This window comes from Caballeronia arationis, from assembly GCF_001544975.2.
GTDB classification, from domain to species: Bacteria; Pseudomonadota; Gammaproteobacteria; order Burkholderiales; family Burkholderiaceae; genus Caballeronia; species Caballeronia arationis.
The window spans coordinates 1-57671 of sequence record NZ_FCOG02000011.1 but is presented as its reverse complement, the minus strand read 5'-3'; the positions used below and the strand labels follow the sequence as shown (position 1 = coordinate 57671).

Annotated in this window: 53 protein-coding genes (1 of these 53 running past the window's edge); 15 read left to right on the top strand and 38 right to left on the bottom strand. The window is 58.0% G+C overall.

Annotation, left to right across the window (positions count from 1 at the left end):
• The 4 genes from AWB81_RS08945 to AWB81_RS08930 all read right to left on the bottom strand — a co-directional run.
• Window positions 1-42 carry the start of a GIY-YIG nuclease family protein gene (locus tag AWB81_RS08945; protein WP_087134865.1) on the bottom strand. 366 nt of this gene lie to the left of the window's left edge, so only the first 42 of its 408 coding nucleotides appear in the window; its start codon is at window positions 40-42; its stop codon lies beyond the left edge, outside the window.
• 471 nt (window positions 43-513) lie between these two features.
• Complete coding sequence (locus AWB81_RS45650; RefSeq protein ID WP_159938856.1) at window positions 514-870, bottom strand: hypothetical protein; 357 nt, start codon at window positions 868-870, stop codon at window positions 514-516.
• Window positions 871-936: 66 nt separating this feature from the next.
• Complete coding sequence (locus AWB81_RS08935) at window positions 937-1263, bottom strand: hypothetical protein (RefSeq protein ID WP_062634318.1); 327 nt, start codon at window positions 1261-1263, stop codon at window positions 937-939.
• A gap of 13 nt (window positions 1264-1276) precedes the next feature.
• On the bottom strand, window positions 1277-2782 hold the full coding sequence (locus AWB81_RS08930; RefSeq protein ID WP_144444105.1) for a hypothetical protein: 1506 nt from the start codon (window positions 2780-2782) through the stop codon (window positions 1277-1279).
• A 116-nt stretch (window positions 2783-2898) separates the two neighbouring features.
• On the opposite strand from AWB81_RS08930, the gene AWB81_RS08925 reads away from it, so the two are divergent.
• A complete protein-coding gene (locus tag AWB81_RS08925) occupies window positions 2899-3717 on the top strand; it encodes a hypothetical protein (protein WP_062634314.1) in 819 nt (272 codons plus the stop codon).
• Between the two features lie 62 nt (window positions 3718-3779).
• Here AWB81_RS08925 and AWB81_RS08920 read toward each other — a convergent pair whose 3' ends face one another.
• The 4 genes from AWB81_RS08920 to AWB81_RS08905 form a co-directional block, all read right to left on the bottom strand.
• The gene (locus AWB81_RS08920) at window positions 3780-4223 is read right to left on the bottom strand and encodes a hypothetical protein (RefSeq protein WP_062634312.1); all 444 of its coding nucleotides are present in this window, start codon (window positions 4221-4223) and stop codon (window positions 3780-3782) included.
• 84 nt (window positions 4224-4307) lie between these two features.
• On the bottom strand, window positions 4308-6383 hold the full coding sequence (locus tag AWB81_RS08915; RefSeq protein ID WP_062634310.1) for a ribonuclease H family protein: 2076 nt from the start codon (window positions 6381-6383) through the stop codon (window positions 4308-4310).
• 247 nt (window positions 6384-6630) lie between these two features.
• Window positions 6631-6942 (bottom strand): hypothetical protein, encoded by a 312-nt coding sequence (locus AWB81_RS08910; RefSeq protein ID WP_144444104.1) that lies wholly within the window; start codon window positions 6940-6942, stop codon window positions 6631-6633.
• A gap of 187 nt (window positions 6943-7129) precedes the next feature.
• Complete coding sequence (locus tag AWB81_RS08905) at window positions 7130-7546, bottom strand: hypothetical protein (RefSeq protein WP_144444103.1); 417 nt, start codon at window positions 7544-7546, stop codon at window positions 7130-7132.
• 101 nt (window positions 7547-7647) lie between these two features.
• Here AWB81_RS08905 and AWB81_RS08900 point away from each other — a divergent pair, with 101 nt between their 5' ends.
• Window positions 7648-9030, top strand: a complete 1383-nt coding sequence (locus AWB81_RS08900) for a hypothetical protein (protein WP_062634301.1) — start codon at window positions 7648-7650, stop codon at window positions 9028-9030.
• A gap of 19 nt (window positions 9031-9049) precedes the next feature.
• A complete protein-coding gene (locus AWB81_RS08895; RefSeq protein WP_062634300.1) occupies window positions 9050-11005 on the top strand; it encodes a DUF7194 family protein in 1956 nt (651 codons plus the stop codon).
• Between the two features lie 46 nt (window positions 11006-11051).
• Here AWB81_RS08895 and AWB81_RS08890 read toward each other — a convergent pair whose 3' ends face one another.
• Window positions 11052-12017 (bottom strand): hypothetical protein, encoded by a 966-nt coding sequence (locus tag AWB81_RS08890; protein ID WP_062634298.1) that lies wholly within the window; start codon window positions 12015-12017, stop codon window positions 11052-11054.
• Between the two features lie 69 nt (window positions 12018-12086).
• On the opposite strand from AWB81_RS08890, the gene AWB81_RS08885 reads away from it, so the two are divergent.
• Both AWB81_RS08885 and AWB81_RS08880 read left to right on the top strand, forming a co-directional pair.
• Window positions 12087-14609, top strand: coding sequence for a hypothetical protein (locus AWB81_RS08885; RefSeq protein ID WP_062634296.1), 2523 nt, complete (start codon window positions 12087-12089; stop codon window positions 14607-14609).
• Between the two features lie 14 nt (window positions 14610-14623).
• Window positions 14624-15529, top strand: a complete 906-nt coding sequence (locus AWB81_RS08880; RefSeq protein ID WP_062634294.1) for a hypothetical protein — start codon at window positions 14624-14626, stop codon at window positions 15527-15529.
• Between the two features lie 62 nt (window positions 15530-15591).
• Here AWB81_RS08880 and AWB81_RS08875 read toward each other — a convergent pair whose 3' ends face one another.
• On the bottom strand, window positions 15592-16839 hold the full coding sequence (locus tag AWB81_RS08875) for a hypothetical protein (protein WP_062634291.1): 1248 nt from the start codon (window positions 16837-16839) through the stop codon (window positions 15592-15594).
• Between the two features lie 86 nt (window positions 16840-16925).
• Here AWB81_RS08875 and AWB81_RS08870 point away from each other — a divergent pair, with 86 nt between their 5' ends.
• From AWB81_RS08870 to AWB81_RS08850, 5 genes are all read left to right on the top strand, one after another.
• Window positions 16926-19193: a hypothetical protein gene (locus AWB81_RS08870; RefSeq protein WP_062634289.1), complete on the top strand. Its 2268-nt coding sequence runs from the start codon at window positions 16926-16928 to the stop codon at window positions 19191-19193.
• Between the two features lie 120 nt (window positions 19194-19313).
• Entirely contained in the window at window positions 19314-20720 is a 1407-nt protein-coding gene (locus AWB81_RS08865) for a hypothetical protein (protein WP_144444101.1), read from the top strand.
• A 19-nt stretch (window positions 20721-20739) separates the two neighbouring features.
• A complete protein-coding gene (locus AWB81_RS08860; RefSeq protein ID WP_062634284.1) occupies window positions 20740-22149 on the top strand; it encodes a hypothetical protein in 1410 nt (469 codons plus the stop codon).
• Between the two features lie 27 nt (window positions 22150-22176).
• Entirely contained in the window at window positions 22177-24696 is a 2520-nt protein-coding gene (locus tag AWB81_RS08855) for a hypothetical protein (RefSeq protein ID WP_062634282.1), read from the top strand.
• A gap of 119 nt (window positions 24697-24815) precedes the next feature.
• On the top strand, window positions 24816-25298 hold the full coding sequence (locus AWB81_RS08850) for a DUF7941 domain-family protein (RefSeq protein WP_062634280.1): 483 nt from the start codon (window positions 24816-24818) through the stop codon (window positions 25296-25298).
• An 82-nt stretch (window positions 25299-25380) separates the two neighbouring features.
• Here the strand turns inward: AWB81_RS08850 and AWB81_RS08845 are convergent, their stop codons facing one another.
• The 7 genes from AWB81_RS08845 to AWB81_RS08815 all read right to left on the bottom strand — a co-directional run bounded on the left by AWB81_RS08845 (window position 25381) and on the right by AWB81_RS08815 (window position 31320).
• Complete coding sequence (locus AWB81_RS08845) at window positions 25381-26061, bottom strand: hypothetical protein (RefSeq protein ID WP_062634278.1); 681 nt, start codon at window positions 26059-26061, stop codon at window positions 25381-25383.
• Between the two features lie 5 nt (window positions 26062-26066).
• The gene (locus tag AWB81_RS08840; protein ID WP_062634276.1) at window positions 26067-26327 is read right to left on the bottom strand and encodes a hypothetical protein; all 261 of its coding nucleotides are present in this window, start codon (window positions 26325-26327) and stop codon (window positions 26067-26069) included.
• Complete coding sequence (gene lysC / locus AWB81_RS08835) at window positions 26327-26668, bottom strand: Rz1-like lysis system protein LysC (protein WP_144444100.1); 342 nt, start codon at window positions 26666-26668, stop codon at window positions 26327-26329. The genes AWB81_RS08840 and lysC overlap by 1 nt, the downstream gene beginning before the upstream one ends.
• A 43-nt stretch (window positions 26669-26711) precedes the next feature.
• The gene (locus AWB81_RS08830) at window positions 26712-27209 is read right to left on the bottom strand and encodes a hypothetical protein (RefSeq protein WP_144444099.1); all 498 of its coding nucleotides are present in this window, start codon (window positions 27207-27209) and stop codon (window positions 26712-26714) included.
• On the bottom strand, window positions 27194-27781 hold the full coding sequence (locus tag AWB81_RS08825; RefSeq protein ID WP_062634269.1) for a crossover junction endodeoxyribonuclease RuvC: 588 nt from the start codon (window positions 27779-27781) through the stop codon (window positions 27194-27196). The genes AWB81_RS08830 and AWB81_RS08825 overlap by 16 nt, the downstream gene beginning before the upstream one ends.
• Window positions 27782-27795: 14 nt before the next feature.
• Window positions 27796-28641 carry a DUF7208 family protein gene (locus AWB81_RS08820; protein WP_062634267.1) on the bottom strand — a complete coding sequence of 282 codons (846 nt, stop codon included), beginning with the start codon at window positions 28639-28641 and terminating at the stop codon, window positions 27796-27798.
• Between the two features lie 84 nt (window positions 28642-28725).
• Window positions 28726-31320, bottom strand: coding sequence for a hypothetical protein (locus AWB81_RS08815; RefSeq protein WP_144444098.1), 2595 nt, complete (start codon window positions 31318-31320; stop codon window positions 28726-28728).
• Between AWB81_RS08815 and AWB81_RS08810 the strand changes: the two genes are divergently transcribed.
• Window positions 31315-34113: a hypothetical protein gene (locus tag AWB81_RS08810; RefSeq protein ID WP_144444097.1), complete on the top strand. Its 2799-nt coding sequence runs from the start codon at window positions 31315-31317 to the stop codon at window positions 34111-34113. The genes AWB81_RS08815 and AWB81_RS08810 overlap by 6 nt on opposite strands.
• A 78-nt stretch (window positions 34114-34191) precedes the next feature.
• On the opposite strand, the gene AWB81_RS08805 is transcribed toward AWB81_RS08810, so the two are convergent.
• The 10 genes from AWB81_RS08805 to AWB81_RS08760 form a co-directional block, all read right to left on the bottom strand.
• Entirely contained in the window at window positions 34192-34512 is a 321-nt protein-coding gene (locus AWB81_RS08805) for a hypothetical protein (protein WP_062634261.1), read from the bottom strand.
• Between the two features lie 72 nt (window positions 34513-34584).
• On the bottom strand, window positions 34585-34965 hold the full coding sequence (locus tag AWB81_RS08800) for a hypothetical protein (protein WP_062634259.1): 381 nt from the start codon (window positions 34963-34965) through the stop codon (window positions 34585-34587).
• Between the two features lie 99 nt (window positions 34966-35064).
• The gene (locus tag AWB81_RS08795; protein ID WP_062634257.1) at window positions 35065-35589 is read right to left on the bottom strand and encodes a hypothetical protein; all 525 of its coding nucleotides are present in this window, start codon (window positions 35587-35589) and stop codon (window positions 35065-35067) included.
• A 67-nt stretch (window positions 35590-35656) separates the two neighbouring features.
• Window positions 35657-36046, bottom strand: coding sequence for a hypothetical protein (locus AWB81_RS08790; RefSeq protein WP_144444096.1), 390 nt, complete (start codon window positions 36044-36046; stop codon window positions 35657-35659).
• Window positions 36047-36052: 6 nt separating this feature from the next.
• A complete protein-coding gene (locus AWB81_RS08785; RefSeq protein ID WP_062634252.1) occupies window positions 36053-38020 on the bottom strand; it encodes a hypothetical protein in 1968 nt (655 codons plus the stop codon).
• 49 nt (window positions 38021-38069) lie between these two features.
• Window positions 38070-39677 (bottom strand): hypothetical protein, encoded by a 1608-nt coding sequence (locus tag AWB81_RS08780; RefSeq protein WP_144444095.1) that lies wholly within the window; start codon window positions 39675-39677, stop codon window positions 38070-38072.
• Window positions 39678-39737: 60 nt separating this feature from the next.
• Window positions 39738-40913, bottom strand: a complete 1176-nt coding sequence (locus AWB81_RS08775) for a hypothetical protein (protein ID WP_062634248.1) — start codon at window positions 40911-40913, stop codon at window positions 39738-39740.
• Window positions 40914-41181: 268 nt separating this feature from the next.
• Entirely contained in the window at window positions 41182-41637 is a 456-nt protein-coding gene (locus tag AWB81_RS08770) for a hypothetical protein (protein WP_062634246.1), read from the bottom strand.
• Between the two features lie 567 nt (window positions 41638-42204).
• Window positions 42205-44418: a hypothetical protein gene (locus tag AWB81_RS08765; RefSeq protein ID WP_062634244.1), complete on the bottom strand. Its 2214-nt coding sequence runs from the start codon at window positions 44416-44418 to the stop codon at window positions 42205-42207.
• Between the two features lie 52 nt (window positions 44419-44470).
• Window positions 44471-45040 (bottom strand): hypothetical protein, encoded by a 570-nt coding sequence (locus AWB81_RS08760; protein ID WP_062634242.1) that lies wholly within the window; start codon window positions 45038-45040, stop codon window positions 44471-44473.
• A gap of 95 nt (window positions 45041-45135) precedes the next feature.
• Between AWB81_RS08760 and AWB81_RS08755 the strand changes: the two genes are divergently transcribed.
• The 4 genes from AWB81_RS08755 (at window position 45136) to AWB81_RS44620 (ending at window position 52306) form a co-directional block, all read left to right on the top strand.
• Window positions 45136-46710 carry a DnaB family ATPase gene (locus AWB81_RS08755; protein ID WP_062634240.1) on the top strand — a complete coding sequence of 525 codons (1575 nt, stop codon included), beginning with the start codon at window positions 45136-45138 and terminating at the stop codon, window positions 46708-46710.
• Between the two features lie 117 nt (window positions 46711-46827).
• Window positions 46828-50016 carry an LAGLIDADG family homing endonuclease gene (locus AWB81_RS08750; RefSeq protein WP_062634238.1) on the top strand — a complete coding sequence of 1063 codons (3189 nt, stop codon included), beginning with the start codon at window positions 46828-46830 and terminating at the stop codon, window positions 50014-50016.
• Between the two features lie 189 nt (window positions 50017-50205).
• Window positions 50206-51390, top strand: coding sequence for a hypothetical protein (locus AWB81_RS08745; protein ID WP_062634236.1), 1185 nt, complete (start codon window positions 50206-50208; stop codon window positions 51388-51390).
• 484 nt (window positions 51391-51874) lie between these two features.
• Window positions 51875-52306 carry a hypothetical protein gene (locus tag AWB81_RS44620; RefSeq protein WP_144444094.1) on the top strand — a complete coding sequence of 144 codons (432 nt, stop codon included), beginning with the start codon at window positions 51875-51877 and terminating at the stop codon, window positions 52304-52306.
• 38 nt (window positions 52307-52344) lie between these two features.
• On the opposite strand, the gene AWB81_RS08740 is transcribed toward AWB81_RS44620, so the two are convergent.
• The 11 genes from AWB81_RS08740 to AWB81_RS08690 all read right to left on the bottom strand — a co-directional run bounded on the left by AWB81_RS08740 (window position 52345) and on the right by AWB81_RS08690 (window position 57454).
• Window positions 52345-53211 (bottom strand): N-6 DNA methylase, encoded by an 867-nt coding sequence (locus tag AWB81_RS08740; protein ID WP_062634234.1) that lies wholly within the window; start codon window positions 53209-53211, stop codon window positions 52345-52347.
• Complete coding sequence (locus AWB81_RS08735) at window positions 53208-53549, bottom strand: hypothetical protein (protein WP_062634232.1); 342 nt, start codon at window positions 53547-53549, stop codon at window positions 53208-53210. The genes AWB81_RS08740 and AWB81_RS08735 overlap by 4 nt, the downstream gene beginning before the upstream one ends.
• Before the next feature lie 361 nt (window positions 53550-53910).
• The gene (locus AWB81_RS08725) at window positions 53911-54234 is read right to left on the bottom strand and encodes a hypothetical protein (protein ID WP_062634227.1); all 324 of its coding nucleotides are present in this window, start codon (window positions 54232-54234) and stop codon (window positions 53911-53913) included.
• The gene (locus tag AWB81_RS08720) at window positions 54234-54521 is read right to left on the bottom strand and encodes a hypothetical protein (RefSeq protein ID WP_062634225.1); all 288 of its coding nucleotides are present in this window, start codon (window positions 54519-54521) and stop codon (window positions 54234-54236) included. Before AWB81_RS08720 ends, AWB81_RS08725 begins: the two co-directional genes overlap by 1 nt.
• Window positions 54518-54853: a hypothetical protein gene (locus AWB81_RS08715; RefSeq protein WP_062634223.1), complete on the bottom strand. Its 336-nt coding sequence runs from the start codon at window positions 54851-54853 to the stop codon at window positions 54518-54520. Before AWB81_RS08715 ends, AWB81_RS08720 begins: the two co-directional genes overlap by 4 nt.
• Window positions 54850-55080 carry a hypothetical protein gene (locus tag AWB81_RS44615; RefSeq protein ID WP_144444093.1) on the bottom strand — a complete coding sequence of 77 codons (231 nt, stop codon included), beginning with the start codon at window positions 55078-55080 and terminating at the stop codon, window positions 54850-54852. The genes AWB81_RS08715 and AWB81_RS44615 overlap by 4 nt, the downstream gene beginning before the upstream one ends.
• A complete protein-coding gene (locus AWB81_RS08710; protein WP_144444092.1) occupies window positions 55050-55607 on the bottom strand; it encodes a hypothetical protein in 558 nt (185 codons plus the stop codon). Before AWB81_RS08710 ends, AWB81_RS44615 begins: the two co-directional genes overlap by 31 nt.
• Window positions 55582-56211, bottom strand: a complete 630-nt coding sequence (locus tag AWB81_RS08705) for an HNH endonuclease signature motif containing protein (RefSeq protein WP_235025754.1) — start codon at window positions 56209-56211, stop codon at window positions 55582-55584. Before AWB81_RS08705 ends, AWB81_RS08710 begins: the two co-directional genes overlap by 26 nt.
• Window positions 56212-56275: 64 nt before the next feature.
• Window positions 56276-56587 carry a hypothetical protein gene (locus AWB81_RS08700; RefSeq protein WP_144444091.1) on the bottom strand — a complete coding sequence of 104 codons (312 nt, stop codon included), beginning with the start codon at window positions 56585-56587 and terminating at the stop codon, window positions 56276-56278.
• 109 nt (window positions 56588-56696) lie between these two features.
• Complete coding sequence (locus AWB81_RS08695; RefSeq protein ID WP_062634215.1) at window positions 56697-57077, bottom strand: hypothetical protein; 381 nt, start codon at window positions 57075-57077, stop codon at window positions 56697-56699.
• A complete protein-coding gene (locus AWB81_RS08690; RefSeq protein ID WP_062634212.1) occupies window positions 57074-57454 on the bottom strand; it encodes a hypothetical protein in 381 nt (126 codons plus the stop codon). The genes AWB81_RS08695 and AWB81_RS08690 overlap by 4 nt, the downstream gene beginning before the upstream one ends.
• Window positions 57455-57671 lie beyond the last annotated feature (217 nt).

The window sequence follows — 57671 nt, the reverse complement described above, 5'->3', positions numbered from 1 at the left end:
TAACGCCTCGGTCTCGGCTCTCTTCCCTAAAGCTTTGGTCATTGCTTTCTTTCCTATCAGGATCGATCAAAAAGATCTTGGGTTCGATCTGACAGCGGCGCGCCTCGTCGATCATGTTCCGGGTGCCCGGTGAGCGGCCATCCCAGAAGCACACGACGTGAGTCGCGTGTTGAGCCATGAGGCGGTTGCGGAAATGACCTGCCGCAGCGTTGTACCGCTTACCACGGCGATTGATTCGGATCACAGCACCAGGCACTGTCAGATCATCCCAATCTGCCGGGAACTCAGTCCACGCGCGGCCGTTCTCACGGCACCATCGGATAATCATAGAATCTGGACCGCGACTGGCTTTCCCAGAGATGAAGATCGGTCGAGCCGTGGGAAGCTCCATGCAGAGATACGCTTCGAGGCAATCGACGAACTGTGCGTAGTCGTTGAAGTTACGACCACCGGCCACGACAATCGCCTCACCGAAGTCGCCGATTGCTGCATGTGACAACGCACAGTGCTCGATCATTCCGAGAGGGGCAGCGAGTGCTCGATGATGCAAGGCAGGACTCCCATTTCGAACAGACGTTTCCAGTTCTCCACCGAACCCTTCTGATCGATCAGGCAGTAACGCACGTCCATCGTGTCGACGCCCTTGGCCTCGTTGAGCTTGCCGAGGATCACACGCCATGCGCGATTGATCGCGAACTGCTGGTAGTCTGGATCGGGCAGGGTGTCCACGCCGGGCTGGAGATACTGCTTCCATGCTTCCGGATTCGGATGGTCCTTGGCGATGAGAAGTTGCGTCACGTGGGCGACGAGATTCTCGATGGCTTCACCTGCGGGTACCTCGGTGGAGGTTTCTTCTACATCATGAGTCATGGCAGTAAAAATTCTCTAGTAATCTTATTAACGTGCGCTACCGCACATTGAGCGCGGCAGCACGATTCACCGGTCAGCGGCTTGCTTCTCGGCAGCGTAGGCGAGGGCAGTTCCTTCCGGAACGGATTCAAATCGACCGTCTTCCATCTCCGCCTGCGAACGAACGCAGATGCGGCCGTCGATCATCATGTACGCGTAAGCCGGCTCGCGGGAATGCTCGAGCACGTACTCGCTCGGCAGGCCCGTGATGATGTAGACGCCGCCCTTGGTGTGGCGAACTTCCTCGCCGACGCGGAACTTAAAGGTGCCGTTGACGGGATCCATCACGACTGCGAGGTTTGCTTGCAGGTAGGGGTGAACTTGCGAGATCTTTTCTTGCTTGTCTGCGTCCATAGGGACCTCTTGATTAGGCTGCCATCGCGTGCAGGAGACCGTCGCGTTCGGCAATGCGTTGAATCAGTTCTTGATACTGCGGCAGCGGACGCTTGTCTTCACCCATCCAGTACGGGAAGTAATGGTCCGGGTGTTCCTTCGGCAGCGTCATGCGCAGCAGGTCCATCGTCGAAAGGAACGGCAGCTCGTGCGCTTCGCCCAGCTCATGCGTCCACCAGCCGCGGGTCGTCAGCAGGACGTTCCAGTCGAAGCCCAGTGCCTTCAGGCTGTCGAAGAGTTGCTTCGACGTCAGCTTCAGTTCCGGCGCCATGGTGTGCCACAGATAGCTCATCTGGCACATCTCGCTCGTGATGTTGAGCGCCCGGCGCAGCAGCGGATCATTGTCGATCTTGCGACGAACCGTTGTGCGTTGCAGCTTGCAGTCCGGATACAGCACGAGGCTGTAGTTGATGTTGTTGCCTTCCAGCCCGTAGCGACCCTGTTCCTTGATGTGATGGAACTCGGTGAGAGACGGCAACACACCTTCCGACTGTGACACGATCAGCGTGAACGCCATGCCAGATGCGCCTGACTTCGAGCGCAGATTGCGCAGCTGCACCGTGTTCAGATCGGTGTCGAGCTTGAGCGTGTCGTCCTGATTGCGCGGATACTCCGGCGCGCGGTTGCCGTCGAGCAAGGGCGCCGAGTTGTAGCAGTGCCAGCAGTTGTGCGTGATGAAGGTGAACTTGTCGGTCGTACCCTTGATCTTGTCGCCGTTCTTCAGGTGCTTGAGCTTCTGGATCGGCACGGAGCCGGCCGGACCGGCATTCTGCATCGTCGACTCTTTGCCGAGGTGTGCAGTCATGAGGAGGTAGTCGTAGGCCTGACCGTGCAGACGCGGCGCTTCCATCAAGATACGCAGCTTCGCCAGGCCCTGACGCATGTGAATCGTGTTGCCGCCGGATTCGCCCAGATCGTTCTTGTCCTGCATTTCGATCACGTCCGATGTCTCGAACTCGGTGAACGAGTCGATCTCGGTGAACGTCGGGATCAGCATGGTGAATGCGCCCGTGCGCTCGCGATTGAAGAATGGCGTATTGACGATGATGTCCTTCCGCTTGCTCTTCTCCTCCAGCTCGTTCTTGTGGTTCTTGTACCACTCATCGCCGACGTAGACCGTCTTGTCGGTGATCGACCAGCGCTGCGACTCCAGCACATCCTCGCCGTGGAACGCTTCCGTTCGGGCGACGAATTCGCGGTAGTGCCATTCGTGGATGTTGACTTCGGTGTCGTACGTCTTTGCTGCCGAGTACAGCATGCGTGACATCGCGGTCAGCATCATGTAGTGCTCGGTCGTAGATTTGAAGTTGTTGCCGATACCCGTAATGCCGGTCAACGGCGCCAAACCACCGTTCAGGATCGACTCGTTGCGACGACCCTTGATGTAGTGGCCGGTCGGAATGTCGAAGCCCGCTCCGATATTGATCATCACCTTGACATTCGGTGCTGGTGTCAGCTTTGTTCTTAAGTCAATCGTCATCTTCTGCTCGTTCGTAAGGACGTCTATGTTCGATAACTAACGCTTGCGCAAAAGATGGATTTGACTTCGTACATTTTTATGAACTGCCCTATTGCTTATTTCACACCGGACCCCTTATGACGACTCTGCTCGAGAACCAACGCGCCGTGGTGGCGCTTGAAGCCTTCACCCTGCAAGACACCGGGAGTCTTTTGCATCGGGTCTTCCCGGCCATCCAGGCGGGCTTCCGCGACCTTTACAACCTCGTATCCCCGAACGACAAATCGACGGCGCCTATCACCAGCCAGCAGAAGGTGTTTCTGGAGGCGATCGCGGGCCGGAACTACGTGTCGATCTCGCCGCTGCCGGCGCGCGTGCCGGAAGGCCTGAAGGTTCCCTATCTCGTCTATGGCGAAGCGCTTTCGCAGGCGGTGGAAAATGCCACAAAGATTGTGGACCAGCTCTCGCTCTACACGCTGTTCCTGGGTCAGCTCGTCACCAACCACGATCACCAGTTCAGCTCCGAGTTCAACTCCAGCTACTACAAGAAGCTGCAGGGAACCCGCGACCTGGACAACCAGCAACTGGGCGCCTGCTTTCAGCCGGGATCGACGAAAGCCGACCGGACCTTCGGGGACGTGGTAGCCCGCAACGCGGATTGGAAGAGCGTTTTCAATCTGACGAACGCGGTGAGCGAGCAGATGGACTCGGTCAACCGTCGCATGCTCAGCAAGAAGATCGAGGAGGCGGGTCAGCTGCTCGATGCCATCGAGCGAAAGGTTCAACGCAACGAACTGGAAGGCGTGTCGCCGCAGGTGGTGACGGAGCTCTCGGAAGGGGCGTACCAGATCGCCTCGCAGCTCGAGATGTACAGCGCTGTGTATTACAAGGTGCAGGCCTTCGTGACGGCCGTGAACTACTCGATGGGCGTTGCCATCCGGGCATTCAGCAAGTAAGCAAGCGGCATAAGAGCCAGAGGGGACCGCGAGGCCCTCTCTGGCTTCTATGACGTGCGTCGCTATGCGCCCACCTGTTGCCAGTTGCGCAACAGTCGCTCGACATCGCCCAGCATCCGGCAATCGTCGCCATAGCGTAGCCACTTTGGCATAGCCGATACGATCCGCATCCCCAATCCCCGCACATCCGTCTGATCTTGCAGCGTTCTGGTGTCGAATCGCACGCCCATTTCGAACGGACGGTTTCGCCAGATCGCACGGCTGATGTGGATGGGGAACTTGAGCGCCGCATCATCCGTCGACAAGTCCAGCATCTTGTTCAGCTTGTGCAACATGTCGCGGTTGAACTCCTGCGGCGCCTTCAGCTGCGCCGAGAACGAAGCCAGGAACAACAACCGTTTGGTGCGTTGGGGCAGATGACGATCGAGCATGCTTGAAAAACGCACTCGCATGCCGACGGTGACACCCGAGAACCGGCCTCGAATGACGTCTGTGACACGATTCATTGAAAAAACTCCTGAACGGCAGGGCAGCCAGAACGGGCCTACGTTGTCCTGGGAGTGCCATGCCTTAAAAGGACGTGGAAAGGGTTATACGACCATGCGGAGGTTCGAGTAGACGCCCGCCCAGATCCCGACGTCCCCGTCTGCTTCCACCACAGTGGCGTATCGGAACGCCGTGGGGGATTCCAGCCAGGTAAGTAGGGTGACCTTGGGTTGAGTCTTCTCCAGACGCTTGAGCGAATTGCGATTGAGCAAGTCGATGCCCAGCGTGAGGGTAACCGGAACCTGTGCAGTCCCGTCTCCGTCGCGGTAGTTTGCTTGAACCTCGAGTGCTGCAAAGCCAACCACAAACTGCGGACGCAGCTCCATGGTTGAGACCGTTTCCCCCTTCTTACCGACAGGCTTCTCACGTGTCTCATAAAGTATCTCGGTCAGGTCCGTCGCAGTCACGAGCGGGTTCGCAGCCTGATACATTTCGAGCTTGTCGATCAGATCGGAGAGCGCCTCGACAGCACGCATGGCAAGCTTGGGAGGACGGCACTCTCGCGTCAGAGGCTTTCGCTTGTGGCCCGGCCCCGGTTCCTCGTCCAAGCAGTTCAGATCGAGTCGCCCGAGGTTCGCCCGTGGCATCGCGATCGTCCCATAACGCATGACTTCCTTGTGGGTGACCGCGCTGAAGAGTTGATCGAGTCGAATCATGACGATGGAATCCATCCCGCACGCGAGATCGGTCGTATGGTTACGCACGAACTCGATGGAGGGATCAGCTTCTTTCAGTCGCACGACCGAGTACGCGCCATCGCTGATGCGCTTGCCCAGCAGGTCGTCTTCGGTTCCATGCTCGCCGAGATAGTATTCGCCCGGCTTCTGATATTCCTTGACCGTGTTGAAGTACATCCGGCGGTTTGCCAACATCGGATGGCGTTCGCTATCGTACTTCCAGTAGCCGTCAGCGACCGTGGTCGTCACGTCGCTCTTGAAGATGTCTTGCTGCGAAAGCAGAACGCCGAGGGTTGCATGCTTGTCGGCAATGTCGTTGCCCAGATGACCGTCGTGCCCCTTGACCCAGGCGAACGCCACTTCGACGCCCCGGTCAACGAGTCGCTGCTTCGCTGCGATCAATTCCTTCCACAGCCCATCGTTCGCAACGGGTTCGCCGTCACGCTTCAACCAGCCGTTACGCTGCCAGCCTTCGACCCACTCTTCGATGCCCTTGCGCACGTACTGAGAATCGGTAGTGACCAGCACGCGTTTGATCTCGTAGTTGATCGCGTGCTCGAGTGCGCGCGTCGCAGCCATCAGCTCGCCCACGTTGTTGGTCGGCTTCTTGGGCGAATGGGACACGAGAATCGAGCCGTAACCGTCCACGTAATGAATCGGTGTTACTTCAGCCACGCCGCCCCTGTGAGTAGCGTCGGCCTTGGTGATGTAGCCGCGCTGAGTCAACAGCCAGCCTCCATTACCCGTTCCCTTCTTCGGCTTCTCGTCCGAGTAGAGGAAACCATGGATTCCCCAGCCGCTGGGACCCGGATTCGGCGAAGCGCCTCCATCAGCATAAAGGGACATCCCCATTGCTACTTTGACCGCATCTGCGGTCTGTTCCTTGACTGTGACTTCGGTTTCAGTTGTCATTTCTTCTTGCTCGATGAGTTTCCACGTGGGGAAACCCTTGCTGTTAATGCGATAGCTGACGTGAGAGTGATGGATCCCGTGCGCTCTGCCGGCTTCGTTGTAAGACAAGTAGAGGACCCCGTCGACGAGAACCTTCTTCGATGTTGCCGACACACCGAGCTTGAGATTCGGAAGTGCCCGTTCGACTAGAAGCTGTCGCGAGTTCGGATCTCTCCACTGTTCCTTAGCGACTGCGGAAAGCCGTTGTCGTGCATGGGGGTTGTCGGCAAAGTGCTTGCGCGCAATGAGCGACATCCGTTCAAGGCGCTCCCGGGTGAAGACTTGTCCTCTGGCAGGGACGATCGCATCCTTGGAAATGTTGAGAACTTTGCCGGTTTCCCAGTACTGATCGACCAAAGTCTGTTCCGCCCGGGTGCGGTCTTCCTTCTCCTGCAACGCCAATGGAAGAAACATGAATCGCTTGTCGTTCGAAGCGTCGTATGCGCCTTGAACTTTCCAATTCGGATGGATCCGATTGGCGAGATCGAACATGTGTTTGTTCCGGCGGCGGTACAAGTTGTTGGTTTTTCCGAAATAGACACGGTCCACCTCGGGGAAGTAGAGACCGTAGACACCGGCCTGACCTCTTCCTTCTTTAGTCCGCGCGTGCCAAACGGGTCGACACCAGCAACGGCCATTTCGATCTCATGCTCAAGCCAGTCTTCACGTATTTTGCTCACTGTTCCGATCCTGAGGTCTCTGACTACGGGATTCGGGAGGTACGTCAAAAATACCTTGCTCAAGACTTAGCGCGATGTTCGATATGTTTTTTGTGCGTCTCACAGCGTTTGACGTAGTCCTGGTATGACTTCTTCAGAATGCGTTGTGTCTGGTCTATGTAGTTGTGCAACTCGACGATGTGAGCACGCGCGAGCGCGTCCACAGCAGCATCGTCGGAAGGCTTGATGGCATCCAGTTGCTTGATCGGGACGTCGGGTGCACGAGGAAGGGTCGGCATGCGGTACGCAGGACACAGACCTTTCGTGACCGGGGGTGGTTCATCCGGTGGCGTGGGAGGCGGCGATTTAGCGATGGCCGGATCAACACGCATGTCCGGAATGATTACGACCAGCCCGCTGATCTGCGACGGTGGGTGGTCGCTCGATCCCGCTCGAATCGCCGCCTGATTGACTTCGAGTAGGTGGTCTTGTTGAAACTGTTGCAGCCGGCCAAAGCGAGGCCCAGCGCGATTCCAGCGCCGAATAGGAACTTGAGCATGGTGGATTTCCTGCGGTGAGTTAGCGGTGTGCGGCTTGCAGACCCGCGAACGTGCTTTTGAGCGCCTGATAGCTATCAGGCGGGGCCGCGTGGGGCGGCTCTGGAGGCGTGGCGCTCGCTGCGGGCAGCGAAGCGGCAGCAGGCTCGGGCGGCAGGCAGTCACGTTCGACGCGTGCCTTCAACCGGATGACTTCAGCGCGTGACGTCTTGTATTCCTTCTCGACCTCAAGGTACTTCGCGAGAATCGACAAGAGCCGGACGTCCGCGCTCAGATTCACTAAGTTGAGCGTGAAGCTCGCCATGATCACGATGCTGAAGATCGCGCGGCGCTTACTGTTCCTGAAGGCATAGGCGAGACTTTTGCCATCCAAAACCATTTCCTTGACGAATGGCCATGCGCTCCACACGAGCTTTCCAATGAATTCAATCGGGCTCAAGGTGAATCCCCTTTAGCTAATTTTATAGTCTGAGTAGTTATTCCAGAGAAGGGCTGGCCATGCCCTTTTCGTCGCCGCGATGTCATGGGAGAGGGAACGCGATGTACTCGCTTAAAGGCTTTATCAGTAACGATGTGTTTGCGGACAACGCCCCGGGAGCGATCGCAACCATCGGCGAACTGTCTACACAGTCGAGCACCTATTCGCTCGACAAGATCTACTACACGCAGGAGACGTATCCGGATCTCACGTTCGTGAGTTTCCTGAGTCAGGATCCGGACGCAGGCGCTGTCGGCGTGCCAGCAAATCTCGTCACGCAGGTGATGCAGATTGCTGCATGGGTGTTCGCACAGACGCAAGCCGTGCCGAACCCCGGCCAGATTGCCGCGAGCACGATACTCTCAGGCCTGCTCAACCAGTTTCAGACGAGCGCACAGAACTTCACCTGCGGGGACATGGTCACCGACGGCACGTACTGGGTACCCGAATGGCTGCAGTGGGAGAACACGACCGACTCGACTTACGGCTCGATCGCAACGGGCAAGGACAACCTGATCAAGATCTGGTTTGCCGATGCCTCGTTCAAGGCGGAGTACGACGAGTATTCGATCGTCGTCGTCCCACCGATGGCGAATCTGGACAACTTCTTCACGACCTCGTCGAACGTGCAGGCGGAGCTGAACGCTCAGACCTTCGTCAACACGATGACGCTCATTCAGGCGGCAAAGGGCGACAACCCCGAGTCGATCCTCGACGCGCTGAGCTTCGATTACATCGATCCGGCACTGCCGACGAATACGATCCCGACTAACTGGACCGTGTTGATCTACGGTCAGGCCGGCAACAACATCGACGCGATCGCCAATGCCATCATCACATACGTGCTTGCGAACAGCACGCACACGCAGGCTGAATGGACGGAGATCCTGCCGGATTTGTTCAAGCGAACGGAGTTCACACTGATTCCCATGTGGGATCAGTACGCGATTCCCAACCGCAACCAGGTGAGCGGGATTTACTCACCCGTTGCCAACCCATCCCGCGCCCTCGCGATGATGACGCAGGTCGCCACCGGTTACCCGGCGGCTCATATTAATTCCAACTGCTGCGTGCAGACGTATCCGTATAAGTCGGTGGCGCTGGTGACCTGCGGCTCGCCGAACAACAAGGATTCGAAGTTCCAGATCGAGCACGTGTTCCCGGACATCCTCTCGGTGCCGTCGCAGAGTCTGGACTTCGCACGCATGGCAACGGACACGCAGAACTTCGTTCTGCTCCTGGGCCAGATGTTGGCGGCGGCCGAGGGACTGACGCAGTACGGCAACGTGCCGGCGGGCATGACGAAGCTCACGCGCAACAACGTTCTTTATCTGGTGGCGACCTACGACGGCATCAACTACCTGATGGTGGCGAAGGCCAACTTCCCGATCTCAAACGTCGCGGAGTTCGGCGCGGATGGCGTGTACGTCGCAAACACCCAGTAAGTATTAGACAAGGAGCATCATGACCACCCCTCTGAATCCGAATATCGGATCGTCGGGCCTGTGGACGCTGGCAAGTCCCTTCGACGCGAAGCTGCAAGCCGGCGTCGCATACCGCTGCGTCGCCGTCCGACTGCTGAGCGACATCATCGGGAGCGGAGGGGATCCGTTCACGCTGTACTACTCGCCGAGCGGTCTCACGCAAACGGATTTCCAAAATGACGTGTCTGCGGGCGCGTCAATTGTTTCGCTGCAGGCGACGGGCGGTACGTGGCTTTATCTGCCGAACACGTACATTACCCAGATGCCGAGCCAGAACAATGTTCCGTATACGAGCATCGTGCTGGGTGTGCATTGCGGAGCGTTGCCGGATTCTCTCGATCTCACCTACGTGAAATCGAAAGTGTCGCTGGCCGTGCAGGACGCAATCGGTGTGACGCCCACAATCAAGTCGTTGGCAGTATCGGCGAAGACATTGATCAGTCAGACGGAGCATGCGGCGATTACCTCGACACGCAATGCCGCGATCAGCCAGGCCGGTACTCCCACGGCGCAGCTTCTGGCGCTGAAGGATCAGCTCACCAGCAGCCAGCAACAGGTCACGTCGCTTACGTCGTTCATCTCGTCGATGATTTCCGCCGGACTGATCGACGCGAACGGCAACATCGTCTCGAGCGGGGGAGGCGACGTCTCGAATACGCTGGATCCGCAAAGCCTGCCGGACGGGCTCGTGCTGGAGGACGACAATCTTACGGTCGCTGCGCCGATGAGCTTTGGGGCAGCGCGTTCTATCGTTGCCCATAACAGCGGTCTGTATTACGTCGAGGCGACGATCGTCAGGTTCTCGACCGCGGTGGGCCTGGGATTGGTCAACGGTCGCGAAGATCTGGCCTCAGTGGGCAGTGATGGAAACGGCATCATGGCGTTCTGCGGGACCGACGCCGGAAATGGCGTCAAGACCAACAACGCGTTCATCAGTACCACGCAGAGCAAGTTCAACTTGTCGGCCGGCGACACGCTTGGGATGGCGATCAATCTGGACGCGAAGCTGGTGTGGTTCCTCATGCCAGAAACAGGGCTCTGGAATGGCGACGAATCGGCTGATCCGGTCGGGAACGTTGGCGGCATCGACATCAGTGGGATCATGTCCGCCGGCTATAACGGATATGTCTATCCGTGCGCGATGGTCGAAATGACCGGCGACGGTGGCGTGCTCGAGACGGCCGACACGGTCACAGTCAACCTCGGTGATCAAGCCTTCGTCAATACCGCTCCGTCAGGCTACAGCGTCTGGGGTCACACGACAACTTCTGGTGGAGACGGAGGAAATACCGGAGGGGGTGGCACTACGCCGACCGTCACGGCGACGTTCGACTCGTCCGTCTTGCCGTCGGGCATGGTGCTTCAGAGTTCCAACATGACCGTCGTGGGTACGAAGAACGAGTGGCAGACCGCCCGGACCACATACGGTCAGTCCTCGGGCCTGCTGTACGCGGAAGCCACGATCAACCGCCTCACGGGCGCGGTCGGCTTCGGTATCTGTAACCAGCTCGAAGCGCCGAACGGCGAGCTGGGCGCCGACGCCAACGGCATCATGATGTACACCAACATGTCGAAGGTGACGAGCGGGATCTTCTACTTGGGTGCCACGGTAAACGCGATTGGCTCGCAGGCGCCGATGCAGGGCAGTACGGTAGGTATTGCTGTGAACCTCTCGGCCAAGTTGATCTGGTTCTATAACCCGATCACGCAACAGTGGAACGGCGGCACGCCGACCGAGCAGAATCCGGAAGGCAACATCGGCGGGATCTCGATCGCAAGCATTTGCACGCAGGACGGCCTTGCAGCACAGGTCTTCCCGGCAGTGTCGACGTGGCAGATCTCCGACTCGGTGACCTACAACCCGGGCAGCAGCACGTTCGTTAATTCGGTTCCAGTCGGTTACAAGGCCTGGAACACGGAAAGCGTCTCGTCCTAAAAGACGGCATAAGCGCCCAGGGGAAGACCCCTGGGCTTTATGTCGCTTAGTTGTATTTTAGGTTCGGTGCCGTGATCGACTGGGTCGCCGCAATGGTGACCGCCGAGACGTTGCCCTTGACATCCATATCGCCGAGCAGCTCCGTCTGACCAGCAATCGTGATCTTGCCGCTGCCTGCCGTTCCTCCACTACCGCCGCCGCCCGCCGCGGTGGTCATGTCGCCGTTCAGCCCCATCGCGCCGTTCTCCGTGAAGTCGCCGTTGTGCGTGGTGGTGGCTTTGATGCCGAGCGTGTTGGAAGTGATATTCGACGTCTGCGCCTCGAGGTTGAAGTTCTTGGTCTTCATCGAGATCGATTCCTGCGTCGCCATGGCCAGATTTTGCTTCAGCATCTGTAGCACCGATTGATCACCGTTGCCGAACTCGAAGTGGTTCTGCGTCGAGTCCAGGATCAGGTAATTGCCGATGTCATCCTGCATGCGGAAGTAGCCTTCCTTCGTGCTGAGCTGGATGTCGTAGCCGTAGGGCTCGCTGTTGCCCTTCGACGTATGCAGGGTGATCAATCCCTGGTGCGTCGACACTTCCATGTAGTAACTGTTGGTCGCATCCGTGCCCTGTGATTCGTCAGCCGTTCCGCTGAACGCCCAGACGACCGTTTCCAGCTTACGCAGCGCGGAGTCGTCCGTCAGCGTCGTCCACCAGTACTTGTCCTCATCCGCGAATTGATAAAGCGCCACCGTCGCGCCGCGGCGCACGTCCGGTGCTGTCATGCGGTTGCCCGCGCCCAGCTTGAGCCACGTTGCCTTCACCGTGTTGGACGACGCGACCTGGGTCTTGTAGGCCGAGCCCGTGTTGTCCGCACCTGACGCGGTGATCTGGCTACCCATATCGGACAGTTCGCCGTTCAGGAAGGGCAGCTTTTCGATAGGGGTGACTTCGATTTCGTTGCTTGAAAGAGGCTTGTTCGCGGCGACGATGCCGTTGCTGAAAAACTTGAGTTGGGAAGGACCCATTTCTGACTCGCTTGGTAAAAGTTACGCCATAGGATCATCGTCTGTGGAACAACAAAGGAGGGGACCGCAATGCGCTACACGGCACTGAAACTGAAGGGCTATAAGCGGTTCAAGCTCAACCAGATTGAAACGTTCGAGATCCGTCCGACCGAGCTGATCCAGCTAATCCTCGGCACCAACGGCTCGGGCAAGTCCTCACTCATCGAGGAGCTCACGCCGCTGCCCGGGAACCCGGCGTTCTATACGAAAGAGGGCAGCAAAGAGGTTCATATCGTCGATCGCGGACATCAGTTCGTTTTGACGAGCACGTTCGCGTCCGGCAACAAGCACAGTTTCATGAAGGACGGCGAGGAGCAGAACCCGGGCGGGACCGGGGCGGTGCAGAAGGAACTCGTCAAGCAGGAGTTCGGGATAACGGCGGAATCGCACGATCTGGCGACCGGCGTGGAGAAGTTCACTAGCATGGGTCCGTCTCGTCGTCGGGAGTGGTTCACCCGGCTCGCGGAAACGAACTACGACTACGCCATCGGTGTGTACAACAAGTTGCGGGAAGAGTTTCGGAACGTGTCGGGCGCACTGAAGCTGGACAAGAAGCAGCTCGTGATCGAGCAGGCGAAGATCATCTCGGAAGAAGAACAGCAGCAGCTGATCAAAGACGTGAAAGAGCTCCACGTCGAACTCACCCGTTTGATTGAGATGCGCGCACCGATCGAGCGCCCGCTGTCAGAAGTCGATTCTGCGCGGATGGCAACGGAAGCCCAGCTTCGGGTGCTGAGTGAGCGATTGCTGAACCTTCGCGTGGAGTCGCCCGCTCGCCCATACCGGAACGATTGGTACGAGTTGGTCACGCCGGTGTTCAATTCGGTTGAGGATGTCGACCGACACATGGACACGGTCCGGCACCGAATTACCGCGCAGGAGGCAGTGCTCACAAAGAGCGTGACCGACCACGAAAAGTTGAAGGAGACGGTCGAAATCCTGAAGAAGCGCGGCACTGATGGGGTCAAGTCGGTTCAGCTTCGAATTCAGCAAGCGCGCGACGCACGCGATGCATTGCTCAGAAGTCGACAACTGAAATTGGAAGGCTTTGATCCGGCGGTAGCGATGCAATCGTTCGAGTCGATTCACGAGGCGATGTTTGACCTATTGAACCGCCTGCCGGAGAACCAAGATGAACGGTTCAGCCGTGCCAAGTTAGATGAATCGCGCGCCGAGCTCTTAACGTACAAGGAGCTTCGTACAAAAAAGGGACAGGAGCTCGCTCACTTCCAAGCGAAGAAGCAGCACCTCGAACAGCACAAGGCAAACGGTGCGACGACCTGCCCGAAATGCCAGCACACGTTTACACATGGAGTGAGTCTGGAAGCACTCGATGTGCTCACCCTTCAAATCGTGAGGAACCAGACGGAGCTTGAGTCTCTGGAAGCCTTGGTCGGGAAAACGGAGGCAAGGATCGCGCAGATTCAGTCGTATGGTGAGCTTTTTCGGGAAGTGCATCAGACGATCCGCGGAACACCCGCACTGCGTCCCTTCTGGGATCACCTGCTGGAGACCGATCATCTGAAGTCGGCACCGAAGGTAGCGGCCAACATGCTGGTTGGGGTCCTTCGGGAAGATCTCGAACTGGAGGTCAAGGCGAAGCGCCATATCGACGACATTGAGGAACTAACTAAGCTTCTCGTCCAGTCGGAAGAGCTCGGCGACCAGAACCTTGCCGAAGTCTCCGTGAAGCTCGGCGAGTCCAGTCTGCAGATCGAGGCGCTCACCAAGACGCTCGGCGAAGCTCGGCAAGATCTCAACGCTTTCGCCCTCTACCGTCGCCAGCTGATGGAAGCGATTGACCTGGCGCAGCAGATCGAGGTTGCTCGGAGGAGCTTCCACGATCTCACGGAAATGCAGGTCGAGACGCTGCGCCGCATGACGATCCAGCAGTGCATCCAGCAGACCCAGAGCACGCTCGCCCGCAAGGAAGAAATCCTGAACGCGCTCAACCAGCAGAAGGCCATCGTCGAAAGTCTCAACAAGACGATCGCTCGTCGGACGCTGGAAGAGGAGGCCTTGCGAGTGAGTGTTCGCGGACTCTCGCCCACGGACGGACTGATTGCAGACGGGTTGCTGGGATCGATCAGAAGTTTTACCCACCAGATGAACCAGTTGATTCGCAAGATCTGGGCGTACCCGCTTGAAGTTCTGCCGTGCGGGATGTCGAGTGAGCGCGGCGCGGAGCTGGACTACAAGTTTCCTCTTCTCGTCGGTAGTCGGGACAACATCGTTGCGGACGTCAGCCGCGGCAGTAGTGGAATGCAGGAAATCGTCGATCTGGCTTTCAAGGTCGTCGCGCTGAATCGCCTGCATCTCGACCACGGTCCGCTGACGCTCGACGAGTTCGGAAAGACGCTCGACCTCGAACATCAGCACGCGGCAGTCATGGCCATCAAGACACTGATGGACACGAAACCTTTCACGCAGCTTTACATGATCTCGCACTTCGAGGCCCACTACGGTGCCTTCACGAACGCGCAGGTCTGCGTGTTAGACGCCCGGAACATTGCGGTGCCGAAGGTCTACAACACACACGTCACCATGCATTAAAAGGAAACAAGAAGATGGAAGTCAAAGAAATCATCGACACGCTGACGGCGGTCAACCAGCATCTCACCAGCGCGCAACGCGCGCTTTTGCAACTAACGCTCCGCCTCCAGCACGTCTCCGAAGATCAACTGAACCTGGCTGCTGCGCAACCCTCTCAGGCTCCGCAGCCGGACGCCGGTGACCGTCCGTCGGACGTTATGGCGCAACCGGTAGACCTGGTCGTTCCGGGCGCGGCACAAGTCAACATCGGCTCGGATTGGAAGGTCGACCGATTCGACGCCGGTGAAGACAAGCACAAGGCTCCCCTCGCGCCGTCAATGGCTGACGCGCTCGAAACCGCGAAGACCGTCCTGAAAGACGCGCTCCGCGCCGCAGGCCAGTCGCAGCTTGTGGACATGGTCGACCACGTCAGCGAAGCGGATCTGAAGCGGGTTCAGGCGGCGACCGAGCAGCCCACGCCGGCAGATGGTCCGACCCCGGCCACGACGCCGGCGCAGGCACACGAGCAGGAGCGTGAGCGCGAGTCGTTGAAGGCGTTCATCGGTCCGGAGAGCATCTTTGTCTCTTATCTGAACAGCGGCGCAGTGACCGGCGGCCGAGGTGGGCTCGGCAGGAACAGTCGTAGCTTGAAACGCTGGCAGGAAGATGCCTTTTGGATCGAGGAGTCGCGCCTCAAGAGCTGGCCATCTGGCTTTTACCAGAATCGAGACACCAAGGCTACGCAGCTCCTGATCAACACGGAACGCGCGGCCGTCCTCGTCGACGGTCTTCCGGACGCCAATGCCAAGGTGTACGTGCTGCGCTACGGTGCGCAGGTGGGCTTCGAACCCGTCGAGATGCTCCCGGCACTGGCCCGTACGGCCGTGGCGAAGTGGGTGGAGGCGAAGTTCAAGTTGTTGCTGGAAGAAGCCGCCGCGTAGGTAGCAGACGTCATAGAAGCCAGAAAGGACTTCGCGTCCTCTCTGGCTCTTATGCCGTTTGCTCAGCCTACGTCGATGTCACAGCCGATCCGGAGGAAGAATGCCGAACTGATGTCCTGCGGGTTCATCGGGTTGCGTGAATCGGTCAGCGTCACCTGCGCCTTGGCTTCAACGGTGTGAAAGAGATAGTTGTCGCGCAACGTGTCTTCCGTGGTCAGTGCCCATTGCCCATCCTCCTCAACGGACCAGTACTCCGACACCTTCCCGTATCCCGCGACGAGCGGCCACTGTGGCTCCACGTAGCTCACGTAGAGATTCGGAAATTTCGCTGCTCGCACCCGCACGAGATCCGTCCAGAGTTCGGTGTTGTCGATCAACACGACAAACGACTGGGACAGCGTCAGGTACGCCTCGATGAACGCATCCGAGAGCATCTCGTCCACCGAGAACGCTTCCGAATTGTTCGGGTAGCTCGTGAGCGGCAGCCCGGACAGATCGATGTGCGGCTTCGACTCGAAGTAACGCTCGAACAGCGGCAAGTTGTTGAAGTCGATCATGATCGAATTCTTCCCCACCAACCGGACAGTCTTCGAATCGAGCACATGCAGGTACCCACCGATCACCACCATCACCGTGTAGTTCGTGAGGTCACGCCCGAAATTCAGGTAGGCATGGTTGGCGTAAGACTGCGTGCTCTTCTGCTTGAAGAACATGTCGCTTGTGATCGGAATGTGCGTGAGCGCGCCCAGATCCTGAAAGCTCACGATGCCGAGCTTGTTCTTCTTCGAATGGATGCAGGATTTCATCCCGTCCGTCACCCAGACGCCTGTTTGCTTGTCGGTGTCGATCAGGTGGAAGAAGCCGTTCACGGAGACCAGACAGCTTTCGTAGAAGGTCTCGTAGTTGATGTCCGAGCGCGTCAGCAGGAGGTCGGCCTTTTCCGAAGTCGGCAAGGGCGCGGTGACCGACGCTCGCGAGCTGATGGGCGTGATGGCATACCCCGCGCGAAAGCCGTCCTGATAGCGCGCGTACTTCGTCGAGAGCGTGGGGATCGTCGTCGAGGTCGGTAGCGCCGTGTTCCCGAGGCCAGCCAGATACGCGTTGAATGTCTGAAACTGGTTGGTGATCTTCGGGAGGATCTTGTTCAGATTCAGGCTAACGTTGCCTGCCAGAAACGGGTTCGAAAGGACCGCGTAGACGGTCGAATAGTTCTGAATTACCTTGGCGAAAGTCATTTTGCCAAGGTCAATGGCGCTCCATTTTTCGCCGTTTGCGAGCGACTTGCCAATGGCAGATACCAGGGTATACATGCGTCTCTCCGAGCGACCGAATCGTAATCGTATGTCAAGTTGACCTAACCATACGATGAGCTTTCCGGCGTTCGGGAGTCTTCAGCATGTCCACATCCACTCTTTCGTATCCGTTCGATCCGACGGGTTCGCTGGCATCGAACCTGATCAAGGGCGAGCAACAACAGCTGGTAGCTCAGAATTTTCGGGACCAGCACCTCATCATTCCGGCCGCCGCGCCGTTCTTCGCTGACACTGTCCAGATCACCTACAAGGACACGTCCGGTCAGATCAGCACGCTCCATGAAGGCGTCGACTTCTATTTCACGCACTGGTTCATCTCGGCAAGCCGAGCGTGTGCGAAACGGGTGTACGGCTCGATCAGTTTCATCGACACGGCACTCGCCGGTATTGTATCCCTTCAATATCAGACGGTCGGTGGTGTCTGGACGCTGAGCGCGCAGCAGATCGCGACAATGCTCGCGAACACGCTGGACAATGCCCGCACCACGTCGTGGGAAGAAATCAGCGGCACGCCTTACGCATTCCCGCCCGAAGCACACAGCTGGGACATCAACGATCTCGTCGGAATGACGGAGGTGGTCGACGCGCTTTCCGGCATCCAGACGGTTCTCCAGCAGACCGGTGGCACGGGCCTGGCCGCACACGAAGCGGACCACAACAATCCGCACGTCGTGACCGCATCTCAGGTCGGGCTCGGGAACGTTCAGAACTACGCGCCGGCGGCAAACAGTGACGGGGTCGCGGGCACCTCGACCACCATGTACATGACGCCAGCGACCACCGCCGCGGCGATTCAGTCGCAGGTGCTCGGTCCGATGAACTCGCACATTGCGAACTACACGAACCCGCACCATGTGACGGCTGCTCAGGTGGGGTTGGGGAACGTCCAGAACTACGGTGTGGCCACGCCCGCGGACGCGGCAGCAGGCGTCTCGACGTCTCTGTACATGACGCCCGCCACGACGATGGCTGCGATCAACAATTCGCTGGGCTCGTCACTGAACGCTCACTTGCTGAACATCAGCAACCCGCACCAGGTAAGCGCGGCACAGGTAGGTCTCGGCAACGTTCGAAACCTGTCGACTGCCACGACCGCAGACGCGATCGCTGGTACGAGCAACGACCTGTACATGACACCAGCCGCGACGGCCGCTGCGCTCAATGCGAGCGGCGCGATGGGACTGATTACGACGCACGAGGCGGACTTTACCAATCCGCACCATGTGACGGCTGCTCAGGTTGGCGCGTATTCGAGCGCCCAGGTCGACTCCATGCTGCAGAGCTATCTGACCACGACGGGCAAGGCGGCGGACAGTTCTCTGTTGGGCGGCTTGACGGTCGCGCAGCTCACCTCGCAGATTCTGGCTGGCACGGCAAACAACGCGACGATGCTCGGCGGCATGACGCCCGCGCAGTTCCAGACGTATGTGTCCGGCGGCACGGCGAACGACTCGGAGATGTTCGGCGGCATGTCGCCCTCGGACTGGGACACGTACATCGCGAACGCGACGGTGGCGAATGCGAACCTGGTCTACGGCCTGACGCAGGCTGCGCTGACGTCTGCAATCCTGTCGGGAACCGCAGCCAACTCCCTGGAGCTGGGTGGTCAGAATGTCTCGCAGTTGACCGCTTCCATCCTTGCCGGTACCGCAGCGAACTCGGCCCAGCTTAACGGCTTGACACAGGCTCAGCTGACGTCGGCAATTCTCGCAGGCACGGCAGCGAACGCGACGGCATTGGGCGGTCAATCGGCGTCGCAGTTGCAGGCAGCAGCGATCGCAGCGAGCAACGCGCAGCTCTGGACCTCGGGCGTGGTGGCAGCGCAGGAATCCGTTCCGTCAAATACCAACGCAGCAGCAAACGTCTGGACGCCAATCGGGCAGCTGAACATGCCGGGTAGCGCGCAGGCGCAGACGGTGTTTCCGGACGTTCAGTGGATTGTGACGGGCGGCGATGCAACCACTGACGCGCAGAGCGGTGCGTGGTTCCTGCGTATCTCGGTACGTGATACGACTCAGACCAACAACGTTGCGATGCAGGCGATCAGCCTGAGCGGTCTGAGCACGACCACCGCTGTCTTCGGCTACACAATCGACACGACCAACGCGAATGCGCCGGTTCTGACGGTCTGGATGAAAACGCCGGGTCACACGAACCAGATCTCGGTGACGTCGCTCTCGGAAAACACCAGCCAGTTCCTGTCGACGATCACGCAGGTCACGACGGAACCGACGGGCATCGTCTATACGACGTCGGACACGTTCGCATTGGCGTCCGAGATGAGCAACATGCTCACGCAGTTGACCACTGCGTTTACCACGCTCGCCAACGCTGTGAACGGTACCACCTAAATCGTCTTTTCCGATCCCCTCAAGACCCACGTTAGGCGGCAGGTGCGCCCAGCGTGGGCTTGGGCGTGGTCGCCGTATGTATTCAAGCCGGGCTTTGTGCTCTGGCCGGAGTCAACCCTTATGTCTACGCCACCGCTTACGCTACCTTTGGACCCGACCGGTAGCGCAGCCAGCAATCTCATCACGGCTGAGGTCCAAACGATCGGAACGCGCGGCACGCGGGCGTTTCCGGTCAACTACGGTCTTTTTTTCCGGAAGTCGTTGGTCGTTAAAGACACGACCACGAATAAGGTTCTCGTCCAAGGGTCGCAGTATTACGCCACTCAGATGGACGTCGAGGCCTCGATGCGGTACGGGCAGGAGATCGACGCGAGCATTGTCATTACCGACTCGAGCGTGGGTCCGAATGTCAGCGTGATGTACCAGGCGCTGGGCGGCGTCAACAGCATCTCTCAGGCTGCTGTGACCACGGCCGTCACTGGCTTGCAGATTGATGACGCACCTGCTACCTGGGCGAGCATTACGAACAAGCCGAGCAAGTACCCGGTCGCACCTCACCAGCACATCGCTGACGACATGTACGGCATGGAGTTCGTCGTCGTCGCGTTGGATCGTCTCGGAAGCGCAATCCAATTGGGTCAGGGAACGGCCCAGGGGGAGCTGCAAGCGTATGCCGAAGCCGTCATTCAGGAACTGATCGGTCAGATCGCTGCAGCTAACACTGCACTTAACGCTCACGCCTCGAACTTCACCAATCCGCATCAGGTGACGGCGCATCAGATCGGTTCATACACGACCGAGGAGACGACCGCTGCGCTCGCGACAGAGACCACAAATCGCGTCAACGGGGATTCGTCGATCCAAGGTCAGCTCAATACGCACGCCGCGGACCACACCAATCCGCACAAGGTCACGACCGCGCAGCTCGGAGCATTCAGCACGACGCAGTCGGATGCAGCGATGACCGCGATGCAGACTGCGCTGCAGGCGACGATCACGGCGAACGAGACGACGCAGAACGCACACATTGCGAACTATAGCAACCCGCACCAAGTCACCGCCGCTCAGATCGGCACCTGGACTACGGGCCAGATCGCAAGTGCAGTGGCGTCCCAGAAAGCGACGCTGCAAACGCAAGTGACCGCTTTCGAAAGCTCGCTCAATGCGCACACCTCGAACAAAAGCAACCCTCACGGGGATACGGCAGCCAACATCGGAACGTGGACTTATACAACGATCCAGAATTCGATCGTTTCTCCGTATTCGTCACACGTCAATAACCTGAGCAACCCGCACGGGGTCACGATCGCGCAGCTCGGCACGTATAGCGCTACGGACATCAACAACAACATCGCCTACCAGTATCAGGTGGTTGTGAACGAAGTCAATGCGCTCAACGGCACGATCAACGCCCACGTGGGTAATCAGAACAATCCGCACGGGGACAACGTGAATAACACGGGCGGTGCCTACACCGGCGCGTATCTGCAGAACCTCATCAACAGCACGCTGCACAGCCCGGGCTGATCGACGGAGTAAAGGAAACATGACACCGAATCTCTATCGGTACCCGCTGGATAAAACCGGTCAAAGTAAAGACAATTACGTGACGGGCGACGCCCACGCGATCGGGACCGATCCAGTCAGAGCAATTGCGCCGAACTATGGTGCGTTCTTCGCGTCGTCGATGGAGATCGTCGACAGCTTCACGCAAAAGCAACTTGACGTCACGCAGTATCAGTTCCAGTTCCTTCACGAACAAGCATCGAGCCTAGTCGGACAGGAAATCTACGGCGTCGTGGTGATCACGGATCCGACAGTGGGTCCGAACGTCGAGCTGAGCTATCAGGCGCTCGGTGGCGAGTATAGCCGTCCGATTGCAGCGATTGCGACCGAGGTGGCGACGCTGGCGAACGATAACCGGAGCGTCAAGTTCGCGAACATCACGGACCTGCCGGATACGTTCACGCCCGTGCTGCACATGCACGCCGTGGGCGACACGTACAACTGGGACTACGTGGTAAGCGGGCTCGAGATGATCTTGAATGCGATGACGCTCATCAAGGCTTCGTCGTACGACTCGACACTCAACTACCTGGACCAGCAGGCAGCGCTGCGCAACGCGGACATTGCCAACTTGGCACAGGCGCTGGCGGCACACATCGCGAACGAGAACAACCCTCACCAGGTGACACTCGCTCAGGTTGACGTCTACTCGGCGGCCCAAGTGAGCAGCTTGATCGCAAGCGAGGCCAGCGCGCGCACGGCCGGCGATGCAACGCTGACGACGAATATCACGGCGCACGCGACGCGGACCGACAACCCGCACCAAGTGACTGCTGCGCAAGCAGGCGGCTACACCTCGGCGCAAGCGGATTCGAACCTGAGCTCAATAACGACAGCACTGAACACGACGCTCTCAACGGACGCGGCCGCGATGAGTGCCCACATCGCGAACAAAAGCAATCCGCACCTGGTTACGCTCACCCAGATCGATGGACAGACGACGGCGCAGATCAATACCACGATCAGCAACGCGATGTCACCGGTCACGACGCAGCTGAACGCGGATGAGGCGACGATGAATGCGCACATCGCGAACACGAGCAATCCGCATCAGGTGACGCTCACCCAGATTAACGGGTGGGACAGCGCAAGCATCGGCAACATAAATAGCGGCGTAGCAGGTCACGTTGGTAACGGCAACAACCCGCACCAGGTGACGACGGCGCAGGTTGGCACGCTGACCGCAGCGCAGATCAACAACAACATCGCCAACAACTTCACGACGCCTGCCCAGGTCTCGTACCTGAACCCACAGACGAACTGGATCAACAGCCACATCTACAACTACAGCAACCCGCACAACGTGACGGTCGCTCAGTTGGGAGGGTGGACCTACGCCCAGTGGCAGAGCGCGCTGGCAACGGCGGTCTACAACCTTTCGTATCACTAAGCCGGCGCTTGGTGGGAGGAAAACATCATGTCAGAAGTCTTGACTTTGCCGCTGGATCCCACGGCGAAGGCACCGACCAATCACATCACGTCGGAGAGCCACAGCATCGGATCGGGGCTGGTTCGCGCGTTTGCCCCGGTATACGGCGGCTTCTACGAATCGACCCTGAAGATCACCGATTCGACCTCGAACAATCCCGTCACCCCATCGCAGTACTTCACCACGGGCCTGATGGATCTGGCGACGACCAAGTACGGCACCCCGAACGACACCAACATCGTCTCGCTCGTCGTCGTGACCGACCCCAGCGTCTCCGGCAACCTCGTAATCGAGTACCAGGCGCTGGGTGCCGGTTTCGCAACACCACAAACGGTGCTCGCAACCGAAGTCGGCACGTTCGAACCAGCGACGCGGCCTTCGACGTGGCCGTCCGTAGTAGACCGGGTATCCGATCTGCCTGCATCTGAGGCGATGCATGACGACGGTCAGGCGGGTCTCATCACGTTCGAGTACGTGGTGCATGCTATCGACCGCATCGCGCAGCTCGCGATCATGGGCGATCCGCTGGCGCAGTCTCGAGTTCGGGCATATGCGGACGCGATGGAGAACGACGAGCTCCAGGTTGTATCGGCCCAGAACACGGCGCTTGCTGGTCACATCGCAAATCACAGTAACCCACACCAGGTGACGTCCGCCCAACTCGGCGCGCTCACCGAGGCGCAGCAGGATGCTGCGATCCTCGTGGAGACGCAGGCGCGCCAGGCAGGAGACGCCAACGTCGCTCAGACGCTGACCAACCACACGTCGAACCAGAGTAACCCGCACGGGGTCACACTGGCCCAGGTCGGAATGTATTCGGTGTCGCAGGCCAATGGAAAGATCAGCGCTGCGCAAACGACGGTGAACGGAACCATCAGCGCGAACGCTGCTGTGATGACCGCGCACCTGAACGATACCGGCAATCCGCACCAGGTGACGGTGACTCAACTGGGCACGGAAAGCGTGCCGGCAATTCAATCGGCGATCGCAGCAGCAGCAGCCACGGTTTCGAGTAGTGCGAGTGGCGCGAGCTCGGCGCTGAGCGCGCACGTCGCGAACACGAACAATCCGCACGGCGTGACCCCGGCGCAACTTGGAACGTGGACAGCGGCGGCGCTGCAGACGCTGATGTCCACATTGACCAACCACATTGCGAACCGGAGCAATCCGCACGGCGTGACGATCGGCCAGCTTGGTGGGATGACGCAAGCGCAGTACGCCGACGCCATTAACAATGCCGCGAACTGGATGGCGGGAATCTTCAACTCGAACTCGGCCAGCATCAACAATCACATCGGGAACTACAACAACCCGCATGGGGTCAGCGCGCAGGCGTTGGGTGCAGTGGGGCCGTGGAATAACCTCGGCGGCGATCTGGCCAATGCGCAAGCGCAGATCAACGCGAGTGGTCATCCGGTCACGGAGACCGGAACCCAGTACTACGGCACCAATTATTCGGGCGCGATGGCTGGCAACATGGGCCGGAGCTTGGAGTTGTGCTACTCGGTCCAAGGTGCAACGGCGTATTGGAGACAGACCGGGGGCGACACGACGGTTACGGGCAGTTTCCCGTTTTTCACGGCACCCGGCGGCGCTCAGATTCAGGGCTTTTTCCGGTCCGGCAACATCGTCACGGTTATCTGCGCGAACGGAAGTTTGGACAACATGGTCTTCCATTCGTCGCTGGGCGATAACGTCGTGCTGTCGAACGACCGCTCGTACAGCTTCATCCAAAACGGCAACGGCTTGTTCACGGCGTACTCGGGCGTAAGCGGTGTCGGTCAGACGGGTAGCCCGCGTAGCTACGCGGTGATCATTCAAGGTTCGCCGAACCGCGGTCAGCCTCAGTATGGTTACATCAACGGCGCAGCTCCTCCTCCCCCGTCCTCAGGCGGTGGTAGCACTGATACCTGCTGCTTCACTGCAGGAAGCCTCGTGCTCATGGCAGATCAGAGCTGGCAGCCGATCGAAACGGTTCGTGCGGGCGACTGGGTCGCGGGAGCGACGGGCCCAGAAGAAGTCCAGCGTCTCCACGTTTCCCGCCTGGGACATCGTCACCTGATGGGATTCGCCGGCGATCGCCTGCGCTGGAGCGAAGAGCATTCGTTCTGGGCGCGCAAGGACGGTCGTCAATGGTGGTGGTCGGCCAATCCAGCGATGTGGCGAAGGGAAGTTGAGCTCGGCGTTGTCAAGGGGTTGAAGGATCTCTACAGCCACTTCATAGGTGATGTGGACTTCGCCCATCTGGATGGATTCGTCAAGCGCAAGGTCGAAGTGATGCCGTCGACGCCGGACACGCTGGTGTACCTGCCGGTGACGCTCGGGTCGCCAATCATCGTCGATGGTTATGTGGTCGGTGCCTCGGTGAACGAGTTCATGTACGACTACACAGCACTTGATTGGCTGGAGCATGCCCGCAGTCATGCGAAGGCTGCGGTCAGTCTGGAGAAGAAGGCTCGTGCCCGTCGCTGGAAGGATGGTCTCAAGCGGCTGCTCCGGATGAAGTAAGAGGGCAGTGAGCGTGACGCATAAAGCCGGAGCGGGGCAGCCCCTCCGGCTTTATGCCGTGATTTCTATGAGGGAAATACACAAAGAACCCTCGTAACGCTCATTCATAGGGCCCTAGCATGCCGACTCCCCTCTGCGACTACAGCAAAAAGTCCCAGGACATCATTCGGGATCTCATCTACGCGAGCAACGGCTTCATGTTGCCTGCGACCGGCGTGCTGTACGGCATTCCAACTAGCACTACCCCGCTCGTTGCCGACGCCTATCAGCGCGACACGTTCGTTCAGTTGTCGATGGACCCGAACGTGTTTCCTCGTCGCTATCGCGGCTCCCGCACCTTCCTCTACAAGCGCATCGATCTGGCCACGTTGACGGCGTATGCATCAACGCCAACACCGATCCAGGTCACGAGCTTGCCGACGGACGCCTACACGCTGCTCAACCAGATCAACGCCTACTACGGCTTGCAAATGGCGCAGGCAGACGTGCAGAACATCACCTACGGTTCGGTCGTCGGTGCTGTTCTCGCGGCCGAGCCCACATCGCTCGCTTTCCAGGGCGTCCTGACGCTGAACCTTCAACTGGCCAGCGCTCCGGCATGACCTAGCGCCTTCTCGGGGAAAAGAGGGCGTCTAGACGGCATAAAAGCCAGAGTGGACTTGTTCCACTCTGGCGTTATGTCCGTCATGTTTCTACAGGTTGCTGGCGAACGAAGTTGGTCGCGTAGCAATTCTTCGCCAAGAAGCACTCTTCGTAGATTCCGCGCAGCTTCGTTTCTTCCTCGGCACTGCGCTCGCCCGTCTGCTTGAGAATCCACTCCAGAGCCTGGAACGGAAACGCAGGCAGATCGGCGACGTCCTTCGTCCGCTTACGCACTTCAAGGTCGAGTTTGACCCACGGGAAGTACGTGCCGTCGGGCTTGAGGAAGAAGTCGACCTCCCATTTCAAACCGCTCCCCAGGCCGGGCGGCACCGCGTCATCCGAAATCACATACTCGTAGCGATCCTTGATCATTCCGCGATCCGAAAGCATGCGGAATTGTTCGAAGTTCGCCACGGTGGTCGGAATCGGTACTTCCTCGTTGCTCCCATCGGAACGTCGCACCTTGGTCGTCATCACGTACTCGGGCGGAATCTGTCCGCGGACATTGATCCGCTGCGTCTTCCTGATCCTGATGCCGCCTTGGCCGCCGTTCTGATCTGTCTTCGGGATCTTGAATTCCCACTGCTCCTGGTGCTCCGAGAAGCCCCAGCCCGTCGGGACTTTGACGGGTTCCGGGAGGCGAGCATAAAACACGTACTCGATCTCCTCGAAGGCTTCGCCGTTGGCGACTTCCTCGAGGGCCATCTTCAACAAGCTTGTCATGATTCTTATTCGGCCTCGAGGAAGACCGTGACGATCTCCTTGGCCGTGTCCAAAAGGTTGTGGAGGCAAGCGCCTGCGGTGATGACGCCCATGTGCACCGCAGTGGTGAGCACCGCACCTAGCAGCACGGCAAGCATGAACGCCAGGAGAATGCCTGCCAGAACGTAGACTTGCGTCTGCAGACTTCGCGTTTCCCGGGTCAGTTCTTTCGCGTCGAGCTCGGTGGGAGGAGTCGGATCCTTGTCCGCATCGAGATGCTCGCTCATCACTTGTTCCCCACAGGAGCGCTTGCCGCATTGGCCTTGTCGACAAGCGCTTTCTGCTCTTTGTACCAGGTGCGGATGCCTGCCTTGTCCTGGTTGCAGCTGCCGATGTTGTTTGTCTGTGCCTGGTAGGCGCCCGAGAGCAGTTGTTCCTTGGTCTCCGTGTCCGCCGCGGCGTAGACGTCTCGCTGGGGCGGAGGAGTGACGGGACAGTCTGCCACCAGGATGGCGGGCAGCTCCGGTAGGAACGTCTGATAGCGTGTGTCCAGCACCGGCTGACTGCCGCACCCGGCCACACTCAATGCGGCAGCCGCGACAGCTGCCAGACAGCGAAGTCGTTTCATTTTCTTCCCCGAAAGGTCTTGCTTCTTTTTTTGTTGATCCGCTCTATGCGGACGGTGCACTCGCAGGCGTGGTCGGAACCGCGGCGCATCCGGTGGTGGAAGCGGGGACGTTGTTGCAATAGGTGTCCCACAGGCTATTCACGCGGATGCGACTGATCTCGCTGGATTCAGCTTTGGCTGCACTGGCGGAAATAGCTTGCCCTGCGACCGGCTCGTACTTCTTCTTCACGACGGCGACCTGAGCGTCCGTCTTGGCCGTGATGACGGCCTGCGAAGCAGCGGTTGCGGCTTTTGCCTGAACGTCGTCGGTCACAACCTGGTCGTTGACCTGTCTGGATTTCTTCGCGAGATCGAGCTGGCTTTTGAGATTGTCGTTCGCGGACTTCAGGTCCTCGATTTGCTGCGTGGACTCACCAGCGGCCTCGGTGAGGGTTTTCACCTTGTGTGCCTCCCAGACACCAAAGGCGATCAGTCCCGCGACAACAACAACGACGACAGTGCCGATGATGGCGGTTGCGTATTCCTTCACTTGGTCAAGCATAGTTCCTCCTGATGGGCTCGCCAGCGGCCGTACGCCACTGCCAGTGCGTCGACAGAGTGTTCGTCCAGGCGAGCGATGGGAATGTCCCCGCTGTATTGCAGATCGGGAAGGGCCATGAGCTTGGTTTTGACTTGGTCCTTGTCCGCGTTGCCCGAGGCACCGACCGCTTTCTTCACGGTGGGCGGATCGATCAGGTACAAGGTTTTCCACATGTCGTAGCGCATGACCGCGCGCCGGATGGCGCAAATCACTTCGGTCAGCGCACCATAGGCTTGGGGCCGACGCATGCTCATGAACGGGGACTCAGAGGCGATCATGTACGGCTGCACGTGCCGGAAGAGATGAACAAGCTCCTCTTCGAGCGATGCAATGCGGCCGATGCGATCACCGAACAACTCGGCGGTCCACAACTCTTGACCGAGTCGATCGCCGCGGAAGGTCTTCGCTGAACTCGCGATGATCTTCATGATCGACAGATCGACCCACAAAATCGACGTCCCAAGGCAGGTACTGCCCGGGTCGATTCCGATGATGGAGATGATGGATGCCGAATGCGTGGGCATTCTGAGCATCGTGACTCCGTCGCTTAGGACGATGCGAGGTTGAACAGCGGCTCGGTCGAGCCCACGTTCAGGTTGATGGTCGTACCGTTGTTCTGGTAGTTCATCGGCACGAACGTATCGATGAACGAACAGATCTGAGCGCAGATCACTTCGTTCATGTTGAACGAGCCACCCGTCGCGGGAACGGTCACGACCTGGTCTACGCCCGAGACCATGCCGATTTCCGAGATGATGGCGTAGCGCGGATCACCGTAGATGATGTTCGCGCAGTTCACCAGCTCGGCCGCGTCCTGAGTACTGAATGAGAGACCGACGACGGCGGCGGCCGACAGGTAGTCACCGGACACCACGTTGACCGAGCCGTTCGCCACCGTGGGCGGCGTCGGGTTCAGGTTCGACGAGTTCGCGCTGTAAGGCGTCGTCGTCGTGTTGCCGCTCGAGACCGTGTTCAGATTGACCTGCGCAGCCACGCTGGTGTAATCGATCCGGCGCAGGAAGTAGCAGGCGTACGCGATGCCACCGTACGTGATCACCTGACGCAGCGCGTACTGCGCCATCTGACCGGCTGACAGATCCGAGCTCACCGGCCGCATGATGAAGGGCAGGTGATTGTAGAGGGCCGCATCCGTCGCTTCGTGCTGAAGCGGTGAAGGAGCTGCGATGCCATCCGAACCTGTCGTGATGCCGTGACCGCCGTTGCCGATGCAGTAGTAGCGCTGCGCGGGCAAGATGCTGGCAGCAGGCGCGACGCCGGACTGAATCCCGAACTTCTCGTTCAACGTCGTGTTCGGCATCATGGTAAAGGGCAGTTTCTGCAGCAGACACGTTTGCAGATACGCGCCCCATGCGGTGCGTGCGGAGTTTTCCATTTGGAATCCTTAATTAATCAGAAATGACTCGGACTGAATCCTTCACAGGATTCGTTTTGTTTTCAGACGATCATTTTTTTTATGTCAAGTCGAAGGAGCCGTGTAAACGAGCCCGCTCAAGGTCGTGGTCGGCCAGAGCTTGGCCATTTGCTTCATCGGCGTGGACGAGGTGTTGTAGTTCGGCGCGTAAATGCTGACGAGCGCCTCAAGCTGATTGGCCGGTGACAGTTCCAGCCACGTTTCCAGACCAATCACCGGAGGCACGCCACGATCGTTCTCTTGCAAGGGCGTGACGGGAGACGGATGAACACCCGTTGCAAAGAGCATCTCCGTGATGATGAGCGGGTCTTTCGCCGGCGCTGCGTCGATCGCAGCGTGGTCCATCTTGTCGATCACCGACGACTCGTACAGGAAGTTCGTCGTGGCGGCGTTCACGTCGTAAGAGGTCGACGCTTTGCCCAGTTCGCCAATGTCTAGCACCTCGGCGACCGTGTCGGATTCGTACAGCACAATCGAGCCGGCATTCGTCACATCGCCCACGCGGACCATCGGCCAGTCGATGTCCTTGATTGCGCTGTCGTTGATCTCGGAGAGGAACTGAACGCTGTAGCTCGACAGCCGTTGCATCATCGCGATCATCGACTTCTGGATGTTGGCGAGGGTGTTCGCCGAGTTCAAATCCAGACCCGTCGCGGCTTCGACGATCGATTGGTACAGCAGCTCGTAGTCGCTCGCGGAAAATGCCGTCAAATCGATGTTGCGCAGCTTGAACCAGTCCGCATAAGTCTGAGTTCCCCCATCACCCAGCTGGATCATGTTGTCAGAATACAGACGCCCCACCATGCCGTAGACCATGCCACGCCTGACTGCATGCTCCTGATACGCCACCAGATTGCGCTGCGTGTTCGCCGCGACGTAGATCGACTGCGCTGTCGCCACAAAAGCGTCGACCGAGATCATCGGCTGGATCGCGGGCTGGTAGGAGATAGCCTGCTGGGCAATATCTTGTGTAACCAGCTTCTTGTCGACCACTGACATCAGGTCAGCGACACTAGGCGTCGGTATGCGCTGAACACGCTTGGCGAGCACCGCGGGCACCGGCTTGTCGGTCAAATCGATGCCGATTGACTGGCAGTAGCAGTACCACATGAAGACGTAGCCGTCTTTTGCGTTAATCGGGACAATCGGCTCGCCGGTCACAGGGTTGTCAACCACGAGAAACGCGGTGTACCAGTCCTTGCTGCTGAAGAACAACCAATGGTTCATCAGAACGTCTTCGAGGGTGTACGGCGTGGAGTTCGACAAGTCCAACATCGCCGAGTTAAGCACCTTCGTCTGCAACTGATTCGAGAGGGAGTTTTCCATCTCCTCGAGAATCTCGCCCTGCACATCGACCTGGATGAGCGCGTTGTCGCTGGCGGCTGTCTGTTCGTAGTTCAGCATCTCGTCGAGTGTCCACGTCGTCTCCGGCAACAGGTTGTAGCCGAAGTTGAGCGGATCCGACTCGAAGGCGATCGTCGGGTAGAGCGCATTGGGCATCAGCGACAGATCGTGCTTCATCAGGTAAGCCGCGAGCGGAATGTTCCGATCGGTCAGCAGCTTCTGAATCAGTGTCTTGAACGTGGACTGCTTGCCGACGTTGCGCTCGATGTAGTTGATGTTCCGGTAGAGCCACAACGACTGCTTGAGTGTCATGTGCTCGAGGAACTGATCGAGCCCGAGATGCGAGGCAAGGTATTGCTGCACATGGTAGCTGTGCGCCTCGGCCGTCCCGCACGCCTCCTCACGCAAATTGATGATCGCCATGAGAATGCCGTAGTACATATTCGCAAGCTGGACCATCGGGTACAACTCGTCGCTGATCGCGTACTGCGGATTGACCCATCGCGCTTTGAAGCCATAAATCCAGCGCTGCAACTTCTCCATCAAGCTGTACTCGTTGACCTCTACATAGGTCGCTGGGTAGCCGAGAATCTGTCCGTCCTTTGCAGTGATCGCTGCGTCGATGTCGACAGGATAAAGAATCCCGAGGATGAGCGAGACCTGTCGCGGGTACTGCTGGACCAGCGCCTTGTAGCTACGCGTACCGAACTGATATGCCTCGGCCGTCGCCGTGTGCACTTTCAAGTTGTCTGCAGTGAAGTCGATTTGCTCGAGGGTGTCGAGCGACGTCACCTGCATAACGGTATCGGAAGAATGATACTGCCCCGAGACATTCATGTAGTACCTCCACGAAGTCGGGTCCGTCTCGTCTACCGCCGATGATCCGTAGTAGTCCGTCACGTACTGATTCAGGCCGTTGACGCTTTCTATGGACTTCACCGAAATCGTCTGTGCTAACGCCGTGCACTGACCGATGTAAACCGCGTACTCGTTTGAATTCGAATTGGTGGATGCCACGATGTCCCCAGGAAACAAAAAGAGGTGTAACAGATGACGCAGAAAGCCTATAAGAGAGCCATTGAATTGGCCGGCACCGGAAAAAAGTTTCCGGTGATGCAATTGGTTCGACAGGACCCGGGGATGGCGGCAACCATTGCCAAGCTGATTCCCTCGCAGCATCCCGTTCAATATGGCCATGACGGGAACCGCGAGACCACGCAACCAAATCTCTACAACTTCCGCAATACGGCTGAGCAGACGGCACAAAACGTCAATGACGCTGAAACCGTCATGCAACTGTTGCCAGACATGGAGCTGGCGCAGCAGATTCTGGTTTCGAGCGTGGGTTCGCCGAAAGACATGATGTCGCTCGAGCTGACGTATACGCCGCCCGAAGGACTCATGGCGCCCGATGTCAGCGCGGCCATGATCGAGCGGTTCCGTCAGCATTTCGAGACGGTTCATAAAATAAAGCCGCTCATTCCCAAGATGTTGCGCGACATGCTTTTCGCAACGGGCTCGTATCCGATCGCCGTCATCCCCGAAAACTCCATCGACGAGATCATCAACGGGCAACAGCGGTTGTCGATGGAAGCGCTCGCCGAGCACATCAACTCGGATGGCACGATGAAGTCGGTGGGGCTGTTAGGACCGGCAGTCAAGGCGAAGCCCACAGAGCCGCGCCGCGCAGGTCTTTCGTTGGAGTCGTTCGCCGACTACAACTACGACACGAACAAGGGCATGGGCGACGTCCGCTTCGAGCTCGGTCTGAAGCAGCCGCTCCCACCGGACGAGACGTTCTTGACCGTTACCGACAACCCGTCCGTCCTGAAGATCCCTCAGATCAACCAGAAGATTCGCGAAGAGCGGATCTTCGGTGCGATGGGCGGCCGGGCACTGGAGTCGATCGGTCTAGGAAAGACGTCCCAGGCGCATCGCCTCTCAGATCGCGAGCTGACCGGGATGCTCTACAAGAATCGGACGTTCGGCTATCAGCCCGTCGCGACGCTGAAGACACAGGAGCAGCTTTCTCGCACCACCGTAGGCAATCCGATGGTGCTGCACATTCCGTCGGAAGCCGTGATTCCCGTTCACGTTCCGGGCTCGCCGCGACACCAGATTGGGTTCTTTGTCCTGCTGGACATGGACGGTCATCCGGTCGTTCGTCAGGAAATCACCGACCACTACCAGCAGCAGGCGCAGCGGATGTCGACCTCGGGCTCGTTCCCGTCGGCGATGCTCACGAAGGTCAAGAGTCAGATGCAAGGCTTTGACCTGAGCAACAAGGATCACCTGGACTTCAGCTCCCGGGTGTACGGCGAAATGGTCGAACAGGATCTCTTGGCGCGCCTGCGCAATGGCGCCTACGGTAATGGTGTCGAGCTGGCCAAGCGGGAAGAGATCTACCGGATCATGTTTTCGCGAGCGCTTGCCAAGCAACATACGCAGGTGCTGTTCATTCCTGCGGAGTTCATGACGTATTTTGCGTTGCGATTCAGCAAGGACGGCATCGGCGTTTCGTTGCTCGACGAGATGAAGATTTTGAACAGCCTGCGCTCGATGCTGCTCTTCGCGAACGTGATGGCTGGCATCAAGAACTCCATCGGTCGGACCGAAGTCAAGCTGAAGTTCGACGAGGACGATCCGAATCCGGAGAAGAGCGCCGAGAACGCGATTCACGAAATCATCCGTTCCCGCCAGAACTTCCTTCCGCTTGGTGTGAACTCGCCGGCGGAAGTGGTCGACTTCATCACGCGTGCGGGTTTCGAGTTCACGTTCGAAGGGCACCCAGGCATGCCTGACGTGTCCGTGGACTTTGGCGAGAAGAACTCGAACTACGTCCGGCCGGATACCGATCTGGAAGACAGCCTGCGTAAGCGGGCGATCATGAAGACGGGTATTCCGCCGGAGACCGTCGACGCGGCCTGGCAGCCGGAGCTTGCGACCTCGGTCGTCACGAACAACATCCTGATGTCCAAGCGTGTCATGCAGATTCAGGACGAGTTCCATCCGCAGCTGGCGTCTCACATGCGGATTCACGCCATGAACTCCGAGGAGCTGATGAGTGACCTCACGGAGATCCTGCGCGAGAACTTCCCGAAGCTGCGACTGACGAACGATGATCGCGACGATGCGAAGAACAAGTCCGGTCTGAGCCGTCAGAAGGCAGGCATTCCGATCGTCGACGAAAAGCAGCAGGGCGCCAAGAGCTTCACGGAAGAGCAGAAGGCGTTTCTGATCCAGCAGGTCCTGCGCGAGTTCTTGATGAACGTGGAAGTCTCTCTGCCGCGTCCGAACTCGTCGACGCTCGAGAATCAGGTCACGGCGTTGGAGACGTATGTGAAGGCGCTGGACATGGCGCTTGATGCATGGTTGTCAGAGAAGTTCTTCACGTCGGATACGGGCGGTGATGTCGCAGCCAAGATCGAGGTGCTGAAGGAAACCGCCAAAGCCTACTACATTCGCCAGTGGATGTCCGAGAACGGGATGCTTACCGAGCTCGCACAACTCACAACGACGGGTGAGGACGGCAAGCCGGTGGTGGACGTGTTCAAGGTGCAGGCCGACCATATCGAACAGTTGCAGAAGACGTTCGGTGAGTTCTTCAAGACGCTCACGCCCGCTACGAATCGTGCCAACGATAAGTTTCAGGCAACGATCAAGAAGAGCAACACGCAGGAGGGCAGTTCGTCCTATTCGTCGGATACGGACAGTTCGTCGGGCGGCGGCTCTGATGACTTCGGCTTTGGCGGTGGCGACAACAGCGAAAGCGGTGGCGGTGGCGGTGACGATGATCTGAATGGCGGCATGCCGGACTTCGGTGGTGGCAGTGGAGACACTGACACGAACGATACGGAGACCAACTCGGACAACAACACTGAGACCGGTTCGACGGACGAAAGCTCCAATTCCAATTTGAATGGTGAGAGCAACGACACCGACAACGAGGAAAAGGAGTCGAAGTCTGGGGACAACAAGTCGCCGAACGAAGACTCGGACAAGGAACAGAAGGACAAAGAGGGGAAGGACGACGAAAAAGATAAGGACAAGGACGCCGACAAGAAGGACGGCGCTTCGCCCAGCATCTGATCGGAAGCACAAAAAAAATAGTTCGGCCTCGCGGCATAAAGCCCAGACCCCCGCAAGGAGGTCTGGGCGGTTATGCCGTCATTCAAGCCTGAACTCGATCGAGGTCCGGCAATGGAGGTTGACGCTGTCGAGGGTCGTGAGCGAGAACCTCGCCATCTTGATCTGCAGGACCTTCAGGCCTTTGCAGAACGTGAGCCAACTCATAGCGGGACTGGCGAGTGCGTGACCCAAGGTGGTGCGAGCATGCATCTGAGCCATCGGAACGTTGGGGATACCGTTCGCAGGGTCAGCGATGTACTCGTCCAGCAACTGCATATAGCGCTTTTCGTCGATATGCAGATTCAGGAGAAGCTGACGAAATTGCTGAGACAGGATGACTTCCGGATGGATGTCGTCCATTGGATCTCCACGTCAAAAATAAAAAAGCCCAGGTCCTAGACCTGGGCACTTATGCGGTCATCTCGGAAGCGATTAGAACGGCGCGTCCTCCGTCACCGCTTCGTCCGCCGGCTCCGCGCTGGGCTCGACCGCCGCATCCGTCGTGCCGTAGATGATGCGGCCGATGTCGAGGTTGTCTGGGTCGTCGCACATCTTCAGGACGTCGTCCGCGTGTGCGTTTTGCTTCACCGTGATCGGCGTGTCGAAAATGGCAGGGCGCTCAACGCGGAGCACGTCAAGCAGCGACGGGATTTCGCCGACGACTGCGTCCACGTTGCCTTCCGGCGAGTGCACGGTAACTTCCGTGAAACCCGCTTCCGACAGGGCGTGTTGAACGACGCCGTACACGACAGCGTTTACGTCAACCGGGCCACCTTGGACGATGACTTCGAGCGGATCCTTTTGGGATGACATGATGCGTTCCTTGGTCTAAGGGTGGTACAACAAAATGGACGTATCGATGCGAATACGTCCGGTTAAAGAAGAGAAAGTTGCGTGCTTACTCATAAGTTTTCACGCGGCGGAGGTGCTGATCCCGATGAGAGGTGGAATGCGAAGAAGCATGTCGCCTCCAACGAGACGCTGGAAAAGAAAGACGAAGCGGCGCGCGCCGTTGCGATCGGGTCTGCTGAAGCAACCCATCTGCTCTATCAGGTTGTAGACGCCCATGCCCAGCCTGAAGACGGCCTCTTTGAGCCTGGTAAAGTCAGCGGCTGCTTGGCTGACGCTCTGATACTCGCTGTCGTCAGCGAGGTCGACTTCTTGAGTGGGACGCAAGTAGCGCAAACCTTGTGGCGTGCGATCAAACTGCGGGATCTTCACGCGATCGAGACGAGGCAGCATCCTGAAGCTGTGTTCCACGCCGTCGATCTGGTCGCCGTAGACCATGATGGGGATCATGATCTCGTGTAGAAGCTGAACCACGAACTCGTCGCTGAAAACCATGCCTTGGGTGTTGTTGCGAAAATCATTAACGAGAGATGCGGTGGGAAGGATAAGGTGATCCGGGTAGTGAGGCTCCTGCTGAGAGGGGATCATTTTGTTCCCTTTTTTCTTGTCAACAAGCCGGCATACGGTGGGGAGCGAACGCCCCCCACGCAGCCTTTTAGTCAACGATCGTGACGTGCTTCAACCACTGCTCGCCGGACGGCAAACCACGCAGCATGTCGAGCTGACCCTTGTCCGTGGATGCCAGTTCGATATTGGTATCGCGCAGAATTGCGCTCTGCAAGTAGTTCACGTTAGCCAGCGCAATCACGCCGTGCTGCTCAGCGATGCCCGTGAGGGTTTCGACAGACTCCAACAGCTCATCATGGAACTTCAGTGCGTCACCAACGCGTCGACTGTCGATCAACAGATCGGAAATCACGTCCTTCACGAGCTTCGCGCTTCGTTCAGCGTCTTCGTCATCGGCAAGCTCGTGCGGGAGCAGCTCCAGCTCGAGCAAGTGGTTGATGACGTCTCCCTGAAAGTCGCTAGAGGAATAAGCCATCAACGCTCCTTACTTGACGAGGCGAACGACGTACATTTCCTCGCCGATGAATCCGACATCGACTTCGAGGATCTTGCCGTCGAGCGTCTGAACGAGCTGACGATCGACCGTCGTGGTGAACGTTTCGCCTTCGTCCATGATGTCCTTGACGAGCTGATGGAACACCGGCGAGACCGACTTCATGATCACAGCCGTCTCGCCCTTCGCGAACTCGATGCAGAGCTCGTGCGACAAGCAGTTCAGGTACGTGAAGCTGACGTTCGAGGTGAGGAACGCGAGCTTCGGCTCTTCGCCGTCGATCTTCACGTCTTCGATCAGATCCAGGGTCAATTGCTCCTGCACTTCGTCCGGCAACGCTTCGAACGTGGCCGTGATGAGACGACGCTGATTGCGGACGAACGCCTTCAGGATCGTATCGCCGTAGCCGTCGCGCAGCACCTGGATCAACTCGTCGATGTCGTGCACGAACGAGTCGATCGACACGCCCGAGAGCGCCAGATTCAGGGAAAGCACGCGGTTGACCATGTCGGTCGCGCGAGCATTGGCCTTGTACCAGAGCGAAGTCGAAGCTTCACCGTACGCATCGTCGAGCAATTCCTTCAGCTGGATGAAGGTTCCTGCATCGCGGAACTCTTCGATGAAGTGCGCTTCGTCTTCGAGACTGATCGTCGCATCGACCACCTGGCCGTATTGACGGAAGATGTCGGGACGCTTGCCGTCTTCCGTGGACTTCGCCCATTCGATCGCGCCCTTCAGCCAGCAGGATTCGACCGACGTGTCCGCGTACCAGGCCGCGCGCACACGCGTGGCGAACTTCGGCGTCTCTTCTTCGCGCCGTGCTTCCTTCTCTTCCGCGATTTCCTTCAGACCCTGGCTCAGGTTTTGCATCACCTGATCCGTGTTGGCCAGATCCAAAGCCGGCGGAATCGGACCGAAGACGCTGCTGGTTTTGTGACGATCGTAGTCCATGATGTTCTCACGTTGTTTGATCACCGCGTTGACCGTGCCGTTGGCGAGCCGCTGATAGAACAGCTGGTGCGTGACCGGGTTATAGGCGGGGTGATACGGTTGATGATCCGAACGGGTCCACTTGAGGCTGGTTGTTTCTGCATCCTCGAGCGGACCGTCCGCGTTTTGTTGTTGTGACATCGTGATGGTCTCCTGCGCGACCGTAGCGACCGGCGCTTGATACGACTGTGCGGGCGGCGCTGCGGGGGTTGCCATGTCGGGCATGTTCGCGTAGCGGTCCCCCATGCTGCGACCCTGCGGACCCACCGGCTGCTGCACACTCATCCCGCCGTTGTTGAAGATGCTGCCGTTTTGCTGCGGCATCGTCATGCCTTGCGGCTGATACGGGTGATGCCCAGCGTTACCGAAGCGCGGATCGCCGCCCGGATGGTGCTGAACATATCCCTGTTGAGGCGGCACGTAGCCGCCTCCGAACGCCTGTTGCTGCTGCTGACCCGGAGGAGCCTGCAAGAAGCCGTACTGATTGCGGAACTGCGCGATCTTGTTCGAGATTGCGTCGAAGCTGCGGATATGGTTGTCGAACGCGGGCTGGGACTGCGGCGGGATGTAGTTGCGCAGGGGCGGGTAGACCTTGATCATCGTGGCCACCATCAGCTCGATGATCTGCGACACCGACGTCTCGATAACCTGTTCCGGGCGCATCTGCGGCCGCTCTGCGAGCGACAGCACCACGTAGTCGAGAATGCCCTTCACCAGCGCCGTGAACTCATCGTTCGCGAAGGCGTTGTTCGAGAACAGATTGAAGAAGAACCGGCGCAGCGGATTGGATTCCGCCAGGTTCTGAATCTCACCGGCGGCCATTCCTGCCACCAGCGGCACGTAGCCGGTCAGCCACGGCTCGATCTGGATCTGCGGTACGAACGGGGGGTTCTGTACCGAGAAACTGAGAAACGGACGCTGAATCATGTCAGCGCTCACCGGCAGGTGCATTTGGTGGTTGGGATACATCGCTTATTCCTTGTTTGCTTTGAAGTTTTTGTGTTGCTGCTTGATTCGATTAGCGCCGACGCCTGATTTCTTCCTGGATCCTATCGAGCCGCGGGGCAAGGCGCGGGTTCCGCAGGACGAGACCAGACGGGTCGAGTTGCACCCACGGCGAGATGCGGGAGTCGCCGGTCGGTGCTGCTTTCGGGAGATTGCTGTATCCGCCGACTTCGGCGAACGAGACGTGCAGGAAGCGAGTCGGATCGTCGAGGTTCGCGCGGTCTTTACGGCCGCCCTGACGTGAACTGCTCGATTGCGGAATCATCCAGCCTGTGATCTTGGTCGCCTTGTTGTCGCCCGAGCTCGCAATGTTGACCACTTCCGCGTGCTGCTTCGTGATCCGGTAGATCAGACCCGTACTGATGGTCTTGTTCATCCGGTCCTCGATGTCCTTCTTCGTCAGTTCCTTCTTCGACGCGGCCTTCAACTTGAAATACAGCTTGAAGATTTCGGTGGTGATGTCCTTCAGCACGAAGTAGAGGATCGACAGCTCCTTGTCGTAGAGGCTGTTGACCTTGTCCGACGCCTTGAAGAGCCAGTCACTGATCTTCTCGATCACGATCGCGAAGAACTGATAGAGATCCGTTGCAGCGATCCCGATCTCCTTGAACTTCATCAGGACGATGCTATCGATGTACTCGTCCAGCGAGCGGATGTGATCTTCGACGTCATCGGCGAGACGACCTTCAGGAAGGCTCCCGGAGAACAGCACGTGACCCATCAGGATGATCCAGGTCCGCGTGTTGTCCATGTACTTCGGGTCGGTGTTATTGACGTACTCCGGCTTGACGCGCGACGGGAAATGATCGACGACATAAAACAATCCGCCGATCATGTTCCGAACCATCGTGCGCTCATAGTCCTCGCGCCTGACCGCGATGCGCAGGTTCGAAGGTTCGTACAGAGCACGGCCGAAGCCCTTCGGTTTGATCTGCGTGCTGCTGCAGACGACCCACTGATCCGCAGGATAGGTGTGCTCGTTGATCTCGACCCCGCCGACCACTGGCGTGCATCCTCCGAACATCTCGAACGTTTTCATGAGGCCGTACTTGCAGAACAAGTAGTGCATCATGGTCGAATGCGCCTTCACGGTCGGGCGGATCTTCTTCATCTTCGCCGACTTGTGATAGATCATGGCCCAGGCAACGTTTGCCTGCTCGCGCTGACCATTCGCATTGAAGTTCTGCGGCACGCGTTCGAACGTCAACACGTCACGCAGGAGCCGCACGAAGACTGTGTTCGTTCCGACGCTGATCACACGATCGGACAGAACCGGCACGATGTTGAAACGCGAACCACTCACGAAGATCGAGCCCGCATCCCGCACGAACGGCAGGTACATGTAGCGATCGATCTTCTCGCCGCGATACGTGAACATGTAGTTCACCATGTACAAGTCCGACTGCGCGACGTCATACATGCGCTTGTTGTTGCCCTTCTTGCGGGACGCTTCGTTGAGCTCTTCCGGCGGCGTACAGCGCTTGCAGCCTTCGTACGTCAATCCCTCCGGGAAGCCCTTAGCTGCGGATCGAAAGACCGAATCGATGTACTTGACGACGTGAATTTCCTGCATATGAGAAACAGCGAGACCCTCAGCAATCTGAGGGTTGATCTTCGGCATGTGACTGTCCATCAATCGTTCGATTTCGGCATCCATATTCTTCTTTCCTCTTAATCACGCTTATGCTTGTTTATTTGCATTGACGGTCGCGGTTTTATACGCAAGCCAGGCAACGCCTAATGCACCGAGAATGGCCGGCAGTTGCTTGAGCCATTCAGAAGTTTCTTTTCTTCTTTCCTGGCTCATTTTCGCGTCGTACATTTGCCGCTCGTAATAGGCCTTTAAACGCTCCAATTCCATCTTGGTCCGATACGCTTCATCAGCGTATGCGGCCTGCTGGCGTTCGAATTCACGCTGGAGCTTGGTCTTTTCGAGTTCCCATTCGTGCTGTGCTTTCTGGTGGGCGAGTTTCTGCTCGTTGAGCTCGTTGCGGGCACGGATCAACCGCTCCTCTTGTGCGAGCAGCTCTTGCTTACGCTTTGTTTCCCCATCACCACAATGTTCAGCTTCTGCGTAAGTTTTGTATAGATCGAGTAGTTCGTCGGCCTCTTGCAGCGTGTAACGCCGCCAGCCAACAGTCGAAGGTAGACGTGTGTTTTCGAACGGCTTGTTGCGGATCACCCATACACCCTCCTCACGCGAAGAGTCGTGCGTGCCTTGGATGCGGTAGATATTGCCATTTCGATTAATAAAGCGGTCGCCAAACTGACCGGTATTATCCACGATCTTGATCGTTTCCGAGAATGTCTCCTGTTCATTGCGTGTTGCATTTTCGTTTAATAGGGCCAGTGCACGTCCCATTTCAGAGAAAGGATGTGGACCCGATTCAAGCCCACGGTAGAGCGAGACGACAACATCGTGGTCATGGTCATAGATCTCGCCCCGATACCGCTCCAGGTCGTCTAACGACAAAGTGCGCTCGGTTCTGAAGAGCAGGTACTGTTCGTATACTGTTGGTTGATGGCGTGCCGCAATCTCCCGCAGGTCTCGGATCAGTTTCGACTCGTTTTCCCGAACGACCTTGATCCATGCGAAGAACTCCCGATGCAAGTCCTTGTGGATCTTCCATTCCGTCTGGATAGCGAAGCTCGCGCGCTGTACGTCCGGGATCGCGGGGAACTCCCACTGCATCCCGGACCGCTCAAGGACGGTAACCGGTCTGGAAAGGAAGTTGTAATACTGAACCTTCCGCTCGAATAGTTCGTCTTTCCGATTTGCGCTTAAATGACCCAGGCCGACCTGACAAAGTTCGACCTTCCCAAACAACGTATCGGGAATGAAATGGTCAAGTGACATAGAGAAAATCCCATTGCTTTATTTCTCGCGATTGGTTAATCGCGTTGCTTGCCGCGTCTCCGTATTTCCTCCCGCCCAAATTCGATTGAAACTAAAACTCCTTTATTCCTTCGTCGGGTAGGTAATATGTAACCGAGATTTGATTGAGACGGCATAAAGCGACGGCCCGTGCCGTCGCAGACTATGAGTAGGCCACCGTTACGAAGGCTTTCCAAGGCTGAGCTACGCAGCCAGATCGGTCATCGGTTAGTCGCGGTGTCGACGACGGCTAGAGATGCCGGCACCACCAAGACTGCGAGTAGCCCATTGGCTCAGACTCGGCATTGTGAATGTCGGCGCAGACGCCAAACTTCAAATACGCCAGCATCAGCACCGAGGATCCGATCACCCACAGCAGCATCCAGGTGTAGAAGACCCTGCGGTTGCGTCTTTGCTCAGGGGTGCGCATCCTTGGCTTCCATAGATCACGCACCGTCAGGAAGGCCGTGCCACCCAGAAGTACGGCGGCGATTACAGTACGTAATATGTCCGCACGCGTGTAATGACTGATGTCGTTGCCGCTGATCGCCAGAATAACCAATGCCCACACACACCCAACCACGACTGCCACGCTGAGTACGAAACGTCCGAGAGTGAACCAGTTTCTGAGGTGCTCTCGCTTGAACATCCCCACTCCGGTTGCGATCGCTATGATTGCTGCGATTTGCTCCAGAAGATGGTCCATTGCCCTCTCCAAACGTGCGTGTGAGAGTGAGCCTACCATTCGAGTCTGGCCCCCTGCGACCCCCCTATAGAGAAAATTTCTCGCCAATTTTTTGGCCGGGACCTAATCCGCGGTCGGCCTATATTTTAGTCACCACCTGCCAGGATTTCTCATAGCTAGGTGTCATAGTAGGGTATTAGGGGCGTCAGCCCCGTACACCTACACTACCCCCCGGTACTAATGAGATTCTCAAACTTCCCGTGAACTGTAGTTTCGAAGAAGCCAACGATTTCCACTAGGAGATCGGTAGCCGGCTTGTCCTGATTAAAAAGGTCTAGAATCGGATCGTTTTCAACTCCGAGGCTCTATTAATAAGGGAGGCTTCGAAGTCCTCCTTCGATCGCAAAAGGCGTTGTTCTCTCCGAAGGTAAGGCCGCTTCGAAAGCGAAAAGAAAGCAAACGGCATAAATGGTCCTCCCAGGTCCCGAAGAACCCAGGAGGACCATCAGCCCCAGTGACCTTCTTGCTGCTCCGGGTGGTGACCCTAGTGAAACGAGTCACCTACGTCACTCACCCGCCAACCCGTCCTTAGACGGTATGGAAGTTGACCGGCACCTTCGAAGCCGCAGCCGCGCTGATACCCGTCACGTCGATCACGCCCATCACCGGCAGGTTCGTGATGTGCAGGAACGACGGCTGGACCGTCAGTTCCTTCGACTGCGCGCCGTTGCGGATCATCGGCAGCACGACCGTGAATTCCGGCTTCCACGCCATGTTGCCGAAGTGCAGCGGGTTGGGCACGCCAGCACGCTCTGCCGAGAAGTCGCCGAACGACATCACGATCTTGCCCGACATGCGCTCGTTGAGCGTCGACACGATCTTCACGTCGAACTGACCGCCCAGCGTACGCAGGTCGCCCGTCACCATCAGGTAACGCGCGATGTACGGATCCGTACCGATGATCACGGTCGGAACCGGTGCGACGCCGCCAGCGAGTGCATCGGCTGCTGCCTTGTAGCCCGACTGGACGTACAGGGTGTAAGCCATGTCACGCAGTGCGTTCACCAGGGTAGCCTGGATGTCCGCAGCACGCTGGTGAGCCGACAGCGAGTCGAGCGACGTGCTGATGTTCAGCGGCTTGTACATGTAAGCCGGCTGAACCACGAAACGCGACACGCCCATGATTTCCGGCGTATCTTGCGCGCTGTTCGGCGTGGCCGACGTGTTCAGTGCGCTGGTCGTTTCTGCGAGCAGGTCTTGCACGCGGAGCAGCTCGTCGACCGCTGCGTTCGACGTACGAATGCGCGTCGTGGTGATGAGCGCAGCCAGATCCGACGAATCGTTCGAGTCGCCCGTTTGCATCGGACGCGGAATGGTGATCGGAGCCAGCAGCGGCACCGTGTACACCTGGTTGTAGAAGTTCGTGTTCAGCAGCTGGCCGCGCTGACGGCGGTTGCTGTTGGTACGACGTGCGTCGAGATCGTAGCCGATGACCTTCGCGTTCGCGATCAGCGCAGCCAGGGTCGCGCCCGTGCCCGTCGAGAGGTCCAGCGTCGCATCGCTGTTGTTCTTGATCGTTGCAACCGACACGCTCGATGCGTTCAGTTCGGTGTTGCCGAGTTCGAGGTTGATCGAGCCGAACACCGAGAAACCAATGCGCGCTTCGTACCCACCCGACACGATTGCCGACAGGATCGTCGATGCCGAACCGTCAGCCAGAACCGTGTTCGGGCCGATCAGCAGAGACTGGGTCTCGTACTGGAGGTTCATCTGACGGTACGTCGCCTGCACCGCGAAGTTGAACGTCGCGAGCGGCAGCTGGCGGGTGTTGAACTTCACGACTTCCGTCGTCGGCGTCGCGCCACCCGTCGTGAATTGAACGTACACGGCGTCGAGCGCGAGCTGCGTGTCGATCGCGTCGGTGACGTCGAGCAGGCCGGTGTCGAGCAGCGCTTCGGTTTGCGAGATGCCGAGCAGCGAGAACTTCTTGCCGATTGCCAGCGGTGCGGTCGAGACAGCGGTGTCGTCCGAGAGCATCACGCTGTACGGTGCGACAGCTGCTGCCGGCACGAAATAGCCAGCTGCGGTCGCTTCGTCGTTCACGACCGGGACGATTTTCGTCTGGTCGTTGCGCAGGATCGTCGGATCGATGACAGCCTGCACGATGTTGCGGCGGCCGAAGTTGGCCGTCGGTGCGCCCGAGATCGGACGCTTCGTTTCGTTGTACACCTCGATCAAGCGGATCGAAACGGTGTAGCCCACCTGGTCCGGCGTCACGACGACGGTCGGGTAGAACGCTTCGCCGAATTCATCCTGGCGAGCGGCTTGCATGTTGTACGCGACGGAGTAGACCACCGCGTTCTTGTTTTCCTTCTCGTCGTACGCTTCCAGCGCCGGCTTGATGCGCTCGAGCATCTTGTCTTCGCCCTGCGGGACGATGAACTTCATGCTTTCCGTCGAGACGCGATCGTGCTTGATGGTCGCGTGCAGCGCGCCGGTGATGTCGCCGGAGAGCGTCGCTGCTGCCAGCGCTGCGTCCTTCTGAGCTTGCGTGAGGTCGCGCAGGCCGTGTTCCGACACGATGTGCTCGAGAGCGGCGTTCAGCGACTGCACCGAGCTGTTCAGCTCGCTTTGCATCGTGTCGTTGATGCCTTCCATCGCGAAAGCAGCACGCGAGACTTGCGGGGAAGCGAATGCGACGCCGCGATCGTGTTGTTCATGGCGCAGCGATTGGACGATGGTGTCCAGTTGTGTCATCGGCTGCACGCCGCCGCGGTTCTTGTTTGCGAACAGAGTGGTCATGAGTGATCCTAACCGTTACAGTTAAAAAAGAGACTACTGGGGCTTGTTGACCTCAAACCGTCAACTGCTTTGCAGACAACAGATCGAGATAACGCTTGAACAGAGGTGTCGCTGCCACCTCGTGATATGCGTTGTACGCATACAATACCTTTAGGATCTGCACGATCAGCGCGGCCTGATAACCTTCTGTGCCGGCCTCTTGCGTGAAGAAACCCGGATTAATCACGACACCCGCGACTTCGCGTGTGATGTCATAGATATAAAAGGGTTCTGCGTGGTGAGGCATGCGCGACTCCGGCGCAAATAGCCGTGCCTGCAATTCCGCCTGGACGTTGAGTGAACGCTCCAGAGGACAAATCGTTTGCTCGAAGAACACCTTGTTCTGACCATGAGCACTTGAAACCCACTGCAAGAGCAAACTCCAGTCGCCGCCCTCGACTCCCATGAGCTGAGAGCAGTACTTCTGCATTCCCAAGAAGCACACCAGATCATTGACGCTCGAAAGCGGCTTGAGGGCGTCGAAGTTCAAGCACTCCGACAGCGGCAGTTTGTTGCGGGCGAGCGTCTCATGCACCCAATAGGGAATGAGGATCACCTGCTTGAGTGGGCGGGCATTGGACACTTTGTTTGCTCCAGCGAATAGAGGGACCAGTAAATAAAAAAGTCACTGGGTCTTTTCTATGACCCAGAAAAAGCTTTCTCACAGTATTTACAAACATGAACCACAAACTGCTGCTGGTTAAGTGCATCACTCTCATGTTCCGCGAGAGCCAGCTGCCGGGCGCCCATGAGAATTCGGGGGCTCTCGTCAGGAGCATCATCAACGAGATAAAGGAACCACAACTGGCCATCGGTCTGGATCATGAGCGCGATATAACCGCTGCTCTGAAGAAGACCGCGCTCTCAATGTGCGAAGCCCCGCTCGATCACGAGTACGAGCCGAACGAAATACTTCAACAATTGAAGGTGGATTGCGGCGAGGACGAAAAGCTTTACGAGTCGTTCGTCGAAGGCATCGAAAGGGAATTGACGGAAAGCAAGATCAAGAAGACGGCGGTCAATCTGCGTCGGTCTTTGAACGAGTATTTCCGCGAGCAGAAGATCCAGGAGATCATCTTCCAGGCGTCAAACAAGCTGCGGTTCAACCGCACGCAGGTCACGAATATGAAGCAGTTCGTGGCTGAGGTGTGCTCGGAGCTGGAACCGTATCAGGTAGATGCAACCGCGAAGGATCCGGCGATCGTCGCCGAGGTCGATCTGTCACGTATCGACGAAGTGAAGCATATCTTCAGCGAAGTGCAGAAGACCGAGAACGGTGGTGGGATTTTGAGGACGGGCTGGCAGGGCGTGAACCGAATGTTGCGTGGTGGTTTTCGTCGCGGCCAGCAAACGGTGATCGGCGCACTGCAGCACAACTTCAAGACGGGCTTCAGCCTCGGCGCGTTTATCGGCGTGGCGCTCTTCAATGAGCCGGAAATGATCGACGCGACGAAGAAGCCGCTCTTGCTCCGGATCTCCTTTGAGGACGATCTCGAGCTGAACTTTCAATACATGTACGAAGTGCTGATGGCTTTCGATGGCCGCGAAGCCGAGATCGTCAAGAAGACCAAGGAAGACTTCGAGGCGATGTCGCCGGAAGAGCTGGACGCCTACATCACGAAGATCGCCGCATACGTGCAGGAGCGCATGCGGGTTAACGGTTACGAGATCAAGATGTTGCGCGTCAATCCGTCGGAGTGGACGTACAAGGATCTGTGCAACAAGATTCTCGAGCTGGAAGCGGATGGCTACGAGATCCATATGTGCATGGTCGACTACCTGCCGATGATGCCGACCACGGGCTGCCTGCAAGGACCGACCGGCACTGACGTGCAGGACCTCTACCGCCGCGTTCGTAACTTCTGCTCGCCGCGCAAGATCGCCTTCGTCACACCGCACCAGCTCTCCACCGACGCTAAGCAGATGATCCGCGACGGCAAGAGCGACTTTGTGAAGGAACTGGTTGGCAAGGGCTACTACCGCGGCTGTAAACAGATCGACCAGGAAGTGGACCTCGAGATCTTCATCCATATCGAGAAGAGTAACAACGAAAGCTTCCTCACGATCCAGCGAGGCAAGCACCGCATCATCGGTCAGACCGATCACCGCGATCTCTTCTGCGTGCTGCCGTTCTCGAAGTTCGGCATCTTGTTCGACGTCAATGGCGTGGACACGACACGCAAGAAGGTTGGGGGTGGTCCGATTGGATCAAATGACGAGACGCCGTTCTGGGCCTTCGACGAGGCCGCCTAATCTTGTGTAACAAGCAGTTCCGTTGTTGAGGGATGAGCCCAGGGAACCCTAGCACTTGTAGGGGTCCCTTGGGCAATTCCTTTTATGCAGTCTGTTTTTTTATCATAGGACGACGCCATGTTTTCGGCACTACAACGGCTGATCGGTCTCATTCGGGTTGAAGAATCAGGCGATTTAATCAAGGTCTCAGGTTTGCCCGGCGACTCGGTCGCCAAAACGATCTTCGAGGTGTGGGGCACCAGCAAGATCGTGGACAACATGTTCACCAAGGTAACCCCGTCGGACGTTGTATTTAACAGGTTCTTCGCGCCCGACGTGGTCTATGCGTTCACCCGCATCGTCAACGAGAAGAAGAAAGGGCACAACATCCGCGCATTGAAGAAGGTCGTCGAGGGCATCTACGAACACACGTGGATGAAGACGACCATCATCAAGCACCCGGACATTCTGGATAAGTCTCAGCTCAGCCAGCTCAAATGGAGCCCGCTGGAGCACCAGGACGGGTTCTTCGCGTGGTTCAATGAGATGGTGCCACGCTTCGGTCTGAGAGGCGCCATGCTCGGCGCAGGGCCTGGTACCGGGAAGAGCCTAGCCCTCGACGCGCTTATCAAGACACCTGGCGGTTGGTCGACCATGGGTGCTATGCGCGTCGGCACTGAAGTCGTTACACCGAAAGGAACAGTGACGACTGTTACCGGCGTCTATCCGCAAGGCACGATCGATATGTACCGCATCACGTTTAGTGATGGACGCAGTGTTGAGGCTTCTGCTGACCACCTTTGGAAAGTCCATCTTCGCCATGAACGTAGGAAAGGCTACTGGCACGTCCGCACCACGAAGGAAATCATGGAGTCGACGTCCTTTGCTGACATGAGGGCATACATCCCGCTAATAGAGGCGGAGGACGGGCCGGCAGTGGACCTGCCTATCGACCCCTATCTGCTCGGAGTGATTCTTGGCGACGGCTGCATTTCCGGCAAAGGTCGTGTCGTGATTACGAAGCCCGAAGAGTTTATTAGGGAGAAGGTACGGTCCCGTCTCGATGTCGATATGCGGGTGGGTGAATGGATTGACAATGGGAAGTCGTTCGCTCTGAACGGTGCGTACGAAGGTGAGGGTAAGCGAGCTAACTCGCTAAGTGTGAAGATCCGGAAGGTGGGGCTGGCAGGGAAGCGCGCGCACGAGAAGTTTGTTCCTGATGAATATCTACTTGGCAACCGACAACAGCGTCTCGATCTGCTTAACGGACTACTCGATTCCGACGGCACGAGCGAACTCACGGGCGGCGCAAGCTTCACCAGCACGAGTCTCGATCTTGCGGAGGCTGTTCAGTATCTGGTTCGCTCGCTGGGCGGCATGGCAAGCCTCCGTATCAAGCGTAAGCAGTTCACCTACCGGGGCGAGAAGGACTATGGTCGGACGTGCTTCACGATCAGCATCCGCCACAAGTACCCGGAGGACCTCTTCACCCTTCCTCGGAAGAAAGAGCGGTTGAACAACAGCAACCAGTACTGCGAGAATCTGAAACTGCGCATTGACAGCATCGAATATGTTGGCCAGAAGCCCGCCCAGTGCATTGCGGTGTCGGACGAGGAGCGCCTGTACGTTACCGACGACTTTATCGTTACGCACAACACCTATATGGGGATCGCGCTCGGTCTCCAGCTGCACGCGGATGTCGTCATCATCGTCTGTCCCAGCCGCGCTGTGAAAAAGGTTTGGGAAGAGACGATCGTCACGCAGTTCAAGCGCCCGCAGCCGTACTGGCATTCCAAGATGGGAACGCCGCCGAAGCCGAAGCAGAAGTACTACATCGTCCACTACGACTCGCCGGAATCACTCCAGCGGTTTATGGAGTTCGCGAAGACGCAGAGCTGGCACAAGCCCGTCATCCTGCTGGACGAGTCGCACGGGTTGAACGAAGAGTCGGCACTGCGCACGCAGCTCTTTATCGATCTGTGCGCGCTCACTCGCTGTCAATTCGTGCTGTGGGAGTCGGGCACGCCCGTGAAGGCGATTGGCGGGGAGATGGCACCGCTCTTCAGGACGATCGACCCGTTGTTCGATCCGGACGCTCAGGCACGCTTCCGGGCGATCTACGGCAAGGCGAGCGCTCGTGCGAACGACATTCTCTCGCACCGGCTGGGCAAGGTCACCTACAAGGTCGACAGCAACAACGTGGTGAAGATCTCCGTGCATCACCCGGAATCCAAGATCAAGATCCCGAACGGCGACCAGTACACGCTCGCGTCGATTCGCAGCGAGATGCGCTCTTTCATCGACGAACGCATCAAGCACTATACGAGCAACATGCGGATGTATGAGCGCATGTTCGAGAATGCGCTCAGCTACTTCTACAAGACGCTGGTGACGTCCGAGCAGAAGGATGCCTTCAAGACGTACGAGAAGAACATCAAGCTGATCCGCAAGGGCTATGACCCGTCTCTGATGAAGGATGCGGCGACCTACTGCAACAACTACGAGAAGAAGGTCATCATCCCGGCCCTGCCAAAGGACCTGAAGGGGGACTTCAAGACATCGAAGTCGGTCGTCAAGTACCACAAGCTGAAAGTGCAGGGTGAGGCGCTCGGCCGGATCCTTGGGCGGAAGCGGGCGCAGTGTGTGATCGACATGATCCCGTACATGGGACTCGAGCAGAAAATCGACACGGGCCTCAAGAAGACGCTGATGTTCACGAGCTATGTGACGGCGGTCGATGCGGCCGCGGACTACCTGAAGCAGCGTGGATACGGTCCGCTGCGTGTCTATGGCGAGACGAACAACGAACTCGCCCAGATGGTCACGGAGTTCGGCAAGAACGAAGACGCGAATCCGATGATTGCGACGTATCAATCGCTTTCGTCGGCCGTGCCGCTCGTCATGGCCAACACGATGGTCATGTTCAATTCGCCGTTCCGCTCATTTGAGTACGACCAGGCCGTGGCCCGCTGCAAGCGTCTCGGTCAGGACGAGGACGTCTACGTGTACGACATCGTCCTCGACACGGGCGAGGAGCCGAACATCTCCAGCCGCACGATCGACATCATGCACTGGAGCCGGGAGCAGGTTGACGAAATCTTGGGGTTCGAGAACACGCAGTTGATCGCGGCCGAGGCAATGCAAGACATGTCCCCTGTTGAGCAACACAGCTACAAGGTGGCGACCGAGCAGATCGTCGAGCAGGAGTTTGAGGAGGAGATGGCGGCCTTGGAAGGACTGAATGTCGCGGAGGTGTCCGAGCGTCGCGATCCTGCATGGGCCCATTGGGCCACCAGCTTTGGATACGGGGAAATAGAAATCGTTTGATGAACAACCCATCCCAAGTTCACTTTTCCCGTAAGGGTTAAGCGGATCAATACCCAGGGGAGACAGGCGCTTGTACTCCTGTTTCCCTCTTATTTCCGAGACAAGAACATCAAGGCGGATTTTGAGAAGGGCGACCTGCTCGCCCTAGAGTCGCACCTAGCGACATTGGTATCCGTGCGTAGTCAGTTGATGCAAAGCGGTACGTTGACCACAGGCATTGCCCTTGAGGCGGACTCCGTGCTCGGCGGTAGCCACTTTGCTTCGTTGCAATTCAGCGGGGGCACGAAGAGCGAACGAACGCGCGTCGCTCTCGAGGGCATTGTCAGCACCGTGTGGGACACGATCAGGAAGCTGATTCGCAAATCGGTCGAGATGATCAAGCGCTTCATCGGCTGGCTGCGAGGCGACGGCAAGCAGTTCGACGAAGCCCATCTGAGCGCCGTGGAAGAGCAGGGCAGAAAGCTCGCCGATGGCATCGAACGTCTCGCCCAGATCCTCCAAACGGAACACCTCCGTCAGCGGTACGAGGAGAATCTGTATTCGAAGCTGATGGCGGATTCGCCAGCACAAACGCGCGCGATTCTCGACGCCAACTCCGAGTACAGCAAGGCGATGGTGAGCCTGAGCCAGTCGTTCGACAAGGGCGACTACACGGAGATCATCGAGAAGGGCGTGGCGTCCTTGGTGGCGTGGTACGAGAAGGAAAGCAAGCGCGCCGAGGCGATGGATGCGTCGGGTCAAGCCATGCACCAGGATCTCGAAGGGTTCGCCAGGGAGCTAGACACACAACTCAGCACCCAGGAGGACGGTAGCGGCACGATGTCGAGTCTGACGGCACGTAACGCCCTCGAGCTCACCAAGGGTCGGTACGACGCCATCAAGCAGGCTAAGACATCTGTCAATACTGGACAGTACGCGAGCATCCCGAAAGACATCTCGGCGCTCAAGAGTACGGTCGTGAGTGCGCAAACGCTTATTGGAGTTGCGGGTGCAGCACGGTCCATGCGGCAGGCCCAGCAGGCACTGGAGCAGATGACGGAGCACCTCAACACGGTGTCGATGAAGATCGATCGGCTGACCTCGGAAACCGAGCAGGGCAAGGTACTCGTGGCGCAGCAAGCGGTGGCACGGGCGTTCGTCAAGCATCTTCGCGAGCTGATGGACAGCTTCCACGTCGTGATCGTGGCGCATGAGTTCCTGTACGGCGTGTGGATCGAGACGCAGAAATCGATGCTCAAGATCTGGCAGGAGATGGTCAAACTCTACGACGCCACGGTGGTCGACGAGCCGATGTCCGATGCACAACGGAAGGACCGCGCTGAAACCGAGAAACAAGTCCGCACGGCACTGAAAGAGTACGCTGGTTTGCTCTGATCAAACTGACGGCATAAGAGCCCAGACTCCTCCCGGGGTCTGGGCATTATGCCGTGAGCCCTCTAGTCCACAGAACGGACAATGGCGTTTGTGAAGTCAATCCCGTGTTGCAATGGATCGTGGACCGATTTGAAACCCATGTAAGCGACTCTCCAAAATCCTCCCTGATATTGGAAAAGCTGGCGTTTTCACACTTCCTGAGATTGAGGAAGTGTGAAAGTCAAGGGTGCGGCAGTGTGCCGCACCCTCCTGCAATGGGAGGGGTCACGCGCACACGCGCGCCCTAGCATTGGGGCATGGAAAGTTTTCACACCAAGCTGAAACGGGACCTTGAGCAACACGAGCTTGACCACAGTGTCTGGCGCGCGGGGCTTAGGTTCGCGGCTGCTCATGTGATCGCTTTCACGAGTGCTGCGCTTCTGATTGCGACGGATACAGGGGCGGAATCAACAACAGTTTCATCCCTCAATCTGGAACAATACATATGGCACAAGCGCCGTATTTGATTGCGCATGGCGCAAGCAGTTCTCATTCCCATGACTTCGATCTGACAGATGAGTACGGTCGCCCATCTGGCGCACGCTACGTCCTGGGCACCTATGTGCGTCACCGCAACGCCCCCGAAGACTTCTCGAATGAAGAGCTGTGCGAAAAGCATTACGAGGGGTTGTGTGACGACAGCGAACTTGGCAGGTGGTACACCGTATGGTTCTGGTCAACGAGAAACGGCCACGGCTTTGGTCCGCGACGCCCTATGCAGCACTTCCGCACGCGCGAGCAACGTTACGCGTACTGCATGGCTGAACTCGACCGCATGCGCAAGCGCAACGTGTATGACTTCGCACGAGCAGCGCGACCAGCTGCCGCAGCCTCGGCGGGGTCACCAACTACAATGCAAACGGCACCCCTCAAGTGACACGGTGGTCCCGACCGCCCCTCATTTGACCAAAGGTACTACCCCGGAACCGTTACAGGATCAGATGCCGGCAGAGGCTCCTTCTCAACTATGTCCGGCCCCACCTTCTCAGCTGACCGCATAAATTCAATCAGCTTAGAGCAGGCTTCGCCGACACGCTTCCGTTCGAAGCGATTCGGCCAGCCGCACAGATAGTGCGAAGGCGTATGCCAGACGTCCCAAGTCTGGAGCGTCAGCGAGTTGCCGTGAATCACCGTCGCAGGGATGCCAAGGAGCGCCAGTTGGACATACGCCATGTGCACGCAGGTCGGGTCGATGTCTGTGCAGGTCGCATGCAACATAGTGGGGTAGTTCAGGCCCGCCTCATGCATGGCTTGCGCGACTGCGACGACCATGCCGGCGGATCCGCACGCGGGCTCGTCCATGGTGATGAATCCCCGTTTGCGGATGTCAGAACCATCGCCCACCGTGACCATCTTGGCCATCATCAGGGAAACCTCGGAGGGCGTGAAGAACTGCCCCGCGCGTTCGCTCCCGAGATCAAGTGCCATGAAGATCTGGCCGAGCACGTCTCCGATGCTGTCGACCGATTCCCTCAAGCCTGCGTCGCCTAGAAGGTCGAGCCTTGCTTGATAGCACGCCTGGAGTTGACCGAGCGTCCGCGCGAACAGATCCAGCTCCTCCTTCTTGTAGTTCTTGACGATCTCCAGATACCGCTTTTCCCGCCTGTCGTAGTTGATCAGGTCGAACTTGTTGCTGAGCGCCAACGCCGACATCTCGATGAAGTCGCAGAAGACCTTGAAGGTGTTGTGACGAATCGAGAACTGCTGCAGCGACTTGATCACCTCGGCCTTGTAAGGGTCCGCCCAGACCGGAGAACGGTTCAACTTGGCCCGCCGGCTCACGATGCCTCCGCGGCCTTCGCCTGTGCCTTCTGTTCCGCGAGCTTCTTGTTGGTCGCCTCCGACTTCTCCTTGCACTCCTGCTGGAGCTTGCCGTAGAGGTCGTTGCTGAAGTTGTCGATCTCACCCACATTGCAGAGGAACGCCATCTGGTGAACGATCATCCGGATGGCTGCGTCATCACGGACCTGCTGCGTGCCCATGTTTTCCTGATGCTGACACTGGTTGATTGCGCGGACCAGCGAGCGCGCAACGCCGCTGAGATTACACGCGCCTTCCTGAATGAACAGCGCGTCGCTGTGTCGGTTGAGGGCATCCTGGTTCATGTTGTCGAGGCTCATTTTGTTCTTCCTGAAATGGCTTGTTAGACCCAGCAGCACCGGTAGCTGTCGCGCAACTCGCAGCAGACTGTCCAGAGCGTTCGTTGGATGTTTGCTTGATGGTCCTTTAGTTCCTCCTCGCTCCAGGCTCCGTACTCCCTCAGGTGCGCGGCTACGACCTCGGCCGCCCAGAACGCAGTCTGATCCTTCACATCGGGGTCTTCGGAAAGCCTTCGGATTTCTTGATCTTGCAGGCCGACTAGATTGACCGAAAAGATCTGAGTTGCGGTGAGCTCGAGATCCAGTCGACCGCATGGAGACGACCAGGCATTCGTTCTGTTGGGTTTTCCCCATCTGAGACGCACCCTGCCCGGAGCCGTCATCACGACTGCGGCGCCTTGATCAGGCGGGACTCGACGAGATCGCCCGTACATCCGACGATCAAAGAGAGGCCACGAAAGAGAATCGTGGTGGCGTATGAGTCCCCGGCGTTGCAGTAGTAGACATCATCACCAGTGCGGCGATGAACGCCGAGGAACTCGACGCCGTGTGTTTCGATCAGCTTGTTGACCTCCTCGCGCGCCTCGTCTCGCATGCGTACCGTCTTCCAGACATTGCGGACGGCTTCCGCGATCTCCGGCGTAACGTCCTTGATCTGCTGTAGCTGCTTTGTTGAGGCAACGCGTCGTTCCGCAAGTCGTGCCATTAGCCAGCCTCCTTTACCGTGACCTGAAAGGAATCAGGCCAGTCGCTGATCACGGTGTCCGAACTTGCGATGTAGAAGTCGCCGCTTACGTTCTGGACATACAGGCGCTTCTTTCCTCCGAAACCGTCCGGTGCGATCGCAACGAGCGTTTCGTAGCCAACCTTTGGAGTCGGATACATCCCGCATAGCGTTCGCGCAGAAGCGGCGGAGATTCGTCGCATATGCTCTGGTCCATAGCTCCAGTGAGCACCGAGCGGCGGATATGCAAGAGACTTGACTTCGTTCACGCTGCCTCCCGTTCGTCTTCCTCCCAGTACTTCACGCCCTGTGAGATGTCGATGAACCACGATTCGGGCATGTCGGTTCCATCGATCATCAGCTTCTGGTGGTTGACACCAAACGCGCGGCGGCCGATTTCGATGTAGGTGTCGTAAGGCGCAGTCTCGGTTTTGACGAAGTTGTAGCGCGTCATCGTCGACGACACTGCGATGACGAACGGAGTTGCCACGCCATGTCGATAGACCGTGTACCGTGTGCGCGGGTCCCTGCGCAGAGGTGTAAGAAACTTGCGCGGGTTAATCGGCTTGGGCAACATGAACTTCGGAATGTTGGATGTCATGCGCGCGCCTCGACAACCAGCTTTCTCTGCGCCAGTTCGAGCACGTCGCGGGTGATCTGACCCATGCGCTGATAGGAGGCATCCCAGATCACGCGCAGGGTAGTGGCAACCCCGGTTTGGCTGTACCGGACCCGAACGTGTCGGGGATCTCCGTCACGCAAGAAGACCACGTACTCGCGGTCTTTGTGCTGAACGGTTACGACTTCACCGCGTCTTGCAAGGGGCATGAGTTTCTCCTGATGAACATGCGGACCGCAGGATCGAGCTCCGGTCGATAGGGCACGGCCCGCACATGGCGAACGGTTCGTCCGAGCACACGCATCCAGTACTTTCCCGCGACTTCTGCGCGCTTGATGTCGTCTGCCCGGACGACGACTGAAGGACCGATTCGCTTGCTTGAGTTGTTGATAGGAAAGACTTCGAAGGAGGGCATGGTCACCGGGCGCGGGTGGATGATTCCAGTCGCGGTCGGCTGTGTGCTGCTACGGGTTCCGTTACCGATCTGCTTGACTTCGTTTGAGCCCGCGTTGTCCGGTGCGGGAATTTCTGGTGTTCCGACGGGGGTCAAGAAGGGAGAGCGACTGTTCCCGCCGGTGGCACGGATGTACTCGACCTCCACCTTGGCCGTCTCCACTGCGACAGCGGCGACCTGTGCGACGGCGCGTGCACGGTCCACCTCCATGGGCCTGTCCCGGTCACGCAGAGCAGCCAGCGTTTGCATCAGATGTTCACGCAAGTCGTTCATGTTGCTCACGGTCTTTCTCCTTTGCTTCACGGACAATACGGTTCAACTGGCGCGTGATGGCGCCCTTCAACTGGGTTAGCTTCGCCAGCTCCGGGGATTTGCTGCTTGGATGGTTACGGCGAGCTCGCTCGCGACGACTCACGAGTTCGAGAATATCAATGGTGATTTCGGTTGCGACGTTGGTCTTCTTGCCGGGGAGGAAGCAGACCATGTGGCCCTTGGGGACAGGACCATTCGAAGCTTCCCAGACCAGACGGTGGACGCCTACCCACCTGCGTTGAAACTGCACATTTGGATCGTCGGTTACTTTCCGCTCGAGGTAGCCTTCCTTCGAGAGCCGCTCCGTGCCAATGGGAACCCAGTTGTTATTTGCCGCCCCGCTGCGCTGACCCTTCCTGAACTGTGTTCGGCGAGAGTTCGGGTGGTTGCCGGTGCTGCCTTTGATGCCCTCATTCCACGCTTTTTGTCCTTTCTTGAACTGGTTCTCCTTCAACTTAGGATGGACGCGTCCCCGTTCAATTCGCAGCCGGACGTCCTCCTCCCAGTAAGCATCCGTCTTCAGAACACCGAGCTTCGCAGCCATCTGGTAGAGCGGCCCGATGCCGACATCCATCTCTTCAGCGAGCTCTTTCGTTACTCGGTGTGGATATTCCCGCCTGATCTTCTCCTTTTCCTCCTCACTCCACTTGTGACGGACCTTTGCGCGTGATGTAGATCTTTTCTTTCGCACGCTCTCCATCCTCCTCGAAGCTCGTCCAGACCGGAATTGCGAACTCACCGACGAGCTGTGCCGCGTCGCCGGCGAAAAAATCGCCGCCCTGCATCGTTTTGGAAAAGTCGAATCCTCCACATACGCGGATCTCTGCCACCTCAGCGTGCATTGTTTCGACGAGGGAGATCAAGTAATCGAATTCGCGAGCGGAAAACTCCGCCAACGGTCTGCTTTCGAGTCGGGGCTCGCTGGCCTCGCCGAACATGTCGTAGGTCATGAAGCCGGCACCACGACTGCGCAGGAAGCCAGGTCCGAGTTCGCGTCGCAGTTCTTCAGCGAACTGGTCCCGCACTGACGCAAAACGCCGGCGAACCTCGCCGAACGTGCTATACAGTTTCGGCATCGTGGGGCTTGCGCGGCACACCGCCGTGCTTTTCGAACAGGAACCAGAATTCGGCCTCGATACGTCGCTTGTTCGCACCGTCGCCCTCGATCCATGCGCTAGCCAGATTCTTCTCGAATGCGCTGAATGACTTGCTCATGAATTGCATCGCTCGCAACTTCATATCGCCGTCCCAGCCCCAAAGTGGATCGACGGTGCGATACCGCGGCATGGTATCCGCAAGATAGCCCCGACCTCGGACGATGTATTCGTCTTGGGTCAGGGCGAGGGTTTCTGCATCACTCGGCTTGTCAAAGCCAGCGATGATCTGTTTTGTTTTGCGATTGATGACGTAGTGGTTGAAGTTCGGATTATTCGTCGTCATGTGCGCTTCTTCTTAGCGGTCACTGGGGTCTGCAGCTCGACGCATGTCTCTCTGACCAGGTTCGTGAGCGTCGTCCATTCCTCTGCACGCTCGTGCATGCCCGCGCGGCGATATGCCGGCCAGATGATGGCGTCACCAAGACCATTGCCTTGCTGTAGCGCATGCACGTTCGCGCCCGCAAGCAGACAGCCTAAGTCGGAGTTCGGATTGGCGACGGAAAGCTCGATGAAAGCATCGGTAACATCCGCCATCGCGAGAGACATGTCGGCTGCCCTCGGATCGCCAAGCTCCCGCAGTTCAACAGCGTTCCGGCGCAACAACGTACCACAGTCTTTGATCAACTTCTTAAGCCGATTCTTCCAGATTCTCTCCTGCATGATTTTTCTGACCTCCCATCAGGCAACGACTTCATAAAGCCCGCAAAGCGACTCCATAGTTCGGGGCGACGTTGAATGTTTCGAGCCAGTTCTTCGCGCGTGAGACCTTCCCGGACCAATTCAAGGAATGCCTCATTACCCTCAGGATTACCCACAAGTTGGCTGATCATGCTATTCGTTTTGCCTCAAGAGGCGATACATCTTCGTGATCTCATGC

Excerpts from the sequence above, each read along its gene's own strand:
- AWB81_RS45650 (WP_159938856.1), bottom strand. The coding sequence starts at position 870 with ATGACTCATGATGTAGAAGAAACCTCCACCGAGGTACCCGCAGGTGAA.
- AWB81_RS08935 (WP_062634318.1), bottom strand. The coding sequence starts at position 1,263 with ATGGACGCAGACAAGCAAGAAAAGATCTCGCAAGTTCACCCCTACCTG.
- AWB81_RS08930 (WP_144444105.1), bottom strand. The coding sequence starts at position 2,782 with ATGACGATTGACTTAAGAACAAAGCTGACACCAGCACCGAATGTCAAG.
- AWB81_RS08925 (WP_062634314.1), top strand. The coding sequence starts at position 2,899 with ATGACGACTCTGCTCGAGAACCAACGCGCCGTGGTGGCGCTTGAAGCC.
- AWB81_RS08920 (WP_062634312.1), bottom strand. The coding sequence starts at position 4,223 with ATGAATCGTGTCACAGACGTCATTCGAGGCCGGTTCTCGGGTGTCACC.
- AWB81_RS08915 (WP_062634310.1), bottom strand. The coding sequence starts at position 6,383 with ATGTTCGATCTCGCCAATCGGATCCATCCGAATTGGAAAGTTCAAGGC.
- AWB81_RS08910 (WP_144444104.1), bottom strand. The coding sequence starts at position 6,942 with ATGCGTGTTGATCCGGCCATCGCTAAATCGCCGCCTCCCACGCCACCG.
- AWB81_RS08900 (WP_062634301.1), top strand. The coding sequence starts at position 7,648 with ATGTACTCGCTTAAAGGCTTTATCAGTAACGATGTGTTTGCGGACAAC.
- AWB81_RS08895 (WP_062634300.1), top strand. The coding sequence starts at position 9,050 with ATGACCACCCCTCTGAATCCGAATATCGGATCGTCGGGCCTGTGGACG.
- AWB81_RS08890 (WP_062634298.1), bottom strand. The coding sequence starts at position 12,017 with ATGGGTCCTTCCCAACTCAAGTTTTTCAGCAACGGCATCGTCGCCGCG.
- AWB81_RS08885 (WP_062634296.1), top strand. The coding sequence starts at position 12,087 with ATGCGCTACACGGCACTGAAACTGAAGGGCTATAAGCGGTTCAAGCTC.
- AWB81_RS08880 (WP_062634294.1), top strand. The coding sequence starts at position 14,624 with ATGGAAGTCAAAGAAATCATCGACACGCTGACGGCGGTCAACCAGCAT.
- AWB81_RS08875 (WP_062634291.1), bottom strand. The coding sequence starts at position 16,839 with ATGTATACCCTGGTATCTGCCATTGGCAAGTCGCTCGCAAACGGCGAA.
- AWB81_RS08870 (WP_062634289.1), top strand. The coding sequence starts at position 16,926 with ATGTCCACATCCACTCTTTCGTATCCGTTCGATCCGACGGGTTCGCTG.
- AWB81_RS08865 (WP_144444101.1), top strand. The coding sequence starts at position 19,314 with ATGTCTACGCCACCGCTTACGCTACCTTTGGACCCGACCGGTAGCGCA.
- AWB81_RS08860 (WP_062634284.1), top strand. The coding sequence starts at position 20,740 with ATGACACCGAATCTCTATCGGTACCCGCTGGATAAAACCGGTCAAAGT.
- AWB81_RS08855 (WP_062634282.1), top strand. The coding sequence starts at position 22,177 with ATGTCAGAAGTCTTGACTTTGCCGCTGGATCCCACGGCGAAGGCACCG.
- AWB81_RS08850 (WP_062634280.1), top strand. The coding sequence starts at position 24,816 with ATGCCGACTCCCCTCTGCGACTACAGCAAAAAGTCCCAGGACATCATT.
- AWB81_RS08845 (WP_062634278.1), bottom strand. The coding sequence starts at position 26,061 with ATGACAAGCTTGTTGAAGATGGCCCTCGAGGAAGTCGCCAACGGCGAA.
- AWB81_RS08840 (WP_062634276.1), bottom strand. The coding sequence starts at position 26,327 with ATGAGCGAGCATCTCGATGCGGACAAGGATCCGACTCCTCCCACCGAG.
- lysC (WP_144444100.1), bottom strand. The coding sequence starts at position 26,668 with ATGAAACGACTTCGCTGTCTGGCAGCTGTCGCGGCTGCCGCATTGAGT.
- AWB81_RS08830 (WP_144444099.1), bottom strand. The coding sequence starts at position 27,209 with ATGCTTGACCAAGTGAAGGAATACGCAACCGCCATCATCGGCACTGTC.
- AWB81_RS08825 (WP_062634269.1), bottom strand. The coding sequence starts at position 27,781 with ATGCTCAGAATGCCCACGCATTCGGCATCCATCATCTCCATCATCGGA.
- AWB81_RS08820 (WP_062634267.1), bottom strand. The coding sequence starts at position 28,641 with ATGGAAAACTCCGCACGCACCGCATGGGGCGCGTATCTGCAAACGTGT.
- AWB81_RS08810 (WP_144444097.1), top strand. The coding sequence starts at position 31,315 with ATGCAACTGTTGCCAGACATGGAGCTGGCGCAGCAGATTCTGGTTTCG.
- AWB81_RS08805 (WP_062634261.1), bottom strand. The coding sequence starts at position 34,512 with ATGGACGACATCCATCCGGAAGTCATCCTGTCTCAGCAATTTCGTCAG.
- AWB81_RS08800 (WP_062634259.1), bottom strand. The coding sequence starts at position 34,965 with ATGTCATCCCAAAAGGATCCGCTCGAAGTCATCGTCCAAGGTGGCCCG.
- AWB81_RS08795 (WP_062634257.1), bottom strand. The coding sequence starts at position 35,589 with ATGATCCCCTCTCAGCAGGAGCCTCACTACCCGGATCACCTTATCCTT.
- AWB81_RS08785 (WP_062634252.1), bottom strand. The coding sequence starts at position 38,020 with ATGTATCCCAACCACCAAATGCACCTGCCGGTGAGCGCTGACATGATT.
- AWB81_RS08780 (WP_144444095.1), bottom strand. The coding sequence starts at position 39,677 with ATGCCGAAGATCAACCCTCAGATTGCTGAGGGTCTCGCTGTTTCTCAT.
- AWB81_RS08775 (WP_062634248.1), bottom strand. The coding sequence starts at position 40,913 with ATGTCACTTGACCATTTCATTCCCGATACGTTGTTTGGGAAGGTCGAA.
- AWB81_RS08770 (WP_062634246.1), bottom strand. The coding sequence starts at position 41,637 with ATGGACCATCTTCTGGAGCAAATCGCAGCAATCATAGCGATCGCAACC.
- AWB81_RS08765 (WP_062634244.1), bottom strand. The coding sequence starts at position 44,418 with ATGACCACTCTGTTCGCAAACAAGAACCGCGGCGGCGTGCAGCCGATG.
- AWB81_RS08755 (WP_062634240.1), top strand. The coding sequence starts at position 45,136 with ATGAACCACAAACTGCTGCTGGTTAAGTGCATCACTCTCATGTTCCGC.
- AWB81_RS08750 (WP_062634238.1), top strand. The coding sequence starts at position 46,828 with ATGTTTTCGGCACTACAACGGCTGATCGGTCTCATTCGGGTTGAAGAA.
- AWB81_RS08745 (WP_062634236.1), top strand. The coding sequence starts at position 50,206 with ATGCAAAGCGGTACGTTGACCACAGGCATTGCCCTTGAGGCGGACTCC.
- AWB81_RS44620 (WP_144444094.1), top strand. The coding sequence starts at position 51,875 with ATGGCACAAGCGCCGTATTTGATTGCGCATGGCGCAAGCAGTTCTCAT.
- AWB81_RS08735 (WP_062634232.1), bottom strand. The coding sequence starts at position 53,549 with ATGAGCCTCGACAACATGAACCAGGATGCCCTCAACCGACACAGCGAC.
- AWB81_RS08725 (WP_062634227.1), bottom strand. The coding sequence starts at position 54,234 with ATGGCACGACTTGCGGAACGACGCGTTGCCTCAACAAAGCAGCTACAG.
- AWB81_RS08715 (WP_062634223.1), bottom strand. The coding sequence starts at position 54,853 with ATGACATCCAACATTCCGAAGTTCATGTTGCCCAAGCCGATTAACCCG.
- AWB81_RS44615 (WP_144444093.1), bottom strand. The coding sequence starts at position 55,080 with ATGCCCCTTGCAAGACGCGGTGAAGTCGTAACCGTTCAGCACAAAGAC.
- AWB81_RS08705 (WP_235025754.1), bottom strand. The coding sequence starts at position 56,211 with ATGGATGTCGGCATCGGGCCGCTCTACCAGATGGCTGCGAAGCTCGGT.
- AWB81_RS08700 (WP_144444091.1), bottom strand. The coding sequence starts at position 56,587 with ATGACCTACGACATGTTCGGCGAGGCCAGCGAGCCCCGACTCGAAAGC.
- AWB81_RS08695 (WP_062634215.1), bottom strand. The coding sequence starts at position 57,077 with ATGACGACGAATAATCCGAACTTCAACCACTACGTCATCAATCGCAAA.
- AWB81_RS08690 (WP_062634212.1), bottom strand. The coding sequence starts at position 57,454 with ATGCAGGAGAGAATCTGGAAGAATCGGCTTAAGAAGTTGATCAAAGAC.